This is a genomic window from Arthrobacter sp. FW306-1B-F12A, assembly GCF_058781865.1.
The window spans coordinates 1-45,430 of record NZ_JBYSXD010000039.1 but is presented as its reverse complement, the minus strand read 5'-3'; the positions used below and the strand labels follow the sequence as shown (position 1 = coordinate 45,430).

Genomic DNA, 45,430 nt, shown 5'->3' with positions numbered 1-45,430 from the left:
GCCGTCGGCATGGTCAACATCCTTCCACGAGCACCAGCTCGCTAGGTCAAGGAGTCAACAAAACCGGGGGCAGTCCCCGGCTTGGGCCGAGCAACCTGGTCGATCCTTGCGGATCCACGCCCAACGGCAAAAGCACCATCGCGGCGAGCTCAACCTTGGAAAGATGGCTGTGACCCTGTTTGACGGTACCCAGGAAGGATTTCAGACCGTTCATCCGGGTACACCCTGATGGACACGGTTCATTCCGCGACGATGAACTCGTGCGCCAGTGCGTCCATCCCTAGAGCGTCCAAGAGCGACCTAGGTTTCACTCCAAGCTGTAGACCGATCCAGAAGCGCAGGACCAACAGGTTCTCGCGGAGCGTGTTGAGCATTACGAGAGAGTCCGGCTCCGGGCGATCCGGGTGCTTCGCTCCCATGTAGGCGGCATCGGCCCGTTCAATCCATCCTTCGATATCGGCAAAGGGCGTGACCAGCATGTCGCCGAGGATCACCCGCAGCCCTGGTTTGAAGTTCATCTGCTTACGGTTATTGAGGTTGGCCCCGTTGTTCTTCTCGACGTCGATGAGGTATCCGAGGGCCTCCAGTGCGATCCCGCTCTGCACCACGCTCGGATGGCCCCAGGGATCGTCGGAACGAAGAACATTCAGAAGCGGACCGATCACCCGCCCATATTTTTTCCGTAATCGTAGCCAGCGCGACACGCCCCTGCTTCCCACCTCTTCGTATGGGAAGAGAAAGCGGGGGTCTTTGGTCCACCCGTCATGCTTCGGGAGGCGGTGGGTCGCCACTGTCAGCCAGCGCTCGCCCATGTCGCCCCCTTCTGCGCTCCGGTGCGGATCGTCGATGCGCCTCACCTTGGTCGATGAGATCCCGAACGACTTCCAAGCGGCGACAGACACAAGGTCAAGGACAGCGCCGTGGAGCTGGAGATGATCATTCCAAGTCCGCGCCCTGTGGACAGAGGTTTCCAGCTCGACGCCTTCGTAGGCAAGGAATCCACCACTCGACCGCTCGGTTCTCCAGCTCGACCGCATCATAAGGTTCATCGGACGGGCTAAGGCGATCGGCTCCGCGCTCGTCAGAGTCATCTGAACCGACTGAATGCGGTTTTTCTCGTTGGACTCGGTCTTGATCTCCATGCTGCTGAGACGCGTCCAGGCCGCCATAGCGGGGATCTCCGTTCGCAGGCCATCGACCTTGCTATATCGAAGGTGGCTACCACCAAAGACCGCATAATTTGCGACGATGTGCCCCTGGCCCACGTGGAAGTTAGAACTCGAGCCGGTGGAACGGCATCCGACCAGCACCACGGGTCCACGAGCATCCTCCAGAAGGAGCACCCGAGGCGGCTTGTAGCTGCGTTTGGTGCGATCGGGGTCGTCGCCGAAGTACACTCCTGAAGACCACCACCGGCCGTACGGGTCGTTCTCGGCGAACATCCCTTTGAGGGGCACGGTGAGGTCGATCGTGGTCCCCGTGTCTCGAAGCATGACTGCAATGTGGTCCGTACTTGGATCGCCGTCGACTAGCCAACCTAGCCTTGGCTCACCCGGCGTCAGCTCGTTGTCTGCCACGTTGCCCCTCCATTAGTGGCTCTTCACGGTTCGTGGGGAAATAGATCCCCGGGATGAGTGTCATGCCGCCGTCCGGACGGCACTTCTCAAGAGAATAACCGATTTGTAATTGGCCGGATTGCGATAGCCACGGGCGGTGCGCTTGATCTGCTTGATGGCCGTGTTGTTGGCCTCGACCTTTCCCGTCGTGGCCCCGGTGACAATGAGGACCTCGATCTCTTTCCACCACCGGCAGACGGTGCGGTAGAGCCTGCTCGTCTCCGGCCGTGCCGCTGCCTTGACCAGGTCCTCGAGTTCTTGCTTCGCCGTCGCGGCGTCCTCCAGGGAGCCGGTGCGCAGCAGGAACCGCAGCTGTTCCTTGACCTGCCAGACTGCCTGGAGCGTGCCGGTCGGATCGTCGGCCGCGAACACTTCTGCCAGCCGTCGGGCTGCCTTCTCCGTGAGGGTATCGCCAGCGCGCAGGAGAAGCATCCGGTGCGCCCAGGCCTTGTCCACGGACCTTCCCCAGCGGCCCTTGACCTGTTGGGAGAGGTTCTGCCGTGTCTCGGTCACGGCCTGGTTGGCCAGGGAGATCAGGTGGAAGTGATCGACCGCGACAGCGGTCCGGGGAAGCCACATCCGCAGCGCCTTGCGGAACGCCGCCGAAGGGTCGATCGCCACGACCTGCACGGCCAGCCGCCACGCCAGCGGGCGTGCGAACAGCCAGTCACCGACGCCCTTGTGGTCCCGGCCGTCCACGACGCCCAGCACCTGGCCGGTGTCCAGGTCAACGATCGTGGTCATCCAGGGCTCGAACCGCGTCCAGGCCTTGGATTCGGGGTCCTGGAAGTAGCGCACGGACCGGAACCGGTGCTCATCGATGCCCAGCATTCTTGGACTCAGCTGGTCAACATCCGGAAGGGTGAGGAAGCAGGCTTCATTGAGCGCGACACGGACCATCCACCAAGACACCGCGAACGCGGCAGCAGTCTCCGAGACGGCCCGGCCCGAACGGATGACCGCACCCACGAGCTGGTCCCGGAGCCGGCCGGTCGAGCGGGCACGCCGCGGGACCTGGGCAGTGGACTCAAAGAACGAGAGCCTCTCGCACGCCGGCTCCTCGCAATACCAGCGGTACTTGGACCAGAGGACCTCCACCGGGCCGGCGACAGGAATGTCCCGGATCCGCTGGAAGCGTCGTTCCTTCCGCCGCGACGCAACCACCCCGCACGTGGGGCAGCCCGGCGGCTGCTCGGTTTCGACAATGACCCGGCGACCGCCGCCAGGGCTCACGCCGGTGGAAATGACACGGTAATCGGGCAGGTTGAAGAGGATGGTGGCAGCCTCAGCTGCGACCCCGGTAGGCTCGATCAAGGCTCGTGGTCCTGTTCCAGGTTGAATGCTTAGACACACTCATCCCAACAGGGCCACGGGCCCCCTTGTCTTCAACGACACGAACTCAGTTCCCCACCAACCACGAAGAGCCGGCATCCTCGACCACGCCGTCGAAGACAACAGAATCACGAAGAACCCGGCCCGAGACCTCACGATCAAAAAGAAGCCGATCCCCGATGAGGTGTTCCTGTCGCATGCCCAGGTCGAGGCACTGGCCCGCACATCGCGGCACCCCGACCTTGTGCTGTTCCTCGCCTACACAGGCCTCCGCTGGGGGGAGGCCACAGCGTTGCGGGTGCGAAACGTGGCCCCCAAAACACGCCGAATTAACATCCGCGAAGCCGTCGCCGAGGTCAACGGCAAGGCCGTTCTGGGGAGAGTCAAGAACCACGAGAAACGCACCGTGGCATACCCCGACTTCCTCGACGGCGCGGTCAAAGCCGCATGCAAGGGCAAAGGTCAGGAAGACCGTCTGTGGAACTCCGATGAGGGCGGTTACCTACGGCCAGGCAACGCTGCTTCGGGCTGGTTCGCCGGGGCAGTGAAGCGCACCCAGTCAGCCGATGCGACGTTCCGGCGAGTAACGCCCCATGATCTGCGACATACGGCTGCTTCTCTTGCGATCAGCGCTGGGGCTAACGTGAAGGTCATCCAGAGGATGCTCGGCCACAAGTCGGCCAAGGTTACCCTGGACACTTACGCCGCGCTGTTCCCTGATGACCTCGACAACGTCGTTGACGCCCTAAGCCGGCAACGGGTTGAACAATTGCGAGACAAGCAGGTCTTTGACGCTACCGATGAAGACGGCCAGCCACAAATGGCCACGCGGCCCTGAAAATCAATGGGCGTGGTGTCTCTCTCGAGTTCAATTCGGCCGTTTTAGCTGCGACCTTCGGCAGGAAATGGCCGTCGGTGCGGCCCGTTAGGGGATCCACCAGCGGGTCGGGGGCCGGTCAAGCCAAGGATCCAGGTGGCCTGGACCAAGGCAAGGATGTGACGGGCACTAGCTAACCAGTCGGCGATAGCGGGATGCGAACGCGGGCTCGCCCCCTTCCATGATTCGACAAATGGCATCTTTCACTTGTGGTTCTTGGATTGATCCACTTTGACCGACTAGCGGCACTGGTCCGTACTTGAGCACAGAGACATGCTCTGAATCGGCGTTCACAACGATGTTCGCGTTGTGAGTCACAACGATCACCTGGCGTCGCTTCTTGATCTGTTTCAGCGTGGTGACAATGAGGTCCGTGATCAGCTCGTTGTCGAGGTCATCTTCCGGCTGGTCCAAGATCAGCGGATCAGCGCTCATCCGGAGGATCACCGAGAGGAGCGTCGCCGTTTTCTGGCCGGGGCTTCCCTGTTCCAGACCACGGAAGTTACTCTCCCCTGACATCTTGTATCGGACTCGCAGGAGATCCTCTGGGAACCACAGGGCGAGATTTACTGCAAATTCAGTCGCATCAATTGTGGACAGGTGAGTGATTAGTCTCGAGTCGATGGCGACCCCTGAAGATGCAAGGGTAGGTGCTTCGGGACCAGAGCTCCTTAGCTCCGAAAGGAGTCCTTTCAACTGCGTCAGCTCACCGAGATACGAAGGGTTCTTCGAGTCGGACTTCAATATTTTCTGAACCCCGCCGGACCCGGAATAGAACCCTTCGTACGAGCTGGGTTTCTGTGTAATTTCTCTTAGGTCCATTTCCAGAGATGACTGATCCGCCATCTCGAAAAGATCAAGTTTGAGTGAAGTAGCATCAAGCTGCAGATCAGCGAGATACTTCCTTCGGCGCTGGGTCAGGTCGGTTCGATGGGCTTGGATAAGTACCAGAACGGCTTCAGCATCGTCTATCAGCTGCTTCCTAGAGGCCTTGGCTCGCTCGACCTCGCCTATACGCCTTACAAGAGTACTTCGTCCCGCCGTTAGTTGCACGAATCGGCCATCCGGATCCCCGATGGAGTCTGAATCTCCGGACGCAGCCAGGTCTTGGCTGATTTTTCCTCTGATCTCGCCGATGCGTTTCTGACTAGGTGACTCCCCAGCTGCAGAGAGAGCAAGCCGAGAAGCCTCGAGTTTTGCCACTGTTGACCGAACGGAAGCTACCGCCTCCACCTCCGCGGTGTGACGCAGCGCCCAAGGCTGCCAGACCCGACTAGCCAGTTCGGACCCTTCTAGCAGCGTGGCGAGATCGCCAATGCTATTGCGTAGGCGAGATTCGAACAGCTCGGCTTCCCGTTCGACGACGAGGTGCGCTGTCTCAGCTGCGGCCAAACGGTCGAGTTCTTCCATCTCTCCGGAGTCTCGCAAAGCTTTGATTTTGTCGAGCTCCGCATCAACGTCCGTTAGCTCTCCACGTAGACGCGTTTCGCTCTCGATAAGCGTCGCGTTGCTGGCCGTCTTCTGCAACTTTTCGGCATATTCGGACTTGAGAAGCTGAAAAGTTTCGAGCCACTCGGCATGGGCTATTTCCGGCTGCGCATCAATGATCGAAAGCAGGCTCTGGGTGTCTTTTGCAGTTTCGTAGACCTGCTTCTGGCTATATATGAGTATGGGGAAACGGTCGGCCACTGATCCCTCCTGAGATATCCAGGTGCCGTCTGTTTCGACCTCAATTTGAGATTTGCTGGGAGCGGATCCATGCCAAAGAACGCGGTAGAGATTGCCATTTTTTCTGTAGTGAACCTCTATTTCCGTCTGTTCATCCCAGAACCGGACATCCCCAGGTCGCTCCTTGGCTGCAGAGAACCATTCGAGGTCTTGGTGGAGCGCCGGCGGGAGTTCCGCGAACCGGCCTAAGCACAGCCGGATGACCTCGACGATGGTGGACTTTCCAACCCCGCGGCCACCGATCAATGAAGTTAACCAAGGGCCGAAAGGAACTTCGGAAGAGTCTTCTCCTCTGCGTACTACAACTCGTTCAATGCGATTGTGTCCCACGTCGTTCGGATCAACTTGTGTGTCAATCGAACGAAGTACCGAGTCTCCTCCATCGGCTAGAGCGAGGCGAACGCCGTTCAAGTCCAGCGTCTGCATCTTCATCCAAGTGAAGTGACTGCCTGGGAACTTAGCCTCTTTGCCAGGCGGACACAATGAGCTATCGAGATGGTGGGCATCCGACCCCAGCACAGGGATCCATCCAGCTTGAAGGGCTTCACTGATGCGCTCGGAAGCGATCAATTCGACGGCTGAAACCGCGCCCAAGCCCTTGATCTGCTCAAACGTGCGTCGCTCGGCACTGAAAACGCCCATAGGGCCGTCCGCGTGAGCGGGAATTGGCAGACCACCCGCATCTACAATGATTTTGCAGACATCGTGAAATGACTTGGAAGTGGTCTCCGTGCTAGCACCTCGCGTGCCACCGTATCCAGAGTTATGAATAACACCGTTCGCCGTCTCGGCGGGCTCACTGGGATCGAATACCGCAAGGAGATGGAAGCCACCTTCGGTCGTTATTTCGACGCCGGGAAAGATAGTGAGATGCCTGAAGTCCTCGTGTGCGGTTTCCTTGAGTCGCTGCAGTACCGTCTGAGCCTCGGCTACCCCAGTGTGACAGTTGTGGTCCGTGATGACGATTGCGTCAATCTCGGCTCGCATGTAGGTGAGCAGCCAGTCTTCGAAGGAAACTTCGATGTCGGATTTAGTCTCCTCCAGTCCACCGAAATCAAATGAATGTGGACTGTGGGCATGGAAATCTATCTTCCACCAGCGCGAACCGCGGCTATCTGTATGAGACACCGAATAAACATAGCAATTGTCGGCGTATCAATAGTTAACCGTGACTGCGACACGGTGTGCGGCTGGTTCTCAGCATTGATTGCTGGAAGCTGCCAGTCATGAGCCCTCCCTGGCCAATTCTTCACGCAGGACCATCGAAATCCGGTACGAACAGCTCCCCCGTGAGTGACTACCCGTGGTGCATTTTGGTGCAGGAGTACCTGCGAGTATCTGGGTGCTCCCGTGAGCAAAGCGGCCAAAATCGCTGAGTTTGCAGGAGTTTTTATGCAACACCCTGAACCCGTTTGACCTACGTAAAGGTTTCAAATCCCACCGTCACCGCCAATGAAAACCCCCGGAATTCCGGGGGGTTTTCTGCATTTCGAAACTGGTCGCGCCCGCGTCGGGGATGTTGACGTGGCGGCTACGCGTGAGGCGGTAGCCTCTGCTAAATCTCGAGCACGGTCGCGTGACGCCGCCTGAACGGTGCGACAAGCCGCCCGGCCTGCCGAGGCCCCCATAGCGGCCTTGTGGCTGGTCGCGGCTGAAGGTGGCCAACGCGCTCATGATGGGCCGCGGAGCTGACCATGAAGCCAAGGATGGCCAGGCCAACAATGAACGCGTAGATGACGCCACGCTCAAAAATGCCTGAGAATTCGGTTTTACCGCCGGTGAGCAGCATCAACAATCCCGATACGCCAGCGACGATGGCCAGTCCGAAAAACCAAAGGCTTGCGTCGGTCCGCCTGAACCAGAGCACGCCGATCGAGACGAGCGTTACGAAGATACCCAACGACAGAATGACGACGGCGGGGTCGTGGATGCCAATAGTGTGGCCTGCATTTGGATAGTCTTCGGGGAAGACGCCGATGGCGAAAATAGCCAGCCCGGTAACGGCGAGCGACCAACGAATGATGGTTGTCGTCACCTTGGCAAAACCGGTGGGCCGCATCCGAATCTTGCCGTCAGTTTTGTCCCGACGTACCGCCTTGTACGCGTCATCAAGGTCGCCGGCATGTGCTGCAATCCAGAGCACCGGCGAAGTGATGAGACAGGCCGCTACCACGACGTTCACGCCGATGAAGATAAGAGCCAGATCCATCGCAGCGAAAGACGGAGAACACACGTAGCGGGCAGGGTTGCCGACGTTGTCGCAGTGCACCGCGCCGAGGTCGCTGACGTAGTTCGATGCGTAGCTGTAAGTGCCATTGCCTTTCCACCCAAGCTGAACGACCCACTCAAATACGATGAAGCTAAGCATCGCTTTTGCGGCCCATGATCCGATCATGTGCCGAGTATCCGACGTCCTTGGACGCCGCCCCAAACACCAGCCGCCGAGTAGCTCGATCCAGCTGTTCACCTTGTTCATAGCAAGGATTAAGGCGCTCGACTGGACAAAATACTAGAGGTTCCGCTACTCGAATGAAGACCTGCGCATCCTTGCACGGAATTGAGTAGAGGAGAGTTCGCCGTGCTACCCGTTAACTAGTCCAGCGAATAGCCTCCGTGCTGAGGCGGCGATAGTTGAGGCATCGGTAAGTGGGCAGCCTAGAATCGTCGTATGGGTCTCCTAACCTTCAGCATCAACGTCACCCTTGACGGTTGCGTCGACCACCAGGAAGGCATCGCCGACGACGAGACGCACGCCTACTTCACCCGCCTCATGGACGAGGGGGGCGCAATGCTCTGGGGTCGCACCACCTACGAGATGATGGAGAGCTACTGGCCAGCGGTCGCCCGCGGCGAGGAGGACGCGCCGCCTGCGATGCGCGAGTGGGCGCTCAAGCTGGAGGCCAAGCCGAAGTACGTTGTGTCGTCGACGCGAAGCGACTTCCCGTGGACCAACAGCCACCACCTCGTAGGCGACCTCCAAACGGCGGTGCAGGATCTCAAGGATGCGACTCCCGGCGGGGTGCTCGTCGGCAGCGGCAAACTTGCGACAGGGCTGGACCAACTGAGTCTGATTGACGAGTACAAGTTCCTTGTCCATCCCAGGATTGCCGGCCACGGTCCCACCCTGTACCAAGGCGGGCTGCCCAGCACCCGACGCCTCGACCTGATCTCGGCGGAGCCGCTCAGCAACGGCGCGGTCGCCTTGCACTATCGACGGGCTGATTGAGGGTGGCTGTCCGTCGCGGGTGAGCTTCGGCTGAAAGACCGTGCGCTCGTTAATGTAGAACCAGATGCGTGCGGTGCCCTTCGCCGTCGGCCTGTGCTGCCAGCGCTCGTAAGTCGCGCAACCCCACTCGAGGTCGGCGCTGCCGTGTCCGGCTACGGCCGTGGCCGTCTCTTTCCAGCTGGTCAGCTCGGCCAAGGCGAGGTGCGGCTGGTTGGTTGAGAAAGAAGTCGCTTGACCCCCTCAGATCTACTCGTGTAGATTCAGTCAAGAATGTTAGCCAGGTCACACCCAAAGAAGGTCACCCGAACAGCCTCTGAGCCCAAAAGAGATGACCAGCCCATGAAGACCCCAACGACAGCCGTGGACCGTCCGGGCCTGGCCATACTCGGCGCCCGCACCCTGGGTAATGCCCTGGGCTCCGGACGAAACTCGCTGAACGCCCTGCGCTTGGTCTTCGCGGCAGCCGTGATCGTCTCCCATTCCTGGTGGCTGGGTGGCTACGGCCCGGAACCCTCGCTTTACGGGATCAAGCTCGGGACCGCTGGCGTCATGGGCTTCTTCGCCATCTCCGGCTATCTCATCACCGTCAGTGCCGAACGCTCGGACACTGTGCTCGAGTATGCCGCAGCACGGCTCGCCCGCATCTATCCTGCCCTCGTGGTCGCGGCCCTTACTGTTGCCTTCGTGGCAGCACCGCTTGGCGCCCTCCTGACACACGGGACCTACGACCCGCGCGGAGCATTGACCTTCCTCGGCGCGGCCCTGGCACTCAGCATCGGCGTCATGGACACACCCGCCATCGGGACGTCGCTCTGGGGCAACAACGACCGCTTTGACTGGAACGGCCCCCTATGGACCCTCACCTGGGAGGGGCTCTGCTACGTCATCATCGCCGCGATCGTGTTCCTGCTCCGTAGGATTCCGGAGAGCAGGCGAGGCACGGCCACGGCAATATTCCTGCTTTTTGCCGCATCCACGGGAGCAGTCTTCGGAAAGCTCCTCGCAGGCAGCTTCGGGCCGAACCGCACCGAGTTCGTCCTTCCGCTGCTCGCGGTCTTCATGGCGGGATCCCTCCTTGCCACCCAGAGACACAGGGTCCGCGTCGGTGCGGCGCCGAGCCTCCTCGCCGCACTGGCCGTGTGGGGCGCCCTCGCCACGGGCTACGGCACAGCCCTCGCCCCGCTACCGTTTGCCTATCTCGTCCTGTCGATCGGTTCAATCGTCAGCGCGTCCGCCATCGGGTCCCGCTACGACATCTCCTACGGGATCTACATCTACGGATGGCCCGTCCAGCAGCTCCTCGCAGCCGCCCACATTCCATCCCACGTTCCCGCGCTCGGGTTTGCTGCGTTCGCTCTCGTGGCGGTCTGGCCGCTTGGTTTCTTGAGCTACGTGGCCATTGAACAGCCAGCCCAGCGGATCCGGCGCGCCCTCATGCGCCGCCTCGCCCTCCGGGCAGCCAGCTAAAATAATCCGCTTAAACGCTTGATCACGAGTCAAGTGCCAGCTATCGTTGCCGTGATTAAGCGTTTAATCAAAGATCCTTAGCTCCACCACAAGCTCCCCCCGACTGCTCAACAACGCCGTGTGCAGAGGCTCGACGCAGAGCTATCGGCGGTCGAGTAGTCCTGACCGAGACCCGGAGATCTTATGGCCCACTCAGCAAGGAGGCTGTCGAAGAGGGCGAGCATGCTCGCCCTCTTCGCCGCGCTCACGATGTTTTTCACCACAACCATAGTTACCGGGGACATCCCCGGCGCAGGAGCCGTCGGCAGCGCGACCCCACCGCCAATGCGGGCCGTCTACCACATGACTCCCCCGTCAGGTTGGCTGAGCGACCCTCAGCGGCCCATCTATCTCAACGGCAAGTACAACCTGTATTACCTCCACAGCAACCAGGACAACGGCCCCGGCGGATGGCGACACGCGACGTCGTCGGACACTGTGGTGTTCAACGACCAAGGCGACGCCCTCCCCCTCCAAAGCAATTTCCCCGTCTGGACCGGCTCCTCGGTGATCGATACCAACAACACCGCGGGCTTCGGGGCCGGCGCCGTCGTCGCGCTCGCCACGCAGCCCACCGACGGCGACCCGTTCCAGCAATCGCAATACCTCTGGTACTCGACCGACGGCGGGACAACCTTCACGCAGTACAGCGCACCGGTCATTGCCAACCCGGACGCCTCGGACTGGTTCCGCGACCCGAAGATCGTTTGGGACGCGGCACACTCGACCTGGGTAGCCGCGATCGGCCGCCAGCAAAAGATTACCTTCTACACCTCGCCGGATCTTAAGACGTGGACGCACCAAACCGACTTCAGCTACACCACCCCGAACATCGGCGGCGTTGAGTGCCCGGACATCTTCCAGATGAAGGCCAACGACGGTTCGTGGCATTGGGTCATGGCCGGGAGCATGCAGGGCGACTACAGCGGCAAGCCGGACACGTATGCGTACTGGACCGGCACGTGGAACGGCTCGGCGTTCGTCGCGGACCAGACGGACCCGCAGTGGCTCGACTGGGGTTCGGACTGGTACGCCTCGGTGACCTGGCCGGACGCCGCGAATCCCGACACCTCCCGTTACGCGATCGGCTGGATGAACAACTGGCACTACGCGCCGCACACCGTGCCGACGGACTCCACGGACAACTACAACGGCCAGATGTCGGTGGTGCGTCAGCTCAGCCTCAAGTCCGAGGGCAGCGGTGTCTACAGCCTCCTATCCCAGCCGACCCCGAATCTGGCCAACTACGCCACCAAAACCGTGAAGCCCGCCAACGCGACGGTCAATGGACGGACAACCCTCGACTACCACGGCTCCGCCTACGAGCTCGATGCGGACGTCAGCTGGACCACCCTGAACAACGTCGGCATCTCCGTCGGCGAGAACAAGGACGGCAGCCGGCACACGAACATCGGTGTCTACGGGGGCAACCTCTACGTCGATCGCTCCGCGCAGGACCAAGTGCCGTATTCCTTCGGCACGTACCAGCAGTCCCAGGCGCCGCTCGCCTCGGGCACGACGTCCTTGCACCTCCGGATCCTCGTGGACCATGGCAGCGTGGAGGTCTTCGCCGACGACGGCCGGATCGCACTCTCGAACCAGGCCTTCTTCACGTCGTCGGACACGGGGATCTCCCTCTACACGATCGGCGGCAGCGCAAACTTCGCCAACCTCTCGATCACGGAATTCGCCAACATCACCGAACAGGCGAACCCCGCGGCGCCGTACGCGGACTTCGAGGGCAGCACCTATGGTTCATGGACGACGGCGGGAGCGGCCTTCGGTTCCGGGCCAGCCGCCGGGGCGCTCCCCAACCAGCAGCCCGTCACGGGCTACCTCGGGAACAAGCTCGCCAACAGTTTCAACGGCGGCGACGCAGCGACCGGAATGCTGACCTCGCCGTCGTTCACCATCGGCCACTCGTACGTCAACTTCCTCGCAGGAGGCGGGAACAACCCGAGGCCGTCGGACGTCTTCGCCGACTTCGAGGGCGCGACGTGGGGTGCCGGGTGGACGGCGTCGGGCAGTTACATTGGCCAGGGCCCGACGGCGGAATCCCTCCCCAACCAGCTCGGCTCCAAGGTCCTCGATACGTACGTCGGAGGAGGTGATGCCTCCACGGGCGCGATCACGTCACCGACGTTCACGATCACGCGGGACTACATCGACTTCCTCATCGCTGGAGGAAACCACCCCTGGGGCCAGTCCGGCGCCGCGGCGGTGAACCTCCTCGTCAACGGGCAGGTAGTGCGAACGGCAACAGGCCAGAATTCATCGACGATGTCGAACGTGAACTGGGACGTCCACACGCTCGTGGGGCAGAAGGCCCAAATCCAGGTCATCGACCACGCAAGCGGATCCTGGGGCCACATCATGGTGGACCAGATCGTGTTCAGCAGCGTGCCAAACGCGGTTGGAGGTGAACCGGACAATCAGACCACGGTGAATCTTGTGGTCAACGGGCAAGTGGTCCGCACCGCGACGGGCCAGAACAGCGAACGCCTCGCCTGGACGTCGTGGAACGTCTCCGACCTCGTTGGCCAGAGCGCCCAGATCCAAGTGGTCGATAACGGCACGGGAAGTTGGGGCCATATCCTGCTCGACCAAGTCGCCTTCGAAGACATACCGGCCGCCTAAGTCGAACGTGGCCTGTCCGTCCTGACCTTCTTTGCCGCGCAAAAGCCTCGAAATGACGCGACTCGCCGTGTCGTAAGCGCTTTCCGAAACGAAAGAAGGTCAGGACGGCGCCGCCCTCCCTGAAAGAAGACGCCGCCGTCTCCGCGACGCTAAAGATCCCGGGCATTCGCCAGGACCGGAAGCTTGCCCCGGACTCCTTCCACAACGGACGGATCGATGTCGACGACGGCGAGTTCCGGCATTTCCCCGAGGGCCACCATCACGGCACCCAGTGGCGAGATCACGGCACTGTGCCCTATTCCCGTGGGCGCGGTGCCGGTGGTGGGCAGGCCGACGCTGGCCGGGTTGCCTTGGCCGCACGCCACCACGAAGGTGGTGCTGTCCACTGCGCGGGCCCGCACCAGCAGCTCCCACTGCTCGGCTTTGCCTTCGCCGTCGCCCCACGAGGCGCAGACGATGTTGACCTGCGCTCCTGCCCGGGCGTTGGCTGTGAAGAGGGCGGGGAAGCGCACGTCGTAGCACGTGGCAAGGCCAAACACGGTGCCGTTGAGTTCGAAGGTTACGGGTGACGTCCCGGCGTCGACCGAATCGGATTCCGCGAAACCGAAGGCATCGAAGAGGTGGATCTTGTCGTAGGAGGCGTCCACCCCTGGGCCGGTGACCAAAAGGGTGTTCCGGACCCGGCCGCCCTCACCGGGAGTGAACATTCCCACCACGACGGCGATGTTCAGCTCCCGTGCGAGGCCGCGGACCGCTGTGGCCCACGGCCCGTCCAACGGTTCGGCGATGTCCGCAAGGCTGTTGCCGAAGGCGCGCATCGCTGCTTCGGGAAAGACCACGAGTTCGGCTCCGGCGGCTTTGGCGCGGGTGGCGTATTCTCGGATCAGTTCCAGGTTGGCGGCCAGATCGGCTCCCGTGATGATTTGTGCCACGGCTAAACGCATGAATTTACTCCAGATTGTTGTATACATGATGTATGCGAAAAAGTTCGGGGACTGCGGCGTCCGGCCGCGAGAAGGCGTACGCGTACTTGCGTGAAAATATCCTGATCGACCCCGAAGTCCAGGGGAAGTTCCTGAACGAGCAGGAACTGGCCGCGGAAATCGGCGTATCGCGTACGCCGGTGCGTGAGGCGCTCCTGCTGCTCGTCTCGGACGGCTTGGTGGAACTGATTCCCCAGCGCGGGGCTTACGTTCCTCCGGTGACCGGCCGGGAAATGTCCGAATTGATGGAACTGCGCGGGATCCTTGAAAGCCACGCCGCCGGGCTGGTCATCGAGCAAGGCCGGGTTCCCGCCCGGACGATGCAGGAAACCCTTGACCAGCAGGCAAAGCTTCCCGAGGAACTGAGCCCGGAAGCGGCCCGTGAGTTTATCCGCCTGGACACCCTGTTCCACCAGCAGCTCATCGACGCGGCCGGCAACGAGCTCATCTCCCGGACGTACAGCAAGCTCCACGTCCGGCAGATTCTGGTAGGCGTCTCCGCGCTGTTCCGTACCGGAGGCCGGCGCGAACAGGTATGCGCCGAACACCAGGACATTCTCGACGCCCTGATGTCCGGCGACGCGGCGAAGGCCCAGAAGGCCATCGACCATCACCTGGCGGTGACCCGGGACATCCTGCTGCGCACCTGAGGAATCTTCTGTCCGCCCAGCGCAGCTTGTCAGGATTTTCGAAGGCATGACGTGAGCGTCAGCGCGTTTCCGCGACGGCGGACCGTTGGCTTGCCGCGGAACCTTCCAGCAGCAGGCGATAGTCCTCGTCCTCCACGGTGTTGGAGTCCCGGCCGAGCGCCAACCCCACGGCGGTCACGACGGCGGCCACGGCCACATAGATGGCAACCGGAATCCAGGTGCCGAACTGGGACAGCAACAGCGTGAACATCAAGGGTGCGATGGCGCCCCCGATCACGCCTGCGAACGTATAGGCCAACGAACTTCCGGTGGACCGAAGTCGCGGAGAGAACTGTTCCACGATGAAGGCTGCCTGCGGTCCGTACATGAAGGAGTGCGCCATGAGGCCCAGGACGATTCCCGCGATCAGCAACGGCTCGCTGTGTCCGCCGAGGATTCCGAAGAAGACGAAAGTCCAGACGGCCCCGACCACCGCCGCGATCCCGTAGACGAGTCGCCGGTTGAAGCGGTCGGAGACGGCCCCGGCCAACGGGATCATGAACAGTTGGAATGCCGAACCGATCAACACGGCAGTGAGGACCTGGCTGCGGTCGTAACCAAGCGTCTGGATCCCGTAGCTCAGGGTGAAGACGGTGAACAGGGCATAGAGCACGTCCGGGCCAACCCTGCACAGGGTGGCAGCGACGAGCGGACGGAGTTCCTTGCTGAAGACTTCGCGGACCGGAGCGTTGGGCTGCTCACCGTGCGCCTCGATGGCCTTGAAGATCGGGGTATCTTCAAGCTTCAACCGGATCCAAAGACCGAAGCCCACCAACACGGCCGAAACCAGGAAAGCGATGCGCCAGCCGAAGCTGATGAACTGCGCTTCGCTGAGGGTGACGGTCAGGACGGCCAAGATGCCGTTGGCCAGAAGGTTGCCGGCCGGCGGTCCGACTTGGGCCGCGGAAGCCCAGAAGCCGCGCCGATGGGGATCGCCGTATTCGCTGGAGAGCAGCACTGCCCCGCCCCATTCGCCGCCGACACCCACGCCTTGGGCGAAGCGCAGCAACACCAGGATGATCGGGGCCGAGATGCCGATGCTGCCGTAGCCAGGCAGCACCCCGATCAGCACAGTGGCGACGCCGATGATCATCAGCGTCGTCACGAGGACCTTCTTGCGGCCGATGCGGTCACCGAGCCGGCCGAAAATGATGCCGCCCACAGGACGGGAGACATAGCCCACCGCGTAGGTCGAGAACGCCAGGATGGTCCCGGTCAAGGGATCCGATGACGGGAAAAAGACGATGGGGAATACGACGGCGGCCGCGGCGGAGTAGACGGCAAAGTCGTACCACTCGAGCGCGGTGCCGGTGAGGCTTGCCGCAAAGGCCTTGTACAGGCCTTTGGGATGCATCGGCTTTCCGGGACGCGGCGCTGCGCCGGAAGCCGGAACTGGAACATTGGCCATGGGTTTCCTCCACGAGAAGTTTACGGTGACGCCTGCCACACTGGCGTTAAATGTATACATTACGCATACTGGATGTACATTGGCGACTGTTTCCGGTTTCCGATCTGAAAAATTTCTCCAGCAGGACACGCAAAGGATGGACAGAAAATGACGACTCTGAGCTTTGAACTTCCCGATGGCACCACGCGGAATGTCCAGGTCAAGCACCTCCTGAACGCCGGCTACGCAGGGCGCGAGCAGGAAGAAGTGCAGGCCCACATCGCCGAGCTGGCCGAACTTGGCGTTCCCGGCCCCACAACCACGCCAGCGCTGTACCCGGTGTCGCCTTATCTGGCCCAGCAGGTTTCGGAAGTCCGCGTCCAGCACGGCCGGACCTCGGGCGAAGCGGAATGGGCGCTCGTGATCACCGATGGGGACGTCCTCCTGACCGTGGCGTGCGACCACACGGACCGTGAGCTCGAGGTCCACGGCGTGGCGTGGAGCAAGAACGCGAGCCCGGACGTCTTGGGACGCAAAGCATGGCGCCTGGATGATGTTCGCGACCATTTGGACAAGATCACGCTCAAGGGCTGGGTGGGCGACGGCGAAACTCCGGACACCCTGATCCAGGACAGTTCGCTGGAGGCCCTCCTCAGCCCGGACTACTGGCTGGCGGTGCTCGCAGAACGCGGCCTGAACCAGCCGGGCACCGTCCTCATTTCAGGCACAGTGGCAATGAAACAGGGGGTCGACCAGTTTGCCCGCAGCTGGAGAGTGGAAATGACCGATCCGGTGACCGGCACGTCGGTGGACGCCCAGTATGTCGTGGAGAAGATGGCAGAGCCCATCGGCTGAGGCCGCCTCCGCCGCCGTTCGCCCGACCGCGGTCCATTGTGGGCGCCCGGGACCGGGCATACTCTGGGAGAGGCACAAGCGGTTGGCACTACTACCGCGTTGAGAGGGCGCTGCATGGACGCCAATTCCATCACCGACACCTTCCACCGGCCCCTGCGGGACCTGCGGATTTCCGTCACGGACCGGTGCAATTTCCGGTGCGTCTACTGCATGCCCAAGGAGATCTTCGGGCGGGATTTCGTTTTCATGCCCCGGGACCAGCTGCTGACGTTTGAGGAAATCACCAGGCTGGCCTCGATCGCGGTGGGACACGGTGTGCGGAAGATCCGGCTGACCGGCGGTGAACCCCTGTTGCGGAAGGACATCGAGGAACTGGTCCGGATGCTGGCCCGCTTGCGCACTCCCGACGGGCTGGCACCGGACCTGGCGATGACCACGAACGGCTCGGTCCTGGCGCAGAAGGCGCAAGCCCTCAAGGATGCGGGGCTCAACCGGGTGACGGTCTCGCTGGACTCCCTCCGGGAGGAGACCTTCCAGGCCATGAACGACGTCGGCTATCCCGTGGCGAAGGTCCTGCATGCCGCAGACGTTGCCCAGGCCGCGGGTCTCGGGCCCGTGAAGATCAACATGGTGGTCAAGCGGGGGACGAACGATCAGGACATTCTTCCCATGGCTCGCCACTTCAAAGGGTCCGGGTTCATTCTGCGGTTCATCGAGTACATGGACGTGGGTGCGTCCAACGGCTGGAAAATGGATGAGGTGGTGCCCTCAGCCGAGATCCTGGCCCGCATCGGCGCGGTGCTTCCGCTGGAGCGCGTGGCGCCGAACTACCCCGGCGAGACCTCGGATCGCTGGCGCTACGCGGACGGCAGCGGCGAAATCGGGGTCATTTCCAGCGTGACCCAAGCCTTCTGCCGCGGCTGCACGCGGGCCCGGCTCTCCGCCGACGGGAAGCTGTTCACGTGCCTCTTCGCCACGGCGGGCACGGACTTGAGGGCACTCCTGAGAGGCGGGGCGTCCGACGTCGAGCTTTCGACGGCGTTGTCCGCCTTGTGGGGCGGCCGCGCGGACCGCTACTCGGAACTGCGCAGTTCGCACACGCCTCAAGACCCCGCAGCGGCACACAAGATCGAGATGTCGTACATCGGCGGGTAGCCCACCAGACCGGAGCCCTGCCGGTGACCCTATGCTGGTGCCATGACGCAGACGTCGATCAGCTCCGCCACAGCGCTGGCCGAAATGCTGGCCGCCACCGGCTACCTCGCCGACGAGGGCCTGGCCACCATTGGCTACCTCGCCCTGAGCATGGAACGGCCGCTGCTTCTGGAGGGCGAACCGGGCACGGGCAAGACCTCCCTCGCGGAGGCCCTGGCGGAAGGGTTCGGGCTGCCGCTGATCCGATTGCAGTGCTATGAGGGAATCGATGCCTCGCAGGCGTTGTATGACTGGGACTTCACCGCCCAGATCCTGCATCTGCGCAGCGTGGAGGCCAGCGGCGGAGCGGGAATGGACGCGCGGCTGAGCGTGGCCGAACTGGAAAGTTCGCTTTACGACAAACGGTTCCTGCTCGCGCGTCCCATCCTCAAAGCGCTGCAGCAAAGCCCGGCGGTGCTGCTGATCGACGAAATCGACCGGGCCGACGACGAGTTCGAGGCGTTCCTGCTGGAGGTGCTCTCCACCTACCAGGTCTCCATCCCCGAGTTCGGCACGGTCAAAGCCGAAACCCCGCCGATCGTGGTGCTCACCTCCAACCGGACCCGCGACCTGCACGATGCGCTCAAACGCCGCTGCCTCTACCACTGGATCGACCACCCCGGGCTGGCCCGAGAAGTGGAGATTGTGCGCACCCGGCTCCCCCAAGTGCCCGCGCTCCTGGCCGAGCAGGTGGTGCGCGCGGTCCAGCAGATCCGGGTCACCGACGACGTACTGAAGCCTCCCGGCGTCGCCGAGACCCTGGACTGGGCCCGCGCGCTGCACCAGCTCGGCCGGGCCGAGCTTGACCTGGCTTCGGCTGCGGCCAGCATCGGCGCGCTGTGCAAGTACCGCGAGGACACCGACCGCGTCTCGGCGGCCCTGGCCCGGATGCTCGGCTGAGCCCATGCCAACGGCAGGACCAAGCCCCGAACACAGCGCCGAAGAGATCCTCCTTGCCTTCGCTGCAGCCGTGCGTGCGGCCGGCGTGAAAGTGACCGCGGACCGCTCGCTCAGCTTCGTCGACGCCGTCGGCAGGCTCAAGTTGGACCGCCGTTCGGACGTGTTCTGGGCCGGCCGCGCGACGCTATGCGCCTCGCCGGAGGACTTGCCCGCCTACCAGCGGACGTTTGAGGCCTGGTTTGCCGTGGAACACTCCGCCGCCCAACGCCTGGAAAACTCCGCGACGTCCGTGAGCGCTGCCACTTTGGATGACGACGACGGCGGCCCGGAAGGTAGGAGGGAACAGTTGCGGGCACTCGCCAGCCGCCGGGAGTTGCTTCGGCACCGCGATGTGGCCGTATTGGACGACGAGGAACGGGCCTTGCTGCACCGGATGTTCGAGGAGCTGCCGGTGCGCCTGCCCACCCGGCAGACCCGGCGCAAGCACCTCGACCGGCACGGCGACGTGGACCGGGTGCGGACCCTGCGCGACCAGCTGCGCCGCGGCGGGGAACCGGGGCCGCTGCGCCGCGCCCGGGCTCCCCGCAAAAACCGCCGGGTGGTCTGGCTGATCGACGTTTCGGGCTCCATGGCACCGTACGCGGACAGCCTGCTTCGCTTGGCCCACCGGGTAGTGGAAGCCGCCCCGCGCCAAGTGGAGGTGTTCACGCTGGGCACCCGCCTGACCCGCGTGACTGCCGCACTGAGGGTGCCAGACCCGGACAATGCCTTGGCCCTCGCCGGCCGCACAGTCCCCGACTGGTCCGGCGGTACCCGGCTCGGAGAAGTGCTCCGGGCGTTCAACGACCGGTGGGGGCAGCGCGTGATGGTGCGGGGCGCCGTCGTCGTGATTGCCAGCGACGGCTGGGAGCGCGGCGACCCCGCACTGCTGGGACGCCAAGCCGAGCGGCTGCACCACCTGGCGAGGCGGATCATTTGGTCCAATCCGCACCGCGGCAAGGCGGGGTACGAGCCGCTGCAACGGGGAATCAGGGCGGTGCTGCCGCACGTTGACTTCTTTATAGGGGGGCACTCAATGCAGAGTTTCGAGGAGTTGTTGGACGTGGTTGCCAATGCGTGAGGTCTTGGACGATCTGGTCGCCGCCATAGCGGCCGGCCACACAGTAGGACTCGGAACGGTGGTGCGCACCTTCCGCTCCGCACCGCGGCCGGCCGGCGCCGCCATGATGGTCGACGCCGACGGCAGTGCGGTGGGCTCGGTGTCCGGCGGGTGCGTCGAAGGAGCGCTTTACGAACTGGCCACCAAGGTGGTCGAGTCCGGCAATCCGGTGCTGCAGCGCTACGGCATCAGTGACGACGCCGCGTTCGAGGTCGGCCTCACCTGCGGCGGGATCCTGGACATTTTTGTGGAGCCGGTCTCCACTGAGAACTTCCCGGAACTGGCCCAGGTAGCGGACGACGTCGGTGCGGGCCGGCCGGTTGCCATCGTCACCGTGATCGAACACCCCGATCCGGCGTGGCTGGGCCGCCACCTGGTGGTCCGCCCGGAGGGGTTCGTGGGTTCCCTCGGCAGCGAGCGTGCCGACCATGCGGTATCCGATGACGTCCAGGGCCTGCTGGCCGCGGGCCGCAACGCCACGCTCACGTACGGACCGGACGGGCAGCGGCGCGGCGAGGGCATGCGCGTGTTCGCCCTCAGTTTCGCCCCGCAGCCGCGGATGCTGGTGTTCGGCGCGATCGACTTCGCCGCCGCCGTCGCCAAGCAAGGCACCTTCCTGGGCTACCGGGTCACGGTCTGCGACGCACGCGCGGTTTTCGCGACGGCTGCCCGGTTCCCGCAGGCGGACGAGGTGGTGGTGGAATGGCCGCACCGCTACCTGCAGGCGCAGATCGCTGCCGGCCAAGTGGACGAGCGCACCGTGATCTGTGTGCTCACACATGATCCGAAATTCGACGTGCCGCTCCTTGAGTTGGCACTGCGCCACAACGTGGCCTACGTGGGCGCGATGGGATCCCGGCGCACGCACCACGACCGATTGGAACGGCTGCGCGAAGCCGGCCTGAGCGAGGCCGAATTGGCCAGGCTCTCCAGCCCGATCGGCCTGGACCTGGGATCCCGCACCCCGGAGGAAACGGCCGTCTCCATCGCCGCCGAAATCATTGCCTTGCACTGGGGTGGCGGCGGCGGAAGATTGAGCACCATGGAGGCCCGGATCCACCACGAACCCACGGTTGAAGCGGACCACGAGGATGCGGGGTACGAACTCAAGCCGGGCTAGGGCGCTCGCCCCTTCCGAGGAGTAACCTGTGTCACATCAGGACTGGATGCCGGGCAGTCGTGCCCGTCGTCCAACGCGACAGGAGATCCCAATGGCGAGTTCCAAGACGATCACCGTCGAAGTCGATGATGTGAGCTACACAGACGATGTCGAGCCACGATTGCTGCTGGTCCAATACCTGCGCGAACGGCTTGGCAAGACCGGCACATTGATCGGCTGCGACACTACCAACTGCGGCGCCTGCACCGTCCATCTGAACGGAGTCAGCGTTAAATCCTGCACCATGTTCGCGGTTCAGGCAGACGGCCACAGCGTCACCACCATCGAAGGCCTGGCCCGGGACGGCAAGCTCGCCCCGCTGCAGCAAGCCTTCCACCAATGCCATGCGCTGCAATGCGGCTTTTGCACGCCCGGCATGATCATGCAATCGGCATCCCTTCTCGCCGAAAATCCGCACCCCACCGAACAGGAAATCCGGGACGGCCTCGAAGGAAACCTTTGCCGGTGCACCGGGTACCAGAACATTGTTGCCGCGGTGCAGGCCGCCGCTGACGGAACGGTTTCTTCCGACAGCGACGCGACGGAAACGGCAGGTGTGGCATGACCATCGCCGAAATCGGCAGGCCCCGCCTCCGCAAAGAAGACGCGCACCTCATCACGGGGCGCTCCAGGTACACGGACAACATGACGTTGCCCGGCATGCTCCATTTGGCCATGGTCCGCAGTCCGTTCGCCCACGCCAGGATCACCTCGATCGACACCTCAGCCGCGAAGTCCTCACCCGGCGTCGTCGCCGTGTTCACCGGAGCCGATCTGGCCGCGGAACAGGGCAGCCTGCCCAACGTCTGGCCCGTCACCGCCGAGCAGAAGGCGCCCGCGTTCCCGTCGATCGCCGTCGACGAGGTGGCCTTTGCCGGCGAGGTAGTTGCCTGCATCGTTGCCCGCAGCGCCGCATCGGCGCGGGACGCCGTCGAACTCGTGGACGTCAGCTACGACCAACTTCCGGTGGTCCTGGATCTGGAGGAAGCATTCACCGACAAGGTGCTGGCCCACTCGAGCTTGGACTCCAATCTCTCGGCGACCTGGGTGTTTGACTCGGGCGAAGCCGGCACCGGCAAGCCGATCGCCGAGGCGTTGGCGAAGGCCGAAGTCCTCATCGAACGCACCTTTTACCAGCAACGCCTCATCCCGGCCTTCATGGAACCGCGCTCGATCGTGGTTGACCCGACGAGTGAGCAAATCACCATGTGGTCGTCCACGCAGATACCCCATATCCTGCGGCTGATCCTGGCATTGACGCTCGGGCTCCCGGAAAGCAAGCTCCGCGTGATCGCCCCCGACGTGGGCGGCGGCTTTGGCGGAAAGCTGACGGTGATCCCCGAGGAGTTCATCACCCTCATGGCAGCCCGGCGGGTCGGCAAACCCTGCAAATACACCGAAACCCGCAGCGAGTCCCTGCAGTCCGGGCATCACGGCCGGGCCCAAGTGCAGAAGGTGAAGCTCGCGGCGACGAAGGACGGGATTGTCACCGGGCTGGACATCCAGCTGCTGGCGGACATGGGCGCCTACCTCGGCATTATCGGCTCGGGCATCCCGATCCTGGGCGCGTTCATGTACAACGCCATCTACAAATTCCCGGCGTACCGACTGGAATGCAACAACCTCTTCACCAACAAGGCGTGGACGGGCGCTTACCGGGGCGCAGGCCGGCCGGAAGCAACCTTCGCTATCGAGCGCTTGATGGATGAGCTCGCCGTCGAACTGGGCATGGACCCCTTGGAACTGCGCAAAAAGAACTGGATCACCCACGAGGAATTCCCCTTCACCACCGTCACTGGACTCGAATACGACAGCGGCAACTACGAGGCGGCCACGGCGAAGGCGCTGGAGCTCTTCAGCTATGACGAGCTCCGGGCAGAGCAGGCCAGGCGCCGCGAGGCCAACGATCCCGTCCAACTCGGCATCGGCATCTCCACGTTCACCGAAATGTGCGGCCTGGCTCCATCCCGGGTGCTTGGCGCGCTCAGTTACGCGGCCGGCGGCTGGGAGCACGCCCAGGTGCGGGTGCTGCCCACCGGCAACGTCGAGGTAGTCACGGGCACTTCCCCCCACGGCCAGGGCCACGAAACCGCGTGGAGCCAGCTCGTGGCGGACAGGCTCGGCGTGCCGTTCGAAAATGTCGAAGTGCTGCATGGTGATACACAGGTCTCCCAGCGGGGCCTGGACACCTACGGCTCCCGCTCGCTGACCGTCGGTGGTATGGCGGTGCTGGCCGCTGCGGACAAGGTGATCGAGAAGGCCAAGGTCCTGGCAGCGCACATGATGGAGGCCAGCGAGGAGGACATCGAGTTCACGGACGGCAAGTTCAGCGTCAAGGGCACTGATCAGTCCACTGCCTTCGGTGAAGTCGCCTTCGCCGCCTTCTCGGCGCACAACCTGCCGGAAGGGTTTGAGCCCAATCTGGATTCGGATGCCACCTTCGACCCGCAGAGCTTCTCCTTCCCGCACGGCACCCATCTGGCCGCCATGGAAGTGGACACCGAGACCGGGCAGGTCAGCATCCGCAAGTACGTTTGCGTGGACGACGTTGGGGTGGTGGTCAATCCGCTGATTGTGGAGGGCCAGGTCCACGGCGGCCTGGCGCAGGGAATCGCTCAGGCCCTTTATGAGGAGGCCGTGCACGACGACGCCGGGACCCTGGTCACGGGCTCGTTCGTGGACTACCTCGTGCCCGGCGCGCCCGACCTGCCGCACTTCACGACGGCGCGCACGGAGACGCCGTCCACCACCAACCAGTTGGGGGCCAAGGGAGTCGGCGAGGCAGGAACCATCGCCTCGACGCCCGCCATTGTCAACGGCGTGCTGGACGCGATTCGGCACCTTGGCGTGAAGGACATCAAGATGCCATGCACGCCGGCGCGTGTGTGGGCCGCCCTTGAAGAAGCCAAGACCACGGGAGATGTGCAATGATTCCGAGCGCATTCGATTACGCCGCTCCGGCCACGGTGGCGGAGGCGTTGAGCGTGTTGGCCGACGCCGGCGACGACGTGAAGCTGTTGGCCGGGGGTCAAAGCCTGATCCCCGTGATGAAACTGCGCCTTGCCGACCCCGCGATGGTGGTCGATTTGGGCCGGATCGGCGAGTTGTCCGGGGTCCGCGACGACGGCGACGCCCTGCTGATCGGAGCCATGACAACGCACCACCAGATCGCCACGGACCCGCTTATTGCCGAGCACGTGCCGTTGCTGGCCAAGGCAGCGGCGACGGTCGCGGATCCCCAGGTCCGGCACCGCGGCACGTTCGGCGGCGCCCTGGTGCACGCCGACCCGGCAGGCGACATGCCCGCGCCGGTGCTGGCTGCGGACGCGACGTTCATTCTGGCAGGTCCGGAGGGGGAACGCCGGGTGGCAGCGGCGGACTTCTTCCAGGGGTACTTCACCACCGCCGTCGACGACGGCGAGATCCTCACCCATATTCGGGTGCCGAAGTACACCGGCTGGGGTGCGCACTACGAGAAATTCACCAGGGTGGCCCAACAATGGTCCATCGTGGCGGTTGCCGTGATGGTCCGGGTGGAAGGCGGCACGATCGCCGAGGCCAGGATCGGCTTGACCAACATGGCCAGCACGCCGTTGCGGGCGACCGCCGTCGAGCAGGCACTCGTGGGCGCCGCGCTGACCCGGGAAGCGATCGCCTCGGCGAGCGCACACGCTGCCGAGGGGACCGATCCCGCGAGCGACCTCAACGGTGACGCGGCCTACCGCCGCCACTTGGCCGAGGTCCTGACCAAGCGGGCCGTTATCGCGGCCGCCGGGCTCTAGCGGAAGGCGGGCGGAGGGAGACGTGGAACTCAAACATCACTTCGTGGTTCCCAGTTCGCTGGAGGACACCTGGCATTCCTTCAACCAACTGGAAGACATCGCGCCCTGTTTCCCTGGGGCGACCCTCACGTCCGTGAGCGGCGAGCAGTTCACCGGAACGGTCAAGGTCAAGCTCGGGCCGATCGCCATGATCTATACCGGCACGGGTGAATTCCTCGAACGCAACCAGGAGACCCACACGGTGGTCATTTCGGCGACGGGCAAGGACAAACGCGGCAACGGCACAGCGGGTGCCACGGTCACGGCAGTGCTGACGCCCGACGGCGACGGCACCGCCGTGGACGTGACCACCGACATGAACGTCACCGGCAAACCGGCCCAATTCGGCCGCGGAGTCATCCAGGACATCTCGGACAAGTTGCTGGAGCAGTTTGTCCAGTGCGTGATCGGGAAGGCGGGCGGCGGGGCTCCGAGCGAAATCGAGCCCGACGCCGGAGCCTCGGCTGCGTCGGCAGGGTCCGGGACGGCTACCGGCGAGGTAGCGCAGCCCCGGGAGCCCGCGGCTGGAGCAGCCGCCGGGCCCGCCGCCGTCGGGCCCGCTGCGGGTTCTGCAGCGCAGGTGGTTGAGCCGCCGGCGGCGCCTGTGCCTGCGGCCGCGGCTGCACCCGCACCTCGGTCCGCGCCGCTCGCGTCGTCGTCGGAATTGGATCTGGGCTCGGCCGTGTGGCCGGTGCTCGTGCGTCGTTTCGGGCCCGTGCTTTGCGCCGCCGCCGTCGTGGTTCTGGTGGCTTGGCTTGTCCGGCGACGGGGAAGGAACTGAACGCCCCACTTAGGCATTGTTGCTGGTGGTTTCCGGCCGCGCGGCGCGCTTGCCGCGCGGCTCCACGTGTCGATATCATCAGGGTGGGTTATGCAGCGGCCCTAGGAACTCTTTCCATGGAGCGACCTCATGACCCGCCCGACTCCCCTCTCTTCCAAGACTCTTTACGTAGCTGCTCCCATGCTTGGAGCCGCGCTGTGAACGCATTACTCACCTCATGCCTGGAAGGCGAACTGGACCCGGTCCAGGGGCTTGCGAAGCTGTCCGTTGCGGAGCTCAACTTTTTGGCCGACGCCCTTTTCAGGCTGCTCGACGTCGGGAAGCCCGAGTTCGGGGTCAAGTCCTGGTACGACGCGGTCCTGGATGAGTTGGCTGCCCGCGGTGAGCGTTCCACGCGCGGCGAGGTTCCTGCGCCCGGTGAGCAGGCCGCCGTCGATGTTTCCTCGGACTAGTCTTCCAATGCCGCGGAGGCAAGAGGGGCGCTAGCGCTGTCTCCTTCTGGTGCTTGCCGGCCTGCCAGTTCGCGCACGACTGTTTTCAGTTCCTGCCGGAACATCGACGTATCGATCGATACCTGGGCAAGAACCTGCCGTTCCGATTCCGCTGCCCGCTCAAGTGCGTCCCTGCCGGCATCGGTCAGCGAAACGACGTGTACCCGGCGGTCCTCGGAACTTCGACGGCGGCTAACGTGCCCGTGTGACTCCAGCCTGCTGAGGGTCTGCCCCATGGTTTGGGCCTGCACACGCACGATCTGGGCGAGCGTGGTCTGGGTGATGGGGCCAGTGGCTGCTAGAACCTCCAGCGCGATGACGCCGGCGTGGGTGAGGCCGATCGCCCTCAGATTCTCGTCCCAAGCGTGTTCCACCAACCGGGCCGCTGTAGACAGCAACCTTCCGGTGGGCCAACGCTCGATGTCCGGCATATGTCCCATTGTAGCGGTGAGGGGATTTTGGGGGGTGAGGGGTTAACTAGTCCTGCGAGGGACTCGTGTGAAGCCGGACGCAGCGTTCGAATTCGGTAGGCTGAGCCAAAATTGTCTGCGATTGGGGCTACGGATGTTTGGGCTGAGCGGGTGTTGCCCTTGATTCGGCGGGGCGGAGCTATTTGGTGGGGCAGGGCATATTTCGCCGTGCAGGCGATTGCCGGTTTCTTGTGGTGGGCCGCGGTTTTCCTGTCGCCGGTGGTGCGCGAGGCGACCCTCGGTAACCTCGACCCGGTTGCGGTTGCTGTCTTCGACATTCCTTTGTTCGTCGTGGCGTCGGCCGTGGCGTCTTTTGGCGTAAGGGCTGCCGCGCTGGTGAGTGCCGGCTGGACGGGCGCCGTTGCCGTCGCACTGGCGGTTTACGCCACTGTCACAACCGAAGCGGGCTGGGGCGTACTCGGCATGGGCGCTGCGAGCGCGGGCTCGCTGATCTCGCTCTGCCTAGTCTTGCTGGGACACGTGCCGACCGCGTGGATCATCCGCGGTCCGTTCGCATTCCGTCCCGCAATCCCCCGCGCGACCGCCGCCGCCCACGTGGCCTCAACATTTGGGCAAATTGTCCTGTTCTGGGGGTTCTTCCTGGCGGTGATTCCGTTCGCAGTTGCCTTTCTCGAACAGCGCTGGGCGGTGGTTCTCCCGTTTCCGTCCTTTGCCGCTCCTGTGGGTGTCGCCGTTCTGGTACTAGCCAGCGCCCTTGGTATCTCGGCGGCCGTGGCGATGTCGACGTTGGGCAATGGCACCCCGCTGCCGTCGGCAATGCCCAATCATCTGGTCATCGCGGGTCCGTATCGCTGGATCCGGAATCCAATGGCGGCCGCAGGCATTCTCCAGGGCGCGGCAGTTGGCGTCATCCTGCAGTCATGGCTGGTAGTGGCCTACGCCGTCGTGGGCTCGCTGGTGTGGAATTACGTTGTCAGGCCGCTTGAGGAATCTGACCTGGAAGAACGGTTCGGCGAAGAATTCCGTCAATACCGCGATGCCGTGCGCTGCTGGGTACCGGGGGTGTCGAGGGCCTCGCGCACTCAGGAACGATGAGTGCACACCCATGTCCCTTCGAAGGTTGTCATTCCTCAGTCTCGCTCGCTCGGACCGAGAGCTACCGCCCAATATTGTCTCGCAATAACCCTTTTTATTGTGAGACAATATTAAAATGGGGATCAGGTGGGCGGACAGCGCAAACAAACATGGAATTGCCCGCGGGGATGCGTTGCATGCAATCTTGAACCAGATCTACCACGTCGAAGAGTTCGATGAGCCGCGTGTGGAATCAGGCGCACGTCCGGATCTGTTTATCGGCCCTTCTCGGGACCGCCGGACGATTCTCGAAGTCATGGCAGTCATTACACCGCCTAACGACATCCTGGTCTTCCACGTGATGGAGGCAAGGCGGAAGATACTCGACATTGCCGAGAGAGGAACAACGGAATGAATGAGAAGAAGGCCAAGGGCGGTCAGGACCTGAGCCCGGAGGAACAGGCCCACTTCCGTGCCCTGGGCGAATGGGCGGAGACCGCCGACATAGGCCCTGACGCCCGCATCACCAAGGCGTCCGGGCAAGGTGCCGGACGCGCCCTGCTGGAAGCAGCCCTGGGCTCGCCCGAGGCAGTAAAAAGAGCCGTCGGCAAACCCTCCCTGAGCAGCAGCGGAACATCCCCGTCCCGGACCATCCGCCTCCCGAAGGACATGGACGCACAACTGGTTGCCCGGTCCGAAATCGAGCACCGCAAGCCGAGCGAAATCCTCAGGGAAGCACTGGCCCAATACCTTGCCAAAGCCTCCTGACAGGCAGACAGCTGATTGACGGGCCCGGTAGTCGTAGATGACAACGCTGCCGATTGGGGGTATGTTTGCCCACTCTTGGCCGCCTATTTCATACTGTTGGTCTCCTTGGTCACTTTTCATGTGCTCCCAGGGATGACGAATTCGTCCAGGAATTCTTCCGTGGAGGAGATCTCACCACCAGTATGGTGGTTGCATAACGCAACCACTGATCTGAGGGGACCTTCACCATGGCTGTTCGAGTTGACCTGAATATCTCGCTGGATGGTTTCGCCACGACCACGGACGCAACTCCGGAGAATCCGTTCGGTTCGGACTGGGGCCGACTCGTTGACGCATATACATCCACCCGCACTTTCCGTGAGCGGGTTCTGCATGACACCAGTGGAGAAGGAACGTCCGGCGTCGACGACAAATACGCCGCGGCCTACTTCGAGGGGGTCGGAGCTGAGATTATGGGTGCCGGCATGTTCGGGTTCCATAACTTTCCCGACGACCCCGAGTGGAAGGGCTGGTGGGGCGACGAGCCGCCCTTCCGCGTCCCGGTGTTCGTCCTCACTCACACTCCCCGCCCTGACATCACGATGACCGGCGGTACGACCTTCCACTTCGTCAGCACCAGCCCCGAAGAAGTGCTTGATCGAGCGCTCAGTGCGGCGGGTGAAAAGGATGTGCGTATCGGAGGTGGCCCTACCGTCGTGCGCGACTACCTCAGTGCCGGACTTGTCGATCGGCTGCACGTCGCGATCACACCAATCCTGCTCGGTAGCGGAATACGGCTCTGGGACGATCTCCGGGGGCTAGAAAGCGACTACACCGTCACGTCAGAGACCGCCGAAAGCGGCATCATCCACGTCACCTTCCGCCGATAACCATCACACAGGATCGTCTGAGTGCGGCTACTCGCGTTTGAGCGTGAGCGCCAGGCTGGGAACCGCGAAGGACAAGAGAAAGATCGGCAGGGGGCTCTTCCCGCTACACCGGAATCTGGCGGTTTCGCCCTCGGCGGCGTCGAAGGGCCGGTCGGCAAGCCATCGGTGGCGAGCCGTCCGCCGTCGTTCATCTGGGCTGGTCCAGTCGACCGCTACTGCTTCAGCGGCGCGAGCTGTATTTGCTTCGCGAGCGCGTAAGCGGTTGGAAGATCGCTGTCGCTTTCGACGAAAACTCGGCCAATGACGAGCGCGGAATCAGTTGGCGAAGAAATCTGCGTCATCCCGTTGGGTACCGTTCCCTTCCAGCCGGGTCCGCTGAGGACATAGTCGCCGGCTTCGGTTCCCGTGGTGCGTTTGCCGACGTAGGCAAAGTTTGTGCTTTTCGACGGGTCGGTGAACTGCACGCTGAAATAGCGCCCGGCCATGTCCGGTACGTGCAGGATTTGCGGCCCTTTGCTCAAGTCGAGCCAACCGCCGATGTAGAGCAAGTCGTCGGCCCCGGTTGCCATAAGGCTCCCGCGCGAAGTCGCCGTCGACGGGGACGATGTGCCGGGCACGGCGTACAGCGTGTTGACGGGGATGGGGCCCTCACCGAATCCGTGCTTGAGTATCGCCCTCTTGTACCCGTTGACTGTGAGTCGCGGCCAGAGGTAGATGAAAGCGGGCGCGCCGAGCCCCCATACGATGACCGCCGCTATGACCAGAGGAACGATTCCGTCCCCGTTGGCGATCCGCCGGTAAATGACCCAGGCGAAGACGGCCAGTATGACGGCGGTGAGGGGACGTCCGTACTTCAAGATGAGGCGGTTCATTTCACTGCGCCCTGACAACCGACGGCAATTGGTACGTGTCGTCGAGAATCGCCGCGCCAGGCAGATACACGCGGAACATCAGCTTGAACTTTCCGGACGGAATGGGCAGCCAGTTCTGCTCGTGCCCGCTCGGAGCCTGATGCTGCAGATAGATGTCGACCGAACCGTCGGCATTCTGTGCCAGAGCAGAACGGTCACCAACGCTGTAGCGATTGGTGGGATTTTCCACCATGTACCCGACGGTATCGGTCGGGGTGAGCGACCAGAAGGCGTCATGCGGCGGGAGGTTCCCGGGAGGAAAATGCAGGACGTATCCATTCCCGCCGCTCAGCGTTTGCCCTGAGCCATCCACAGTGGCGGTCCAGTACGCAGCCTCTTCAAACACATTCACGACAGGCAGGGCCTTGGCGCAGGCGGCCCGGACGAGGACTCCGTTGCCAGGCTGGCCGCATTTGCGGATGGCACTCCAACCGTTGACGGTCGTTGTGAGCGCCCTGCCCACGGCGTTCATGACGAGGATCGCCGTCAAGAACGCAAGCACGGCACCGAGAATCAACCCTTGCACCACACCGGACTGGGAGAACCACGCGAGGGCATTTGCCATAACCGCAAACTACCACTGGGCTATGTGGTTGGGGGGTTCGCACCGATCCGGCCTGCAACTAGGTGCCCTAACGTCCCCGCGCAGGACGACGCCGGTACCAAGCAACAAAGCCCCACAGCGCGACGATCAAACATACGGCAGCGACAATCCCCCGCCACCAAATAAAAGGTTGCCAAAGCCCGAATATCAGGGCCCAAACAAGGAGAACGCCACTCACGTCGAGTCGTGGGGCTCGGATTTTCACGGAGGCTCTCCTTCTTCCATCTGTCTCTGTCCAGGAGCGCAAGCGCCAAAGACCAAGAATACTTTCCCAACAGCCCGACGTCGGACGCGGCCCCCGCCCCCGTCGCCGAACGCCGCGGGACAAGCGTCTCGCTTCCCCGGCCAAATTCCAGTGACACCACTGCTCCGGGCGCCCATACTGGGAGCATGAGCGTCAACACCCGCCGCACAGCGGAAGGCGCCGCTGTTGCCACCCCGGCCCCCACCGCCCCCGCTGTTCCGACAGAACCAACCGCACCGGCCGCTCCGACAACCGGTCCCATCACCCGCGAGGAACTGCAACTCGCTTCGCGCAACCACGCCATGCCGCTGGAAATGCTCCGATGGCCCGTCACACCGCTGGGCATGCATTATCTCCTGGTCCATTTCGACGTTCCCCAGATCGATCCCGTCTCGTGGCGGCTGAATATCGGCGGGCTCGTGGACCATCCGCACGAGTGCACCCTGCCTGACCTCCAGCACCGCGAGCGCCGCACCCAAGCCGTCACGATGGAGTGCGCCGGCAACGGCCGCTCGCGGCTGGAACCGCGGCCTGTGAGCCAGCCCTGGGACCAGGGTGGGGTGGGCACCGCCGAGTGGACCGGCACCCCGCTTGCTCCGTTGCTGCTCGACGCCGGCGTGTCACCCGACGCCGTCGAACTCGTCTTCACGGGCGCGGACCGTGGGATCCAGGGCGGCGTAGAGCACCAGTACGCGCGCAGCCTGACGCTCGCGGAAGCAATGTCCGACGACGTCCTGCTCGCCTATGAGGTCAACGGCCAAGCCCTGCCACCTCAACATGGCTACCCCGTCCGGCTCCTCGTCCCGGGCTGGTACGGAATGACGAGCGTCAAATGGCTGCAATCCATCGAGGCAATTGACCACAGCTTCGACGGTTACCAACAGCTCGACTCCTACCGTTACACCCAAGACGCAGACGATCCCGGCGAGCCCGTCCAACGGATCAAAGTCCGTTCCCTCATGGCTCCCCCCGGCGTTCCAGATTTCTTCACACGGCAACGCGCGGTGAACGCGGGACCGGTTCAGCTGAGCGGCCGGGCCTGGTCCGGGCAAGGAACCGTGGAGAGCGTGGAAGTCTGCGTGGACGGGGTCTGGGAGCAGGCCCAACTTCAAGCTCCCACCGGTCGGCATGCGTGGCGCGGATGGACATTCACGTGGATCGCAACGCCCGGTTCCCACGATTTGGCATGCCGTGCGACGGATTCCACAGGGCAGACCCAGCCGGAAACGCCGGAGTGGAACTATCAAGGCATGGGAAACAACGACATCCAGCGGCTGGCTGTGACCGTCCGGGAGTAACTCGCCCGCCGGCACGCCGAAGCCGGGCCGTTGACCGTGTGCAACGGCATGAGTACTGTGAGTCCACTATCCATCCGCGCCCTGGAGGCAGCAATGGGCGGCACTTCCAAGAGCAACGCCGACTACGAGTTCCTCACTGTCTGGCGCGTCGCGGGGACCCCGCGTGAGGTCATGGATATTTTAGGGGACGCGGGGACACTGCCCCGCTGGTGGCCTTCGGTGTACTTGAGGGTTGTTCCGCTGGACCCGGGAAACGCCGACGGTACGGGAAAGGCCTTCTCGCTGCACTCCAAAGGTTGGCTGCCGTACACGCTGCGCTGGAGGTTCACGGTCACCGAACCCATCACAGAGCAAGGTTTCGCGATCGCGGCGAGCGGCGACCTGCGCGGTACCGGGCGCTGGACTTTCGAACAGGACGGCCCGGAAACCGTGATCACCTATGACTGGCGGGTCAGCACATCGAAACCCCTGCTCCGGCGGCTAAGCTGGCTGCTCAAACCCGCTTTTGCCGCGAATCACCACTGGGCGATGGCACGCGGCCAAGAAAGCCTCGCCCTTGAATTACGACGACGGCGTCCCGGCACGGACCTCTCCAAGGTCCCCCGTCCCGCGCCACCCACATTTGCAAGCCGATACCGCTGGCCAAGGAGTACGACGCATGCCTGACGATAACAAAGGCGAAGTCCGCTGGTTGCCGGAGCCCGAGGACCAGGACTACCCAAGCGCCGCAGACTACCTTTCCCTGCTGGAATCCGACCACGTGGTGGCATCGGTTGTCGCCGCCCTCAAGGACGCGCCCATCCAGCACCGCAAAGCCAAGGACATCCTCCGGGCCGCCCGCTTGGCGTTGCTCCCGGAAGAGAACGCCCACGTGGCCTCGGACCTGAAGAAGATCAAGGAGGGCAAGAAGCTCTCGCCCATCCTGATGGTCCGGGGAGACCTGGCCACGGGCATGCCCGCTCAGGTGGTCGATGGCTATCACCGGGTGTGCGCGAGCTACTACACCGACGAGAACACGGACATTCCCCTGAAACTGGCTGATGCGCCCCGGTAACCACCGCAGACCAACCGCCAGGCCCGGAGAAGGAGGAAGGTGTCGTTCTTTCAGCTTTCGCTGATCGCCGCAGTCGCGCTCCTCGGTCCGCTCTTGGCGCTACCCCGGAAATGGCACCTTCCCGTTGTTTTGGGGCAGTTGCTGGCAGGCATCGTCATCGGACGCACGGGACTGGGACTGGTGGACTCCTCGGATCCCACCTTCACGTTCGTGGCCGACGTCGGGTTCGCCCTCATCATGTTCGTCGCCGGGACGCACGTCCCCGTGCGGGACAAGGCCATCCGTCCCGCCCTGGGTAGCGGCGCCTTGCGCGCCGGCGTCGCCGCGGTGCTGGCCGCCGTCGTCGGAGTCGTCATCGCTTTAGCCTTCGGCACCGGACATGCTCCCCTCTACATCGTCCTGCTCGCATCCTCCTCAGCAGCGTTGGTCTTGCCGATCGTCGACTCGCTTCGGCTGACAGGGCCGAAGGTCCTGACGACGACGGCGCAAGTGGCGATCGCTGATATCGCTTGCATTGTGGCGCTTCCGTTAGCCGTTGACCCCCCGAACGCCGGCCGGGCAGCGGTCGGGGCAGCCGTCGTCGCGGCTTGCGCGTTGGTCTTGTTCTTCGTGCTTCGTTGGCTGGAGAACAGCGGCAACCGCGGACGGTTACACGACATATCCGAAGACCGGAAGTTCGCCTTGGAACTGCGGATCCAGCTGGCCTTGCTGTTCGCGCTTTCAGGGCTCGCGGTCCTCGGCCACGTCTCAATCATGCTGGCCGGGTTCTCCTTCGGCCTGGTGGTCTCTGCGGTGGGCGAACCCCGTCGCCTGGCGCACCAGCTCTTCGCCGTGAGCGATGGTTTCCTGGGGCCGGTCTTCTTCGTCTGGCTGGGTGCATCGCTCGACCTAAGGACCCTCGCGGGCAGCCCAAGCATGATCCTCCTCGGGATCTGCCTTGGCTTTGGAACACTGCTGGTGCACGGAAGCATCCGGGCCCTCGGCCAGCCCCTGCCGCTCGCAGTACTGGCCTCGTCCCAATTGGGAGTGCCGGTTGCAGCCGCCACCATCGGCTCCCAATTGCACTTGCTGGAACCAGGAGAAGCCGCGGCGATGATCCTGGGTGCCCTCATCAGCATCGGAGCCAGCACCATCGCGGGTTCGCGGGCGGCACGGAAATATTCGGAAGCCGCGCCGGAAGCGGCGGGCGAGGGGCCGAAGAGCGGTGGGCCGGCCGGCAAAGGACAATCCGGCAAAGGCCCGGCAGGCAAGCCCTCCGAAGGTGGTCCGGCAATAACTGCCTGATTCCCAAACCCGCAGCATGACCCCGTCACACGACCCATCCGACAGCGGCACGGCCACGAACCACCGGTAGAATTGCGGGGTTGACCAGACCGAGCTGGACTGTCGACCACCCGCTTGAACGCTACCGAGGGAGGAACCCGTGCGCGCATCGCATGCCCGGACGCCCTTCCATGCCATGCGTTCGGTGGCCCTGGCGGTCGCCATTGTTGCCCTCGCGGCAGGTGCCCATGTCCTCTCCGGGGGTGCGCTTCCCGTCGCTCCGGTCCTGTTGGCCGTCCTTGCATTGACCGGGCTCGTCACCACTCTTGCCACCCGGTTCAAGCTCGGATTCCCGGTCATTGCCGCGCTTCTGGGATCCGGCCAGCTTCTCCTGCACGAGGCCTTCACGGCATTCGGTCCGCTCACTGTTCCGGCTCCGGGCTCACCAGCACACCACTTGGCGGCTGAACACCTCTCCCCGCCGCTGGGCACTGAAACAGTCCATTTTCACGAGGTCGACACTCCCCTCAGCTGGTTGATGCTGACGGGGCACGCCCTCGCCACTGCCGCTTCGGCATTGCTCCTTGCCAAGGGCGAGCAGGCACTGTGGCAGCTCGAGGCCTGGCTTCGTCCCCTCCTGCAGCTCATCCGACTGATCTTCAGGCCCGACGCCGGCAACGCAGCTGTTGCGTTCAGCGCACCTGCCGTATTCATCCCTCGCCCGTGGCGGAACCTCAGGCAAGACAGCAGACGCGGCCCGCCCGCCGTCGTCGTATCCTCCTGACTCCGCCCGGCACCGCCTCAACTGGTGACGGGCACATCCCCTGACTTTGGCGCGCCTTCGCGCGCCCGTTGAAAGGCAACAACCATGAACAAATCCTCACTCCGCCGCGCCCTCTCCGCTACCGCAATCGCGGGCGGCACCGCCGCACTGATGATGGCCGGCCTCGCAGGCGCATCTGCCCACGTCTCCATCAACCCGGACAAGACCACGGCCAACTCGTATGCCCTGCTGACGTTCGGCGTCCCGCACGGCTGCGACACCTCAGGCACCACCAAGTTGACCATCAACCTGCCCGAGGAACTGACCGACGCCACGCCCACGGTGAACCCCAACTGGACAGTCGAAAAGGTGACGCAGACGCTGCCGGAACCCAAGAAACTGGCCGACGGCACATCGATCACCAAACGCACCAGCCAGATCGTCTACACGGCCAAGGCTCCGCTGGACCCGCACTTGCGCGACGCGCTGGTCCTGTCCGTGAAGCTGCCCGACACCGCTGGCAAGACCCTCTACTTCCCCACGCTCCAGAACTGCGAGCAAGGGCAGACGAACTGGGCTGAAATCCCGAAGGACGGCCAGGACGCGCACTCGCTGAAGGCTCCGGCTCCTTCGGTGGCCGTCACAGCCGCAGATCCGGCCGCGGGTGACACCCACATGGCTGCGTCCATCTCCACCGAGCAGGTAGCTTCCGTGACCGACGACGGCTCACAGGCGCGCAGCTGGGCCGGCCTGATCGCCGGCGTGGCAGGGCTGGGTCTGGGTGGCGCGGCCTTCTTCCGCAGCCGTTCCGCCAAGGCATCAGTCTCCAAGTAACGGCTCCGTTGGGTCGGCGTCCGGAACATTACGATCCGGACGCCAATCCGGCGCCGCTGCCGCGCCGCAGTTGACTCCGGCAAATGACGACGAAAAGCTGTGCGCATGACGAATATGCGAGTCAAGAACGGTCTCCTGCTCACGATGGCAGCAGCCTCGGTATTCCTGCTCTCCGGCTGTTTCCAAACCCAGGCCCAGCCCTCGGGATCAGCCGTACCCAGCGACACGGCGTCGGCCTCGTCGTCACCGTCGGCCTCGGCCTCAAGTACTCCTACTTCAAGCGGCAGCGCCACGCCATCGAGCACCGGGACGACGCCATCAGGCGTCGCTCTCTGCAAAGCGGGCTCGCTGACAGCATCTGTCGACTCCACAGGGGGCGGAGCGGCAGGGAGCGTCTACATGAAACTCATCCTGACCAACTCCGGCACGCAACCCTGCGTCCTCAATGGCTTCCCGGGCGTCTCACTCACGTCGGGACCCGCGGGCGATCCGATCGGCGCGGCTGCCGCGCGCGACGACTCCCAGCCTGTGACGCAAGTGCTCCTCGCTCCGGGGAAGGCCGGTTTCGCCCAACTCCGCTACACCCAGGCCGGGAACTACCCCGAGTGCACCCAGGCCCCAGCCGCCGGCTTCCGGGTCTACCCACCCGAGGACACCGCTTCGCTGTTCATCCCGCAGCAATACACGGCTTGCAGCAACACCAATATCAATCTCCTGACCGTCCAGGCGTTCCAGGCGGGGTAGGCGGTCCAGCGCTGTTCCTTATTGTGTCGGTGCCGTGAGGCATGATGGAGGAATGCAGGAGCAGAAGCTACCGGGCGGTCCTGGCAATTCAGCCATGGACCGCTTCAGCCGTGCCACGCGCGAGTGGTTCCTTGGTGCTTTCTCCGCGCCCACCCCTGCCCAGGACGGTGCATGGAAGGCCATTTCTTCGGGATCGCACGCCCTTGTGGTTGCGCCCACGGGTTCCGGCAAGACGCTCGCAGCATTCCTGTGGGCGTTGGACCGGCTCTTGTCCGTGTCCCCGCTTGCTTCGGCGGACGCCCTTCCGGAACTTGAGGGCACAACCGCCCGTGCCAAAGCTCCCAAGCGCAAGACCCGAGTCCTGTACATCTCGCCCCTCAAGGCCCTCGGCGTGGACGTCGAACGGAACCTCCGCTCGCCGCTGATCGGCATCACGCAAACCGCAAAACGGCTCGGGTTGCCGGCCCCGCTGGTCAGCGTCGGAGTCCGTTCAGGAGATACGACGACGGCGGACCGCCGCGCGCTGCTCAGCCACCCGCCGGACATCCTCATCACCACGCCCGAGTCCTTGTTCCTCATGCTGACGTCCAAAGCCCGGGAGACGCTCAGCGAGGTGGACACCGTGATCGTCGACGAGGTCCACGCCGTTGCAGGCACCAAGCGTGGCGCACACCTCGCGGTGTCATTGGAACGGCTCGATGCGCTGCTGCCGAAACCCGCCCAACGGATCGGCCTCTCGGCCACCGTGGAACCGCGCGAGCTCGTCGCACAGTTCCTCGCCGGTTCGGCACCCGTGGAAATCGTCGCACCACCGTCGCACAAAAACTGGAACCTCAGCGTCAGCGTTCCTGTGGAGGACATGTCCGACCTGGCGGGAGCCGCGGGCGCCTTCGACTCCGGGCCGGCCTCCGGACTGCAACCGCAAGCGTCCATTTGGCCGCATGTCGAGGAGAAGATCGTCGACCTTGTGCTGTCGAAGCAGTCCACCATTGTGTTTGCCAACTCCCGGCGTCTCGCGGAGCGACTCACAGCCCGATTGAACGAGATCTACGCGGAGCGCCAACTCATGGCGGTGGATGTGCTTTCCGCCGCGGCGGATTCGGCGCTGGACTCGGGGCTGCCGTCCTCGACGGCGACTCCGGCGCACATGATGGCCCAGGCCGGCAGCACGAGCGGCGCCGATCCGGTCCTGGCCCGCGCGCACCACGGTTCCGTGTCCAAGGACCAGCGGGCACTCATCGAGGATGACCTCAAGTCCGGCCGGCTGCGGTGCGTTGTGGCCACGTCGTCCCTGGAACTCGGCATCGACATGGGTGCCGTGGACCTTGTAGTCCAGGTCGAGTCGCCGCCGTCGGTGGCGAGCGGACTGCAAAGGGTTGGCCGCGCCGGGCACCAAGTAGGTGAGATTTCAGAAGGCGTACTCTTCCCCAAGCATCGTGCGGACCTCGTCCACACCGCCATCACTGTGGAACGCATGCTGAGCGGGAAGATCGAACGCCTCCACGTTCCAGCCAACCCCTTGGACATCCTCGCCCAACAAACGGTCGCCGCCACCGCGCTGGGAAGCATCGATGTCGAGGAATGGTTCGCCACCGTGCGGCGCTCCGCTCCTTTCGCCACCCTGCCTCGCTCAGCTTTCGAAGCCACCCTGGATCTCTTGGCTGGCCGGTATCCTTCGGACGAATTCGCCGAACTCAGGCCGCGCATCATCTGGGACCGGAATGCCGGCACCATCGAGGGCCGCCCCGGAGCACAGCGACTTGCCGTCACCTCGGGCGGAACCATCCCGGACCGCGGGCTCTTCGGCGTGTACATCATCGGCACCGAGAGCGAAGGCACCGGTTCTGGGTCCGGCTCCGGTTCCAGCCAGGCCGGTCCAGGGTCCGCACAGGAGCCCAGTCCGGCGTCGCGCGCTGCCAAAGGCGGCCGACGCGTCGGCGAGCTCGACGAGGAAATGGTCTACGAATCACGCCTCGGGGACATCTTTGCCCTGGGTGCCACAAGCTGGAAAATCGAGGACATCACGCACGACCGTGTCCTTGTCTCGCCCGCCTTCGGCCAGCCCGGAAAACTCCCCTTCTGGAAGGGCGATTCCTTGGGCCGGCCGGTGGATCTCGGCCGCGCCCTCGGAGCATTCGTGCGTGAGCTTTCCGCCTCGGACCAAGAGCCAGCACTGGAACGCTGCAAGGCCAGCGGACTGGACGACTTCGCCGCCGGCAACCTGATCCAGTATCTGGGCGAACAGAAGCAGGCCACGGAAGTGGTCCCCAATGACCGGACGCTCGTGGTCGAACGGTTCCATGACGAACTCGGCGATTGGCGCGTGGTGCTGCACAGCCCCTTCGGCATGCCGGTCCACGCACCGTGGGCACTCGCCGTCGGGCAGCGGCTCCAGCAGCGCTACGGGCTGGACGGTTCCGCGATGGCCGCCGACGACGGGATCGTGCTGCGGGTCCCGATGATGGAGGACGAACCCCCGGGGGCCGAGCTGTTCCTGTTCGACCCGGAGGAGCTTGAGCAGATCGTGACGGCGGAGGTTGGCGGGAGTGCCTTGTTCGCCTCCCGCTTCCGCGAGTGTGCCGCGCGCGCCCTGTTGTTGCCGCGCCAGAACCCTGCGAAAAGGCAGCCGCTGTGGCAGCAACGGCAACGCTCCGCGCAATTGCTGGATGTCGCGAAGAAGTACCCGTCTTTCCCCATCGTGCTCGAAACCGTGCGCGAGTGTTTGCAGGACGTCTACGACCTCCCCGCGTTGAAAGACATAGCAGCTTCGATCGAACGCAGGGAACTGCGCTTGGTTCAGACCACCACGCAGCAGCCCTCGCCCTTCGCCAAATCGCTGCTCTTTGGGTATGTGGCCCAGTATTTGTACGAGGGCGATTCACCGCTCGCCGAACGCAGGGCCGCTGCCTTGGCCCTCGACTCCACGCTCCTCAACGAGCTCCTGGGCAGGGTGGAACTACGCGAACTCCTCGACGCGAAAGTCATTGAGGCCACCGAGCTCGAGCTCCAGCGGCTGGCACCGGACCGGCTGGTCCGTGGGATGGAAGGCGTCGCGGACTTGCTGCGCCTGCTCGGCCCCTTGAGCGTCGACGAAGTGGCGGCCCGTTTGCAGCCCGAAGGAGTGGAAGCTTCCGCGGATCCGGCCGCGTCGCAACTGGCGGCGGGATCGCATCTGGCCGCATCGCATCTGGCGGCGCTGCATCTGGCGGCGCTGCGCAAGGCCAACCGCGCCCTCACCGTGACGCTCAGCGGCGTTGAACGATTCGCCGCTATCGAGGACGCGGCCCGGCTCCGGGATGCCATCGGGGTTCCGCTGCCCATGGGAGTGCCGCTCGCCTTCATCGAACCCGTCCACGATCCGCTCGGGGACCTGGTCTCCCGATACGCACGAACCCACGGACCCTTCACGGCCGAGGAAGCCGCCGCGAGGCTGGGACTGGGTGTCGCCGTCGTAAGCACTGCGCTCAAACGCCTGGCGGCGGACGGCCGCGTAGTGGAGGGCGAGTTCCGCCCGCACCCGAGTGCGCCGGCCACGGTTCCCGATGAGGGTTCGGAGTTGTTGGAGGCACCGGAACTCCCGGCTGTTCCGCTCCGCGGAGTCCCATTGAGTAGCGAGTGGTGCGATTCCGAAGTGCTGCGCAAGCTCCGGCGTCGTTCGCTTGCTGCACTGCGCGCCGAAGTGGAGCCGGTGGACGCTGCCGCGTACGGCCGGTTCCTCCCCGCCTGGCAAAACGTATCCGTACCCTCGGCCGGCCGTCCTGGTTCTTCTGGAGGCAGGGGTGCCCCGGCGCTGCGCGGGCTCGACGGCATCATGACCGCCATCGACCAGCTCTCCGGCGTGCCTGTTCCGGCGTCGGCGTGGGAGCCTTTGGTGCTGGCCAGCCGCATTTCCGATTACCAGCCGGCCATGTTGGACGAGCTCATGGCCGCGGGCGAAGTCTTGTGGTCAGGGGCTGGCTCGTTGCCCGGGAACGACGGGTGGATCAGTCTCCATGTGGCCGAAGCCGCGGAGCTCACCCTCAACCCGGACCCTGAATTCGAGCCCGGCGACGCCCAACTCCGCCTTCTGGAATACCTGCAGACCGGCGGGGGCGCCTATTTCTTCCGGCAACTCACCGATGTTGCCGGCGGCATGGACGCGGTCCTTAGCGACGATGCCGTGGTGGCTGCCCTGTGGGACCTTGTGTGGGCCGGCCGCATCACGGGCGACACCTTCGGCCCCGTCCGCGCGATGATTGCCGGCGGACGCACGGCGCACAAACAGCCCGCGCGGCCGCCGCGTGCCAGGTCCCTGCGCATGAGCAGGCTCGGCCGCTCGCACGGCACGGGCTTGATGGGCTCGCCCGGACTCACGGGCGGCCGCTACGGCTCGGTCACCGGAGCGGCTCCGACTCCCCCGCTCGCCGTTGGACGCTGGTCCGCGTTGCCTGCTCCCGAGCTCGACCCCACCATCCACGCGCGCGGCACCGCCGAACTCCTCCTCGACAGGTACGGCGTCGTGACTCGGGGCTCCGTCATGGTGGAGAACATCGTGGGCGGATTCGGGCTGATGTACAAGGTCCTCGCGCGCCTCGAAGAAGCCGGGCGGTGCCGCCGCGGCTACTTCATCGAGCACCTCGGCGCCGCCCAGTTTGCCGTGCCGGCGACCGTGGACAGATTACGCTCCTTCACGGAGGACGCCCAACTCGCCAAAACGGAGCCAGTCGCTTTGGCCCTCGCCGCAACGGACCCCGCAAACCCGTATGGCGCGGCCCTCCCGTGGCCCGCATTGGCCGTCGACGCTGGATCGGGCCACCGTCCGGGACGGAAAGCAGGTGCCCTGGTGGTGATAGTCGACGGCGCCTTGATTTTGTATGTCGAACGGGGAGGGAAGACCCTGCTCACTTTCAGCCAAGACGACGCCGTCCTGGCCGCTGCCGCTGCCGCGCTCGTCGGAGTGGTGCGGCGGGGAGCCGTGGACAAATTGATTATGGAAAAGGTCAACGGCCATGACCTCTTGGACACCCCCGTGGCTTCCGCCCTTGCGGCTGCCGGGGCGTACTCCACGCCGAAGGGTTTGAGGATCCGTGCCTGAGGGTGACTCGGTCTGGCGGGCCGCCGCGGAGTTGCACAAGGCCCTCGGTGGGCAGGCCCTTGTCTCCTCGGACTTCCGGGTACCCAGGTTTGCCACACTGAACCTGGCCGGATGGACCGTGTCCGAGGTAGTGCCACGGGGAAAGCACCTGCTCATGCGCTTGCTGGAGCCGGCGGCGGTTGGGTCGGTCGCGACTGGGCCGGCGGACGACGCCGGTTCGGCGGCTACCAGACCATCCCGCCGCGCCCTGACCATCCATTCGCATTTGAAAATGGAGGGAAGCTGGCAGGTCTATTCCCCCGGCGGCCGGTGGAGGAAACCCGGCCACACGGCCAGGTGCGTCCTCCGCACAGCGACGGCCGACGTCGTCGGCTTCTCCTTGGGAATCCTCGAGGTGATCCCGACGCCGGACGAGTCCCGCGTAGTAGGGCACCTCGGCCCGGACCTGCTCGGGCCCGACTGGGACGCGGAAGAGGCCGTTCGTCGGCTCCGGGCCGCGCCGGACGCACCGATCGGCGTCGCACTGTTGGACCAGCGGAACCTCGCCGGCCTCGGCAATATCTACCGTTGCGAGGCGTGTTTCCTGGCCGGGGTACATCCGGCCGCGCCGGTATCGGCTGTGAAGGATCTGCCGGCGATGCTCGCCGAAGCCAAGGTTATGCTCGAAGCCAACCTCGGACCCGGGCCAAGGATCACGCGCGGCACAGCGTTCCCTGGAGTCCGGGGAATTCCCCGCTCCGGCTACTGGGTGTACGGCCGCGAGCACCAGCCGTGCCTTCGTTGCCGGACGCCGATTCGCCGCGGAGTGCTCGGGCCAGCGTCCGGGATGGAAGACCGCACCATCTACTTCTGCCCGGAGTGCCAGCCCGGCTCGTCCGGCTGACGCTGCGGAAATTCCCTGACGCCCCCGGAATTCCGGGGGCGTCAAGAAATCTGCGAGTCGCCAGGAAGATTCCGCGTCACGAAGTGGCCGGCACGGCTTCCGGGGCAGCCACGGGAGCCTTCACCGGAACCGTAAACAGCGGCAGCAATAGCTGAACCACCGGGCCAATGGCCAAGGCGTAGACAACGGTTCCAACGCCGACGGACCCACCCAACAGCCAGCCCACACCGAGCACGACAACCTCGATCAAGGTCCGGGACAAACGCACCGACCATCCGGTGCGGCGGGCAAGTCCCGTCATGAGTCCGTCGCGGGCACCCGGGCCAAGGCGTGCGCCGATGTAGCAAGCGGAGGCGATTCCGTTCAGGACCACTGCGCCGGCGAGCATGGCGATCTGGCCACCCAGGTGCGAGAACGCCGGGATCAGGGCCAGGCCGATGTCCGCGAAGACTCCCACCAGAACGGCGTTGGCGAGGGTTCCGAAACCCGGCATCTGCCTCAGCGGTATCCAGAGGAGAAGAACCAGGAAGCTGACCACTACGACGACGGTGCCGATGCTCCACCCGATCTTCCCCGCGACGCCTTGGTGGAAGACATCCCAGGGGTCCAGGCCAAGGCCGGCCCGGATGAACATGGCCAGGGAGATCCCGTACATTGCGAGGCCAATCAGGAGCTGGGTGATTCTGCGGGTCATCATGAAACCATGCTCCCGAAAACTGGCATTGCTTTCCATAGCCAGTTTGCAATACTGGTCTTATGCCCGGATCCCTCAACCCCACAGCCATGGTGCGTCTCCTCGGTCCGTGGAACACTGGCGCCGCTCCCGCCTATCGCGAGCTTGCCGACGTCGTACGCCTTTTGGTGATGGACGGGCGGATCCCGCTCGACGTGGCACTGCCCAGTGAGCGCGCGCTCGCCGTCACCCTGGGCGTCAGCCGGACCACCGTCACTGCCGCCTATGCCAGCCTGCGCGAGCAAGGATTCCTGAGCGGCGGCCAGGGCAGCAGGGGCCGGACGGGCATTCCACACCGGACGGTTCCCATCAGCGGACCGGGACTGGCCGTTCCGGAGGGAATCCTTGACCTCGCCTATGCTTCACTGCCAGCGACGGGCGAGGTGGTGCACCGGGCATTCGCGGATGCGTTGATCGATCTCCCTGCGCTGTTGCCCGGTTTTGGCTACGACGCGGTCGGCCTCCCACCCCTCCGGGAAGCCATCGCGGACCGCTACACGGCAGCCGGCATCCCCACGACGGCCGCACAGATACTGGTGACTTCGGGGGCCCAGCACGCGCTGAACATTATCCTGAAGACCCTCGCCGGGCGGCAGCAGAAGGTCCTCGTGGAGCATCCCAGCTACCCCAACGCTCTCGATGCAATCCGCGTTTCGGGCTCACGCACGGTTCCGGTGCCGATGCCGCCTGCCGCCGAGCCGACGTCGGGCGCTGCCGGCGAGCCGACGTCGGGCGGTTGGGATATCGACGGCATGGTGGCCGCAATGCGCCACCAACGCCCGGCCATGGCCTACCTCGTCCCGGACTTCCACAACCCCACCGGGCGGATCATGTCCAACCTTCAGCGCCGCCGCCTGGTCCGCGAGGCGGCAGGGACGGGCACTGTCCTGGTGGTAGACGAAACGCTGCGGGAGCTAAACCTCGACGGCGTCAGCACCTCGCCGCTCGCGGCGTTCAGTCCGGCGGTGGTGACCATCGGATCGCTCAGCAAATCGCATTGGGCCGGGCTCCGGACCGGGTGGATCCGCGCCGAAGAGGACCTGATCAACCGCTTCGTGCAGACCCGGACAACGATGGATCTGGGCGGGCCCGTCGTCGAGCAGCTGGCTGCGGCTCGGCTGCTGCGGGCTTTCGCCGAACCGCTGGATGCGAGGCTTGCGGAGCTGCGGCGGAACCGGGAAGCGCTCCTCGGATTACTGGCCGAGCACCTTCCCGGGTGGCACGTGGAACGTCCGCGCGGCGGGCTGACGGCATGGTGCAGGTTGCCCACGCCGTCGAGTACCGCGCTCACCGTCGTCGCCCCGGACTTCGGCGTGCGGCTCGCGGCCGGCCCGCGCTTCGGCGTCGGCGGGGCTTTCGAGCACTTCATGCGCGTTCCGTACACGCTCGCGCCGGCCCAGCTTGAGACGGCGGTGCTGGCACTGCGCGATGCCCAAGCCCGGATCGATGCGTCGCCGCAACTCCGGAGGACCTTGAAAGCGCCCAAGGAACCCGCCGCGGTCGCCTAGCCCGCCGTTCCGCAGCCCGCCCGCTCCCCCGCCG

The 45,430-nt window shown here is 64.3% G+C and carries 39 protein-coding genes; 29 read left to right on the top strand and 10 right to left on the bottom strand.

What is annotated here, in order from left to right; translation table 11 throughout:
* Positions 1–239 precede the first annotated feature (239 nt).
* Both AC3WJU_RS16880 and AC3WJU_RS16875 read right to left on the bottom strand, forming a co-directional pair.
* Positions 240–1,577, bottom strand: a complete 1,338-nt coding sequence (locus tag AC3WJU_RS16880; RefSeq protein WP_492260404.1) for an ApeA N-terminal domain 1-containing protein — start codon at positions 1,575–1,577, stop codon at positions 240–242.
* A 60-nt stretch (positions 1,578–1,637) separates the two neighbouring features.
* A complete protein-coding gene (locus tag AC3WJU_RS16875) occupies positions 1,638–2,930 on the bottom strand; it encodes an ISL3 family transposase (RefSeq protein WP_492260403.1) in 1,293 nt (430 codons plus the stop codon).
* A 25-nt stretch (positions 2,931–2,955) separates the two neighbouring features.
* Between AC3WJU_RS16875 and AC3WJU_RS16870 the strand changes: the two genes are divergently transcribed.
* Positions 2,956–3,786: a tyrosine-type recombinase/integrase gene (locus AC3WJU_RS16870; protein ID WP_492260402.1), complete on the top strand. Its 831-nt coding sequence runs from the start codon at positions 2,956–2,958 to the stop codon at positions 3,784–3,786.
* Between the two features lie 168 nt (positions 3,787–3,954).
* Here AC3WJU_RS16870 and AC3WJU_RS16865 read toward each other — a convergent pair whose 3' ends face one another.
* Together AC3WJU_RS16865 and AC3WJU_RS16860 are read right to left on the bottom strand one after the other, a co-directional pair.
* The gene (locus tag AC3WJU_RS16865) at positions 3,955–6,681 is read right to left on the bottom strand and encodes a TrlF family AAA-like ATPase (protein WP_492260401.1); all 2,727 of its coding nucleotides are present in this window, start codon (positions 6,679–6,681) and stop codon (positions 3,955–3,957) included.
* Between the two features lie 427 nt (positions 6,682–7,108).
* Positions 7,109–7,948, bottom strand: a complete 840-nt coding sequence (locus tag AC3WJU_RS16860; RefSeq protein WP_492260400.1) for a DUF998 domain-containing protein — start codon at positions 7,946–7,948, stop codon at positions 7,109–7,111.
* Positions 7,949–8,221: 273 nt separating this feature from the next.
* Here AC3WJU_RS16860 and AC3WJU_RS16855 point away from each other — a divergent pair, with 273 nt between their 5' ends.
* From AC3WJU_RS16855 to AC3WJU_RS16845, 3 genes are all read left to right on the top strand, one after another.
* Positions 8,222–8,779, top strand: coding sequence for a dihydrofolate reductase family protein (locus AC3WJU_RS16855; RefSeq protein WP_492260399.1), 558 nt, complete (start codon positions 8,222–8,224; stop codon positions 8,777–8,779).
* Between the two features lie 339 nt (positions 8,780–9,118).
* Positions 9,119–10,246: an acyltransferase family protein gene (locus tag AC3WJU_RS16850; RefSeq protein WP_284988725.1), complete on the top strand. Its 1,128-nt coding sequence runs from the start codon at positions 9,119–9,121 to the stop codon at positions 10,244–10,246.
* Between the two features lie 222 nt (positions 10,247–10,468).
* The gene (locus AC3WJU_RS16845; RefSeq protein WP_492260398.1) at positions 10,469–12,922 is read left to right on the top strand and encodes a glycoside hydrolase family 32 protein; all 2,454 of its coding nucleotides are present in this window, start codon (positions 10,469–10,471) and stop codon (positions 12,920–12,922) included.
* A 149-nt stretch (positions 12,923–13,071) separates the two neighbouring features.
* Here the strand turns inward: AC3WJU_RS16845 and AC3WJU_RS16840 are convergent, their stop codons facing one another.
* Positions 13,072–13,866 (bottom strand): carbon-nitrogen hydrolase family protein, encoded by a 795-nt coding sequence (locus tag AC3WJU_RS16840; RefSeq protein WP_492260397.1) that lies wholly within the window; start codon positions 13,864–13,866, stop codon positions 13,072–13,074.
* 32 nt (positions 13,867–13,898) lie between these two features.
* Between AC3WJU_RS16840 and AC3WJU_RS16835 the strand changes: the two genes are divergently transcribed.
* Positions 13,899–14,555: a GntR family transcriptional regulator gene (locus tag AC3WJU_RS16835; RefSeq protein ID WP_059388597.1), complete on the top strand. Its 657-nt coding sequence runs from the start codon at positions 13,899–13,901 to the stop codon at positions 14,553–14,555.
* Between the two features lie 58 nt (positions 14,556–14,613).
* On the opposite strand, the gene AC3WJU_RS16830 is transcribed toward AC3WJU_RS16835, so the two are convergent.
* Entirely contained in the window at positions 14,614–16,002 is a 1,389-nt protein-coding gene (locus tag AC3WJU_RS16830) for an MFS transporter (RefSeq protein WP_441437583.1), read from the bottom strand.
* A 147-nt stretch (positions 16,003–16,149) separates the two neighbouring features.
* Between AC3WJU_RS16830 and AC3WJU_RS16825 the strand changes: the two genes are divergently transcribed.
* The 10 genes from AC3WJU_RS16825 to AC3WJU_RS16780 all read left to right on the top strand — a co-directional run bounded on the left by AC3WJU_RS16825 (position 16,150) and on the right by AC3WJU_RS16780 (position 26,302).
* Positions 16,150–16,836 carry a DUF2848 domain-containing protein gene (locus tag AC3WJU_RS16825; RefSeq protein WP_284988721.1) on the top strand — a complete coding sequence of 229 codons (687 nt, stop codon included), beginning with the start codon at positions 16,150–16,152 and terminating at the stop codon, positions 16,834–16,836.
* A gap of 114 nt (positions 16,837–16,950) precedes the next feature.
* Positions 16,951–17,991 carry a GTP 3',8-cyclase MoaA gene (gene moaA / locus AC3WJU_RS16820; RefSeq protein WP_284988720.1) on the top strand — a complete coding sequence of 347 codons (1,041 nt, stop codon included), beginning with the start codon at positions 16,951–16,953 and terminating at the stop codon, positions 17,989–17,991.
* A gap of 42 nt (positions 17,992–18,033) precedes the next feature.
* The gene (locus AC3WJU_RS16815) at positions 18,034–18,930 is read left to right on the top strand and encodes an AAA family ATPase (protein ID WP_306963355.1); all 897 of its coding nucleotides are present in this window, start codon (positions 18,034–18,036) and stop codon (positions 18,928–18,930) included.
* A gap of 4 nt (positions 18,931–18,934) precedes the next feature.
* Positions 18,935–20,050, top strand: a complete 1,116-nt coding sequence (locus AC3WJU_RS16810; RefSeq protein WP_492260396.1) for a vWA domain-containing protein — start codon at positions 18,935–18,937, stop codon at positions 20,048–20,050.
* Positions 20,043–21,209 (top strand): XdhC family protein, encoded by a 1,167-nt coding sequence (locus tag AC3WJU_RS16805; protein WP_492260395.1) that lies wholly within the window; start codon positions 20,043–20,045, stop codon positions 21,207–21,209. Before AC3WJU_RS16810 ends, AC3WJU_RS16805 begins: the two co-directional genes overlap by 8 nt.
* A gap of 91 nt (positions 21,210–21,300) precedes the next feature.
* Positions 21,301–21,813 (top strand): (2Fe-2S)-binding protein, encoded by a 513-nt coding sequence (locus tag AC3WJU_RS16800; RefSeq protein ID WP_059388593.1) that lies wholly within the window; start codon positions 21,301–21,303, stop codon positions 21,811–21,813.
* Complete coding sequence (locus AC3WJU_RS16795; RefSeq protein WP_492260394.1) at positions 21,810–24,179, top strand: xanthine dehydrogenase family protein molybdopterin-binding subunit; 2,370 nt, start codon at positions 21,810–21,812, stop codon at positions 24,177–24,179. The genes AC3WJU_RS16800 and AC3WJU_RS16795 overlap by 4 nt, the downstream gene beginning before the upstream one ends.
* Positions 24,176–25,030, top strand: a complete 855-nt coding sequence (locus AC3WJU_RS16790; RefSeq protein WP_284988714.1) for an FAD binding domain-containing protein — start codon at positions 24,176–24,178, stop codon at positions 25,028–25,030. The genes AC3WJU_RS16795 and AC3WJU_RS16790 overlap by 4 nt, the downstream gene beginning before the upstream one ends.
* A 22-nt stretch (positions 25,031–25,052) precedes the next feature.
* A complete protein-coding gene (locus tag AC3WJU_RS16785; RefSeq protein ID WP_492260393.1) occupies positions 25,053–25,850 on the top strand; it encodes an SRPBCC family protein in 798 nt (265 codons plus the stop codon).
* A gap of 197 nt (positions 25,851–26,047) precedes the next feature.
* Positions 26,048–26,302, top strand: coding sequence for a hypothetical protein (locus AC3WJU_RS16780; RefSeq protein ID WP_059388591.1), 255 nt, complete (start codon positions 26,048–26,050; stop codon positions 26,300–26,302).
* On the opposite strand, the gene AC3WJU_RS16775 is transcribed toward AC3WJU_RS16780, so the two are convergent.
* Positions 26,299–26,772 carry a MarR family winged helix-turn-helix transcriptional regulator gene (locus AC3WJU_RS16775; RefSeq protein WP_059388590.1) on the bottom strand — a complete coding sequence of 158 codons (474 nt, stop codon included), beginning with the start codon at positions 26,770–26,772 and terminating at the stop codon, positions 26,299–26,301. The two genes, AC3WJU_RS16780 and AC3WJU_RS16775, sit on opposite strands and share 4 nt — an antisense overlap.
* 150 nt (positions 26,773–26,922) lie before the next feature.
* Between AC3WJU_RS16775 and AC3WJU_RS16770 the strand changes: the two genes are divergently transcribed.
* From AC3WJU_RS16770 to AC3WJU_RS16755, 4 genes are all read left to right on the top strand, one after another.
* Positions 26,923–27,867 carry a methyltransferase family protein gene (locus tag AC3WJU_RS16770; protein ID WP_492260392.1) on the top strand — a complete coding sequence of 315 codons (945 nt, stop codon included), beginning with the start codon at positions 26,923–26,925 and terminating at the stop codon, positions 27,865–27,867.
* A gap of 184 nt (positions 27,868–28,051) precedes the next feature.
* Positions 28,052–28,261, top strand: coding sequence for a hypothetical protein (locus tag AC3WJU_RS16765; RefSeq protein ID WP_284988712.1), 210 nt, complete (start codon positions 28,052–28,054; stop codon positions 28,259–28,261).
* Positions 28,258–28,614, top strand: a complete 357-nt coding sequence (locus tag AC3WJU_RS16760) for a ribbon-helix-helix domain-containing protein (RefSeq protein ID WP_216363181.1) — start codon at positions 28,258–28,260, stop codon at positions 28,612–28,614. The genes AC3WJU_RS16765 and AC3WJU_RS16760 overlap by 4 nt, the downstream gene beginning before the upstream one ends.
* 227 nt (positions 28,615–28,841) lie before the next feature.
* Positions 28,842–29,483, top strand: a complete 642-nt coding sequence (locus AC3WJU_RS16755) for a dihydrofolate reductase family protein (protein WP_492260391.1) — start codon at positions 28,842–28,844, stop codon at positions 29,481–29,483.
* Between the two features lie 212 nt (positions 29,484–29,695).
* Here AC3WJU_RS16755 and AC3WJU_RS16750 read toward each other — a convergent pair whose 3' ends face one another.
* Together AC3WJU_RS16750 and AC3WJU_RS16745 are read right to left on the bottom strand one after the other, a co-directional pair.
* Positions 29,696–30,355, bottom strand: a complete 660-nt coding sequence (locus AC3WJU_RS16750) for a DUF1254 domain-containing protein (RefSeq protein ID WP_332602417.1) — start codon at positions 30,353–30,355, stop codon at positions 29,696–29,698.
* Between the two features lies 1 nt (position 30,356).
* A complete protein-coding gene (locus AC3WJU_RS16745) occupies positions 30,357–30,959 on the bottom strand; it encodes a DUF1214 domain-containing protein (RefSeq protein ID WP_492260390.1) in 603 nt (200 codons plus the stop codon).
* Between the two features lie 429 nt (positions 30,960–31,388).
* Between AC3WJU_RS16745 and AC3WJU_RS16740 the strand changes: the two genes are divergently transcribed.
* The 9 genes from AC3WJU_RS16740 (at position 31,389) to AC3WJU_RS16700 (ending at position 43,155) form a co-directional block, all read left to right on the top strand.
* Positions 31,389–32,540 (top strand): sulfite oxidase, encoded by a 1,152-nt coding sequence (locus tag AC3WJU_RS16740; protein WP_492260389.1) that lies wholly within the window; start codon positions 31,389–31,391, stop codon positions 32,538–32,540.
* 93 nt (positions 32,541–32,633) lie between these two features.
* On the top strand, positions 32,634–33,206 hold the full coding sequence (locus AC3WJU_RS16735; RefSeq protein WP_059388574.1) for an SRPBCC family protein: 573 nt from the start codon (positions 32,634–32,636) through the stop codon (positions 33,204–33,206).
* Positions 33,199–33,594 carry a hypothetical protein gene (locus AC3WJU_RS16730; protein ID WP_492260388.1) on the top strand — a complete coding sequence of 132 codons (396 nt, stop codon included), beginning with the start codon at positions 33,199–33,201 and terminating at the stop codon, positions 33,592–33,594. The genes AC3WJU_RS16735 and AC3WJU_RS16730 overlap by 8 nt, the downstream gene beginning before the upstream one ends.
* Before the next feature lie 39 nt (positions 33,595–33,633).
* Complete coding sequence (locus AC3WJU_RS16725) at positions 33,634–34,878, top strand: cation:proton antiporter (RefSeq protein ID WP_306963334.1); 1,245 nt, start codon at positions 33,634–33,636, stop codon at positions 34,876–34,878.
* A gap of 139 nt (positions 34,879–35,017) precedes the next feature.
* A complete protein-coding gene (locus AC3WJU_RS16720) occupies positions 35,018–35,641 on the top strand; it encodes a hypothetical protein (protein WP_441432894.1) in 624 nt (207 codons plus the stop codon).
* A gap of 84 nt (positions 35,642–35,725) precedes the next feature.
* Positions 35,726–36,454 carry a YcnI family copper-binding membrane protein gene (locus tag AC3WJU_RS16715; protein WP_059388571.1) on the top strand — a complete coding sequence of 243 codons (729 nt, stop codon included), beginning with the start codon at positions 35,726–35,728 and terminating at the stop codon, positions 36,452–36,454.
* 105 nt (positions 36,455–36,559) lie between these two features.
* Entirely contained in the window at positions 36,560–37,198 is a 639-nt protein-coding gene (locus tag AC3WJU_RS16710; RefSeq protein ID WP_084784462.1) for a DUF4232 domain-containing protein, read from the top strand.
* Between the two features lie 52 nt (positions 37,199–37,250).
* Positions 37,251–42,272, top strand: a complete 5,022-nt coding sequence (locus AC3WJU_RS16705; RefSeq protein WP_492260387.1) for a DNA glycosylase AlkZ-like family protein — start codon at positions 37,251–37,253, stop codon at positions 42,270–42,272.
* Positions 42,265–43,155, top strand: a complete 891-nt coding sequence (locus AC3WJU_RS16700) for an Fpg/Nei family DNA glycosylase (protein WP_492260386.1) — start codon at positions 42,265–42,267, stop codon at positions 43,153–43,155. Before AC3WJU_RS16705 ends, AC3WJU_RS16700 begins: the two co-directional genes overlap by 8 nt.
* Before the next feature lie 76 nt (positions 43,156–43,231).
* Here the strand turns inward: AC3WJU_RS16700 and yczE are convergent, their stop codons facing one another.
* Complete coding sequence (gene yczE, locus AC3WJU_RS16695) at positions 43,232–43,852, bottom strand: membrane protein YczE (protein ID WP_059388569.1); 621 nt, start codon at positions 43,850–43,852, stop codon at positions 43,232–43,234.
* A gap of 59 nt (positions 43,853–43,911) precedes the next feature.
* Here yczE and yczR point away from each other — a divergent pair, with 59 nt between their 5' ends.
* Positions 43,912–45,396: a MocR-like transcription factor YczR gene (gene yczR / locus AC3WJU_RS16690; protein WP_492260385.1), complete on the top strand. Its 1,485-nt coding sequence runs from the start codon at positions 43,912–43,914 to the stop codon at positions 45,394–45,396.
* Positions 45,397–45,430 lie beyond the last annotated feature (34 nt).

Excerpts from the sequence above, each read along its gene's own strand:
- AC3WJU_RS16870 (WP_492260402.1), top strand. The coding sequence starts at position 2,956 with ATGCTTAGACACACTCATCCCAACAGGGCCACGGGCCCCCTTGTCTTC.
- moaA (WP_284988720.1), top strand. The coding sequence starts at position 16,951 with ATGGACGCCAATTCCATCACCGACACCTTCCACCGGCCCCTGCGGGAC.
- AC3WJU_RS16835 (WP_059388597.1), top strand. The coding sequence starts at position 13,899 with ATGCGAAAAAGTTCGGGGACTGCGGCGTCCGGCCGCGAGAAGGCGTAC.
- AC3WJU_RS16750 (WP_332602417.1), bottom strand. The coding sequence starts at position 30,355 with ATGAACCGCCTCATCTTGAAGTACGGACGTCCCCTCACCGCCGTCATA.
- AC3WJU_RS16745 (WP_492260390.1), bottom strand. The coding sequence starts at position 30,959 with ATGGCAAATGCCCTCGCGTGGTTCTCCCAGTCCGGTGTGGTGCAAGGG.
- AC3WJU_RS16760 (WP_216363181.1), top strand. The coding sequence starts at position 28,258 with ATGAATGAGAAGAAGGCCAAGGGCGGTCAGGACCTGAGCCCGGAGGAA.
- AC3WJU_RS16730 (WP_492260388.1), top strand. The coding sequence starts at position 33,199 with ATGCCTGACGATAACAAAGGCGAAGTCCGCTGGTTGCCGGAGCCCGAG.
- yczE (WP_059388569.1), bottom strand. The coding sequence starts at position 43,852 with ATGATGACCCGCAGAATCACCCAGCTCCTGATTGGCCTCGCAATGTAC.
- AC3WJU_RS16855 (WP_492260399.1), top strand. The coding sequence starts at position 8,222 with ATGGGTCTCCTAACCTTCAGCATCAACGTCACCCTTGACGGTTGCGTC.
- AC3WJU_RS16830 (WP_441437583.1), bottom strand. The coding sequence starts at position 16,002 with ATGGCCAATGTTCCAGTTCCGGCTTCCGGCGCAGCGCCGCGTCCCGGA.
- AC3WJU_RS16805 (WP_492260395.1), top strand. The coding sequence starts at position 20,043 with ATGCGTGAGGTCTTGGACGATCTGGTCGCCGCCATAGCGGCCGGCCAC.
- AC3WJU_RS16845 (WP_492260398.1), top strand. The coding sequence starts at position 10,469 with ATGCTCGCCCTCTTCGCCGCGCTCACGATGTTTTTCACCACAACCATA.
- AC3WJU_RS16815 (WP_306963355.1), top strand. The coding sequence starts at position 18,034 with ATGACGCAGACGTCGATCAGCTCCGCCACAGCGCTGGCCGAAATGCTG.
- AC3WJU_RS16775 (WP_059388590.1), bottom strand. The coding sequence starts at position 26,772 with ATGCCGGACATCGAGCGTTGGCCCACCGGAAGGTTGCTGTCTACAGCG.
- AC3WJU_RS16860 (WP_492260400.1), bottom strand. The coding sequence starts at position 7,948 with ATGATCGGATCATGGGCCGCAAAAGCGATGCTTAGCTTCATCGTATTT.
- AC3WJU_RS16825 (WP_284988721.1), top strand. The coding sequence starts at position 16,150 with ATGACGACTCTGAGCTTTGAACTTCCCGATGGCACCACGCGGAATGTC.
- AC3WJU_RS16795 (WP_492260394.1), top strand. The coding sequence starts at position 21,810 with ATGACCATCGCCGAAATCGGCAGGCCCCGCCTCCGCAAAGAAGACGCG.
- AC3WJU_RS16790 (WP_284988714.1), top strand. The coding sequence starts at position 24,176 with ATGATTCCGAGCGCATTCGATTACGCCGCTCCGGCCACGGTGGCGGAG.
- AC3WJU_RS16705 (WP_492260387.1), top strand. The coding sequence starts at position 37,251 with ATGCAGGAGCAGAAGCTACCGGGCGGTCCTGGCAATTCAGCCATGGAC.
- AC3WJU_RS16850 (WP_284988725.1), top strand. The coding sequence starts at position 9,119 with ATGAAGACCCCAACGACAGCCGTGGACCGTCCGGGCCTGGCCATACTC.
- AC3WJU_RS16755 (WP_492260391.1), top strand. The coding sequence starts at position 28,842 with ATGGCTGTTCGAGTTGACCTGAATATCTCGCTGGATGGTTTCGCCACG.
- AC3WJU_RS16740 (WP_492260389.1), top strand. The coding sequence starts at position 31,389 with ATGAGCGTCAACACCCGCCGCACAGCGGAAGGCGCCGCTGTTGCCACC.
- yczR (WP_492260385.1), top strand. The coding sequence starts at position 43,912 with ATGCCCGGATCCCTCAACCCCACAGCCATGGTGCGTCTCCTCGGTCCG.
- AC3WJU_RS16810 (WP_492260396.1), top strand. The coding sequence starts at position 18,935 with ATGCCAACGGCAGGACCAAGCCCCGAACACAGCGCCGAAGAGATCCTC.
- AC3WJU_RS16800 (WP_059388593.1), top strand. The coding sequence starts at position 21,301 with ATGGCGAGTTCCAAGACGATCACCGTCGAAGTCGATGATGTGAGCTAC.
- AC3WJU_RS16710 (WP_084784462.1), top strand. The coding sequence starts at position 36,560 with ATGACGAATATGCGAGTCAAGAACGGTCTCCTGCTCACGATGGCAGCA.
- AC3WJU_RS16715 (WP_059388571.1), top strand. The coding sequence starts at position 35,726 with ATGAACAAATCCTCACTCCGCCGCGCCCTCTCCGCTACCGCAATCGCG.
- AC3WJU_RS16840 (WP_492260397.1), bottom strand. The coding sequence starts at position 13,866 with ATGCGTTTAGCCGTGGCACAAATCATCACGGGAGCCGATCTGGCCGCC.
- AC3WJU_RS16735 (WP_059388574.1), top strand. The coding sequence starts at position 32,634 with ATGGGCGGCACTTCCAAGAGCAACGCCGACTACGAGTTCCTCACTGTC.